Origin of the sequence: Actinoplanes utahensis (assembly GCF_016862455.1) — a bacterium.
Classification (GTDB): Bacteria; Actinomycetota; Actinomycetes; order Mycobacteriales; family Micromonosporaceae; genus Actinoplanes; species Actinoplanes utahensis.
This window is the reverse complement of record NZ_BOMZ01000094.1, coordinates 1-57671: the sequence shown is the minus strand read 5'-3', so window position 1 is coordinate 57671 and position 57671 is coordinate 1. Positions and strand designations below refer to the sequence as shown.

Sequence of the window (57671 nt, the reverse complement as noted above, 5' to 3'; positions counted from 1 at the left end):
CGGACCGTCCTGGTCCTGCGGGACGCCGCCCCGATGCTGACGATCACCGCGGGCCGGCACGACGCGGACCACGGTGTGACCCGGCTCGTCCTGGACGACCCCTCGGTCCGCGAGCAGCTGCTGTCCGGCTCCGGTGCCCCGCTCTCCGAGGCCGACTGCGCCCCGCCCCGCCCCGCCGGCGCCGCCTACGTCATCTACACCTCGGGCTCCAGCGGCCGGCCCAAGGGCGTGGTCGTCGAGCACCGCCAGTTGGTCAACCTCCTGGCGCATCAGCGGACCGGTCCACTCGCGGACTTCGCGGCCCGGCACGGCGACCGGCCGGTTCGCGCGGCCCTGACGGCGACCTTCACCTTCGACTCGTCGTGGGAGGAGGTGCTGCTGCTGGCCGGTGGCCACGAGGTACACGTCCTCGACGACGCGGTACGGACGGACGCCGGCGCCCTCGTGCGGTATGTGGCCGAGCACCGCATCGACCTCGTCGACGTCACCCCGTCGTACGCCCGGCAGCTGCTCGCCGCGGGCCTGCTGACGGATCCGCGGCACCGGCCGGGCCTGATGCTCGTCGGCGGCGAGGCGCTGGACGAGGCGCTGTGGCGGGATCTGACGTCAGCCGGGGTGATCGCCTACAACATGTACGGGCCCACCGAGTGCACGGTGGACGCGGTCGCGGCCCGGCTCGGCGGATCCGGGCGCCCGGTGCTGGGCCGGCCGCTGCCGAACCTGCGGGCGTACGTGCTGGACGACCGGCTGGCTCCGGTGCCCGTCGGGGTGCCCGGCGAGCTGTACCTGGCGGGCGCCCAGGTGGCCCGCGGCTACCTGGGCCGGGCCGGGCTGACGGCGCAGCGTTTCGTCGCCGACGTGTTCGGCGGACCGGGGGAGCGGATGTACCGCTCCGGCGACCGGGCCCGCTGGACAGTGGACGGGACGCTGGAGTTCCTCGGCCGGGCCGACGAACAGGTGAAGATCCGTGGCTTCCGGGTGGAACCGGGGGAGGTCGAGGCCGCCCTGATCACCCACCCGGACGTCACCGCGGCGGTGGTGGTGGCCCACACGGGCGACGGCGGCCATCAGCGGCTGGTGGCATACCTGGTCACCGCCGGTGGCCGCGATCCCGGCACCGCGGCCCTGCGGTCCTGGCTGCGGCGATCGCTCCCGGATTACCTGGTTCCCGCCGTGTTCATGGTGCTGGACCGGCTGCCGGTGACCGCCAGCGGCAAGGTCGACCGGCGTGCGCTGCCCGAGCCACGGCTCTCCTCCGAGTTCGCAGCCGCGTACGTGGAGCCGCGCACCGACGTGGAGCGGTGCCTCGCGGAGATCTGGGCGGACGTGCTCGGCGCCGCCCGGGTGGGTGTGACCGACAACTTCTTCGCCCTCGGCGGCGACTCGATCCTGAGCATCCAGGTCGTCTCCCGGGCCCGGCAGGCCGGGCTGGGCATCACCTCCAAGGACGTCTTCCTGCACCAGAGCGTCGCCGAGCTCGCCCTGGTCGCCACCAGGGCGGCCACCCCGGGCACGACCGCCGAGCCGATCACCGGCCCGGCTCCGCTCACGCCGATTCAGCGCTGGTTCGTCGGTCACCAGCCGGAACATCTCGGTCACTTCGCCATGTCCATGCTCGTCGAGTTGCCCGCCGAGGTCGACCCGAAGGCGCTCGGCGCGGCGCTGGACGCGGTCGTCGCGCACCACGACGCGTTGCGCCTCCGGCTGCGGCACGACGCGGACGGCTGGACCCAGGAGGCCGTGCCGGCCACCGGGGCGCGGCTGTGCCGGGAGGACCTGTCCGGTGTGACCGACGACGACGTCCGGGCGGCCGCCCTGCACCGGCACGCGGTCGAGGCGCAGCGCGGGCTCGACCCGAGGACGGGCCCGACGCTGCGGGCCGTCCTGTTCGAGCACGGCCGGCAGCGGCCGCCGCAACTGTTCATCGCCGTGCACCACCTGGTCATCGACGGCGTGTCCTGGCGGATCCTGCTGAACGACCTGCAGGAGGCGTACCAGCAGCTGGCGGCCGGGCGACCGGTCGGCCTGGAGCCCGTCGGCACCGCGTACACCGGCTGGGCGCACCGGCTGGCGGGCATGGTGGCCGCGGGTGGCCTCGACGACGCGCTGCCGTACTGGACGGCGGCCGCAGCGGCGACAGCGGACCTGCCGGTGGACCGGGCGGGCGCCAACACCACCGGGTCGGCGCGGACCCTCACCGTACGGCTGCCGCGCGCGCAGACCGATGCCCTGCTGCACCGGGTTCCCCCGGTGTACCGGACCCATGCCAACGACGTGCTGCTCAGCGCGCTCGGCCGGGTGCTGGCCGACTGGACCGGCCGGGACCGGGTGGCGATCGCCCTGGAGGGGCACGGCCGTGAGGAACTACTGGACTCCGTCGACCTGAGCCGTACCGTCGGCTGGTTCACCGCCGAGTTCCCGGTGTCGCTCACCGTGCCGTCCGGTTCCTGGGGTGCGGTGCTCAGCGCGGTCAAGGAACAGCTGAGGACGGTGCCGCACCGCGGCCTCAGCTACGGCGCCCTGCGGTACCTGAGCACACCCGGCTCCCCGGCCGAGGTGCTGCGTGACCAGGCCATGCCGCAGATCTGCTTCAACTATCACGGTCAATGGGAGGTCGGCGGGGACGATCCGGACGGCCTGTACCGCGCCTGGTGTCCCGGCATCGGCGAGGACGTCGCCCCGGACACCGACCGCGGCTATCTGATCGAGATCACCGGTGCGGTCACCGACGGCTGCCTGCACCTCGACTGGACGTACCCGGGCGCGGTGTACGACGAGGCGACCGTGCGCCGGCTGGCCGAGGCGATGCTGCGCGCCCTCACCGAGATCGTGGCGCACTGTGCCCGCCCGGAGGCCGGCGGGCGCACCCCGTCCGACTTCCCGCTCGCGCGCCTGGACCAGGCCGCCGTGGATCGGCTGGCCGGGGACGGCCGTGCCGTCGAGGACGTCTACCCGCTGACGCCGCTGCAGGCCGGCATGCTCTTCCACAGTCTCGTCGACGAGGACTCCGGCGCCTATCTGGATCAGACCCGGGTCCGCCTGGCCGGCGTGCCCGATCCGCACGTGCTGGCCGAGGCCTGGCAACGCGTGGTCGACCGCACCCCGGTGCTGCGTACGGCGGTGGCGTGGGAGGGCCTGGACCGGCCGGTCCAGGTGGTGCACACCGGGGTACGCGTCCCGGTCGTCCATCACGACTGGCGCGCCCGGCCGGCCGGCGAGCACGAGTCCGGGCTCGACCGGCTGTGCGCGGCCGGCCGAGCGGCGGGTCTCGACCTCACCGTCGCACCGCTGATGCGCCTGACGATCGTCCGGGTCACCGATGACGAGGTGGTGCTGGTGTGGAGCGCCCACCACATCGTCCTGGACGGCTGGAGCACGGCCGCGGTGTTCGGCGAGGTCGCCGAGGAGTACGCCGCCGCGCTGGCCGGCCGGGCGCCCCGGCTCACCCCGCGTCGGCCGTTCCGTGACTACCTGTCCTGGCTCGCCGGCCAGGACGGCGACGAGGCGCGGCGCTACTGGTCCGGTGTGCTGGCCGGACTGCGGTCGCCGACGCCGTTGCCGTACGACCGGGCACCGGCCGGCACCCACCGCACCGAGTCGACGCAGTCGGTGCGGATGCGGCTGGACGCCGCGGAGTCGGCCCGGCTGCACGACACCGCACGGCGCAACGGCCTCACTCTGAACACCGTCGTCCAGGGCGCGTGGGCGCTGTTGCTGTCCCACTACAGCGGTGAGCGGGACGTCGTCTTCGGCAGCACCGTCGCCGGCCGTCCGGCCGAACTCCCCGGGGTGGAGTCGATGATCGGCATGTTCATCAACACCCTGCCCACCCGCGTCACGATCGATGACAGCGTGGACGCCGTGTCCTGGCTGCGCCGCCTCCAGGTGCGGCAGAGCGAGGCCCGGCGGTACGACCACGCGTCGCTGGCGGACCTGCGGGGCGGCACCGAGCTGCCGGCGGGCACGGAGCTGTTCACCAGCATGGTCGCCTTCGAGAACTATCCGATCGACGCCGACCGGACCGGTGCGGAGGAGCCGGGGCTGCGGGTCGTGCGGGCCGACGGCGCCGACACGACCACGTTCGCTCTCAGCCTCACCGCCTACCTCGACGACACACTGCGCTTCGAGCTGGCCTACGACCCGCGCCTGTTCGACCGGGACACCGTGACGGCGCTGACCGGGCGGCTGAGCATCCTGCTCGGACAGATCGGCGCCGATCCGCATCGGACTCCGGGACGGCTGCCCTGGCTGACCGAGGCCGACCTGGCGCCGGTCCTCCGCGGCTTCGACGACACCGGTCGCGGGCTGCCGGGCGGCACCCTGACCCGGCTGCTCGCCGAGCAGGCCGCGCGTACCCCGCGGGCGCGGGCGGTCGTCTTCGAGGACCGTGAGCTGACCTACGCCGAGCTGGACGAGTGGGTGGAGCGACTGGCCGCGCGACTGGCCGCCGCCGGCGCCGGGCCGGACCGGTTCGTCGCGGTGTCCCTGCCGCGCTCGGTGGAGCTCGTGGTCGCGCTGCTGGCGGTGCTGCGCTGCGGTGCGGCCTATCTGCCGATCGAGCCGGACCTGCCCGCCGAGCGGAGGGCCTTCATGTGTGACGACGTCCGTCCCGTCCTGGTACTGGACCGGCTGGAAGCCGTCCGCGACGGGGACGGTCTGCCGGCGCCGGCCGCATCGGCGTTCTCACCGCCCGGCCCGGCCGATGCCGCCTACGTCATCTACACGTCCGGGTCCACCGGCCGCCCCAAGGGGGTGGTGGTGCCGCACGAGGGCATCGTGAACCGGCTGCTGTGGATGCAGCACGAGTATCGCCTCGGCCCGGACGACGTGGTGCTGCAGAAGACCCCCGCCGGGTTCGACGTGTCGGTGTGGGAGTTCTTCTGGCCGCTCATGACCGGCGCGACGCTGGTGGTGGCACGCCCGGACGGGCACCGGGACCCGGCTTACCTGGCTCGCCTGATCCAGGACCGGGCGGTCACCACGGTGCACTTCGTGCCCTCGATGCTGCGGGCGTTCCTGGCCGAGCCCACCGCCGGCGCCTGCACCGGTCTGCGCCGGGTGATCTGCAGCGGGGAAGCCCTGCCCGGTGAGCTGGTGGCCGCCTGGCAGCGGATCCTCGATGTGCCGCTGCACAACCTGTACGGACCCACCGAGGCCTCGGTCGACGTCACCTCGTTCGCCTGCCCGTCGGGCTGGGCCGGCGGTCCGGTGCCGATCGGCCGGCCGGTGTGGAACACCCGCGCCTATGTCCTGGACCGTTTCCTGCGCCCGGTGCCCGCCGGTGTGCCCGGTGAGCTGTACCTCGCCGGCATCCAGCTGGCGCGGGGTTACCTGCGCCGGCCCGGCCTGACCGCCGAGCGGTTCGTCGCCGACCCGTTCGGTCCGGCCGGGACCCGGATGTACCGCACCGGGGACGTGGCCCGATGGACGCCGGACGGGCTGCTGGAATACCTCGGCCGGGTCGACTCCCAGGTCAAGATCCGGGGTTTGCGCGTCGAGCTCGGCGAGATCGAGGCGGCACTCGCCGCTCATCCGGCGGTCCGGGACGTCGCGGTGCTGGCCCGGACCGACCAGCCCGGCAGCCCCCGCCTCGTCGGTTACGTCGTGGCGGGCAGCGGCGCCGTGCCCGACGACCGAGGGTTGCAGGACCACCTGCGCCGGTCGCTGCCCGAATACATGATCCCCACCGTCTTCGTCGCCCTCGACCGGTTGCCGCTGACCGTCAGCGGCAAGCTCGACCGCCGGGCGCTGCCCGCACCCGACCTCGGCAGCGCGGCCGGTCCGACGTACGCCGAACCGCGCAGCGACGCCGAACGACTGGTGGCCGCAGCCTTCGCCGAGGTCCTCGGCCGGCCGAGGGTCGGTGCCCGGGACGACTTCTTCGCGCTCGGCGGCGACTCCATCCTGAGCATCGGGGTCACCTCACGGCTGCGGGCGGCATTCGGGGTGCAACTGTCGCCGCGTGTCCTGTTCGACCACCCCACGGTGGCCGGGCTCGCCGCTGCCGTCGAGGGACCCGGCGCCGCCCCGGCCGACATCCCCGTCGCCGTGCCGCCGCGCGACGGCCTGCTGCCGCTCTCCTTCGCCCAGCAGCGGCTCTGGTTCCTGCACGAACTGGAACCGGGCAGCAGCGAGTACCACACCGGGACGGCGCTGCGCCTGCACGGTGAGCTGCGCACCGACGCACTGGACGCGGCCCTGTCCGCGCTGGTGGCCCGGCAGGACTCGCTGCGCACCACGTTCCGCACCACCGAGGACGGCCACGGCCGGCAGGTGATCCAGCCCCCGTACCCGGTCACGCCGGAGCTCGCCGACCTGACTCGCGTACCGCCGCCGGACCGCGACGAGCGCATGGCGCAGGTACTGGCGGCGGCCTGGGAGCGCCCGTTCGATCTCGCCGGCGGGCCACTGCTGCGCCCGGTGCTGATCCGCGTCGCCGCCGACGATCACGTACTTCTTCTGGTGCTGCACCACATCGTCACCGACGGGTGGTCCACCGGCGTCCTGCTGGACGAGCTGGCCGAGTGCTACGCCGCGGCGCTCGTCGGCCGCACGCCGCGGCTGCCGGCTCTGCCGGTGCGGTACGCCGACTTCGCCGCCTGGCAGCGCGACCGGCTCACCGGAGCGGTGCTCGCCGACCGGCTGGACTACTGGCGGGACACGCTGGCCGGGCTGGCCACCCTGGAACTACCCACCGACCGGCCCCGTCCGCCGGTGCGGACCCAGAACGGCGCGGTCCACGAGGCGCGTCTCGCCCCGCAGGCCGCCGAGCGGCTGCGGCTGCTCGGCCGGGAGCACGGTGGCACCCTGTTCACCACGCTGGTGGCCGGGTGCCAGGCGCTGCTCAGCCGCTGGACCGGCCAGCGGGACGTGGCGGTCGGCACGGTCACCGCGGGCCGGGACCGGGCCGAGCTCGAGAACCTCGTCGGGTTCTTCGTCAACACGGTGGTGCTGCGCACCGACGTGGACGGTGACCTGCCCTTCTCCGACCTGCTGGACCGGGTGCGCGTCACGGTACGGGACGCCTTCGCCCACCAGGACGTGCCGTTCGAGCGGCTCGTCGAGGAGCTGCAACCGGTTCGCGACCCCAGCCGGACCCCGCTGTTCCAGGTGATGGTGGTGCTGCAGAACCTGCCGGGCACGGGGGCGGACCTCCCCGGCCTGCGGGCCGAGCCGGTGGAGCTCCCGACGACCACGGCGGCCGTCGACCTCACGCTGGAGTTCCAGGAGACGGCCGCCGGCTTGGACATGGCGCTGACCTACAACACCGACCTGTTCGCCGCCGCCACCATCGAGCGGATGGCCGCCTGCCTGGTGGAGCTGCTCACCGGTATCGCCGCCGACCCGGGCCGGCCGGTGGCTCACCTGCCGATGCTGCCGGCAGCGGAACGGCATCACCTGCTGACCGAACTGAACGACACCGGCGCCGAAATGCCCCCGGCCACCCTGGACCAGCTGTTCGCCGCGCAGGCAGCCCGTACCCCGGATGCCCCGGCGATCCTGCACGAGCGCGGAGCGATCGGGTATGCCGAGCTCGACGACCGGGTGAACCGCCTGGCCCGCCTGCTGATCGGGCGGGGCGCCGGCCCGGAGTCGATCGTCGCGCTGCTGCTGCCCCGATCGGTGGAGATCATCGAGGCGCAGCTGGCGGTCGGTCGGGCGGGCGCCGCCTACCTGCCCGTCGACCCGGACTACCCGGCGGAGCGCATCGCGTTCATGCTCGACGACGCCCGGCCGATCCTCACCGTGACCCGCTCGGACCTCGCCGGCCGGATTCCCGCGACGGGCGAGCGGCTGGTGCTGGACGACCCGGCGGTCATCGAGGTGCTGGCCGCCCGACCAGGGGAGCGGGTCACCGCCGCCGACCGGACCGCCGCGCTGCTGCCGGAGCATCCCGCGTACCTCATCTACACCTCCGGATCGACCGGGCGGCCGAAGGGGGTGACCGTCACCCACGCCGGCATCGCCGGGTTCTCGGCCGCCGAGATCGAGCACTTCGCCGTCGGAGAGGGCGACCGGGTGCTGCAGTTCGCCTCACCCAGCTTCGACGCCTCGGTGCTGGAACTGTGCATGGCCCTGCCCGCCGGGGCCGCCCTGGTGGTGCCGCCGTCCGGGCCGCTCGTCGGCGACCCGCTGCGGCAGGTCCTGGCCGGCCGGCGGGTGACCCACGCGCTGATCCCGCCGGCCGCGCTGGCCACCGTCGGAGACGGTGAGCTGCCGGACCTGGCGACCCTGATCGTCGGTGGCGACGCCTCCGGCGCCGAGCTGGTGGCGCGCTGGGCGCCGGACCGGCGCATGATCAACGCGTACGGTCCGACCGAGACGACAGTGGTAGCCACCTGGACCGACGCTCTCCTGCCCACCGGCAAGGTGCCGCCCATCGGGCGGCCGATCACCAACACCCGGGTGTACGTGTTGGACGCCCACCTGCAACCGGTGCCCACCGGGGTGGCCGGGGAGCTCTACGTCGCCGGTCCGGGCCTGGCCCGCGGATATCTGCGCCGGCCCGGCCTGACCGCGCAACGGTTCGTCGCCGACCCCTTCGGCGGCGCGGGGAACCGGATGTACCGGACCGGTGACGTGGTGCGGTGGACCACCTCCGGGCAGCTCGAGTTCCTCGGCCGCGCCGACGAGCAGGTCAAGATCCGCGGGTTCCGGATCGAGCTCGGCGAGGTGCGGGCCGCGCTGGCCGCCCACCCGGACGTGGCCCAGGCCGTGGTGACGGCCCGTGCGGACCAGCCCGGCGTCAAACGCCTGGTGGGCTATGTCGTGCCGGTGCCGGGCGCCACACCGCCGGACACCCCGGCGCTGCGCGCCTTCCTCGCCCGGACCTTGCCCGAGCACCTGATCCCGGCCCTGTTCGTGACCCTTCCCCAGCTGCCGGTCACCGCCAACGGCAAGGTGGACCGCCGCGCGCTGCCCGCCCCCGGACCGGCGATCCCGGAGACCGGCGCGGGGTATGTCGCCCCGGGTACCGACATCGAACGCCGGCTGGCCGGGATCTGGGGCGACGTGCTCGGCCTCGAACGGGTCGGCGTCCACGACAACTTCTTCGACTCCGGTGGCGACTCCATCCTCAGCATCCAGGTGGTGTCCCGCGCCCGTCAGGCGGGGCTGCACATGACCGCCAAGGACCTCTTCACCCGGCAGAGCATCGCGGCCCTCGCCGAGGTGGTGGCCGCGGTGACAGACGACCAGGCGGGCCGGTCCCCGGTCGTCGGCGAGGTTCCGCTCACCCCGATCCAACGCTGGTTCTTCGACACGCACACCGTCAACCCGCACCACTTCAACCAGGCCGTGCTACTGGAGCTCACCGACGGGGTGGACGAGTCCGCGCTCGGTGCGGCCCTGGAGGCGCTGGTGGTCCAGCACGACGCCCTGCGGTCGGTGTTCCGGCGCGACGGCACGGACTGGCGGCAGGAACTGGCACCCGCCGAACCGGGGCCGGTGCTGCGGCGGCACCAGCCGTCCACCGGCGACGACGAGCAACTGAGCGCCGAGATGGAGAAGATCGCCGACGGTCTGCACGCGTCCTTCGACCTGCACCGTGGCGGACTGCTCCGGGCGATGTTGTTCGACCGGGGTGCCGGCCGCCGGCCGTACCTGTTCCTCGTCGTGCACCACCTGGTGGTGGACGGTGTCTCCTGGCGGATTCTGCTGGACGACCTGGACACCGCCTACCAGCAGCTGTCCCGGGGCGAGCCGGTCGACCTCGGCGCTCGCACCACCTCGGTCCAGGAGTGGTCCCGGCGCCTGCACGAGCACGTCGCCGGCGGTGCCCTCGACGCCGAGGTGGAGTACTGGGCCGCCGGCGCCGACCTCGGACCGCTTCCCACGGACGAACCGGCGAAGGAACCGGCGGAGTCACCGCCGGCGCCGACCCGCAGTGTCTCGGTGACGCTGACCGCCGACGACACCGACGTGCTGCTGCGCACCGCACCGGGCGTCTACCGGACCCGCGTCAACGACGTGCTGCTGGCTGCGCTCGCCTCGGCGTTGTCGGACTGGACCGGTCAGAACCGGGTGCGGATCCGATTGGAGGGGCACGGCCGGGAGGACGTCCTGCCCGACACCGATCTGTCCCGGACCGTCGGCTGGTTCACCACGATGTATCCGATCACCCTGGAGGTCCCGGTGGACACCGGGCGGCAGTGGCGCACCCTCGTCAAGTCGGTACGCCGGCAGCTACGGGCCGTCCCCGGCAACGGATTCGGGTACGGCGCGCTGCGCTATCTCGGCGCTCAGGAGGTACGCGACCGGCTCGCCGCCCATGACCGCGGACCGGCGACGGTCTTCAACTACCTGGGGCAGTGGGACGCCAGGGCGCAGGAGGCTCAGGCGACGCTGTACCACGACGCGCACCCGGCACCCGGCCAGGACCACGATCCCCGCAACCGGCGGGCGGACGGCCTCGAAGTGGTGGGGTCGGTGCACGGGGGAGAATTGGAGTTCACCTGGTACTACCCGGCCACGACCTTCGACGGCGCGACGGTCGCCACGGTGGCCGGCTCCTTCGGCGACGCGCTGCGGGGGATCGCCGAGGACTGCCGCCGGGGGAAGGGGTGACGGTTCCACTCTCCCGTAACAGGGACTACCGGCTGCTCTGGCTCAGCCAGGCCGGTGCCGAGTTCGGGCACAACGCCACCGCGATCGCCTTCCCTCTGCTGGTCCTCGCGGTCAGCGGATCCACTGCGGCCTCCGGCCTGGTGCTCGGTGTCATCGCCGCCGCCCAGCTGGTGGTGGGCTTGCCGGCCGGTGCGGTCGCGGATCGCTGCAACCGCAAACGCCTGATGCTCGTCTGCGAGGCGGCGCAGGTGATCGCCCTCGCCAGTCTGGTCGCCGCGGTGCTGGCGGGGGCGGCGACGGTACCCCACATGGTGGCCGTCGCAGCGGTGCTCGGCGTCTGCACGGCGCTGTTCGAGCCGGCTGAGGACGCCACGCTCGCGGTCCTGGTTCCGGAGGGGCAGTTGGGCACGGCCGTAGCCGCCAACGCCGCGCGGACCTCATTGGGTCAGGTGGCGGGCACGGCGGCCGGTGGCCTGCTGTTCGCCGTCGCCCGGTTCCTGCCGTTCGCCGTGGACGTGCTGGCCCACGTGGTCGCGTTCGTCACGCTGGCCTTTCTGCGGGTGCCGCCGCGGGTACGGCCACGCGAGCCGGTGGGCCGGCTGGGCCCGGAGATGGTGGCCGGACTGCGCTGGATGTGGCGGCATCCCGTCATCCGGTCCACCACCGTGTACGCCGTGATCCTGAACCTGTTCTTCAGCGCCTTCTACCTGGTGGTGATCGTCCTGGCGCAGCGCCGTGGCGCAGCCCCGGGTGAGATCGGGCTGATGGCGGCGATGCTGGGCGCCGGCGGGGTGGCCGGCGCCCTCCTCGCCCCGTACCTGCACCGGCGGCTCGGGCCGTACCTGTCCGTCGCCGCCGCCTTCTGGGCGGTGTCCGTGCTCGTCCCGCTGACCGCGCTGGTCACGAGCGGATACCTGATCGGTGCTCTGTTCGCCCTCATGGCACTGCTCGCGCCGACCGCCAACACCACGATCGTGACGCAGCAGATGCTGCTCACCCCGGACGAGCTGCGGGGCCGGCTGAGCGGCGCGCTCGGGCTGCTCACCGGTGGTGCCGGGGCGATCGGGCCGGTACTCGGCGGCGCGCTCGCCGCCCTGGCCCCCGGCGCGGCCGCCGTCTTGGCCTGCGCCGCAGGCATGGCAGTGGTGACGGTTTTCGTCACCGCCAGCCCCGTCCTGCGGCGTCTGGCGGCCGGGCAACCGGCGCCGATTCCCGACTGACCGGCAACACCCACCATCAGGCAAGCCCATACGACAAGGAGATGACGATGGACGAGGACGCCCGCTACGAGGTACTCCGCAACGACGAGGATCAGTATTCGTTGTGGCTGCTGGGACAGGAGGTCCCGGCGGGTTGGCACCGAACCGGTAAAGAGGGCAGCCGGGACGAGTGCTCCGCCTACGTCGACGAGGTGTGGACCGACATGCGACCGCGGAGCCTGCGTGAGCAGATGGACGGGGCGGCCCCGGCCTGACCTGTGGCCGGGCCCGCCCCGTGTGGCGGGCCCGGCCCCGCGGTCGCGGCATGGTTCGTTGCCCCTGACGACGGACGTCACCAAGCTCACCTCTCCGGCCGTCGCCACGTCGGATAACCGGTAATTCGTGCACTGTTCAACCGTCCTCACGCATTCAAGAGCGTGTATCGGCGAACACTCGATGTGACAACGTCGAGAGGACGGCCTTCGGCATGATCATGCTCGTGATAGTCGCTATGACACTGCTCGGCGGGACGGCATGGACCGTTATGAACCAGTCCATCGCGCGTAACCGTGTGCTCAACCACCGGCTGTCTCTGGCGGGCTTGCTGGCGTGCCTGGCGATCGGGACCGGCATGCTGGGAACAGTGGCCGTGACCCTGCTGTGACCAGGTGGACTTCCCCAGGTTGCCTCGACCTCGCCCAACGAAAGCCTTGATCTTGACGACCTGGAGAACGCTGGATAACGGAAGGTAACAAGATGACGGCCGCCTTGGTCGACGTCGACACCAGTCCCGTTGCACGTTCGTCGTTCACCCGTACGGCGTCCTCGATGCGGCTGATGCGGTCGGAGTTCGCCGCATTCTGGTTCAAGCGATCCGCCACACCCGCCCCCTACGGCTGGTGCTGGATCTCGCTGATGTGGAAGCACTCGACCCGATCAACCTCGGCACCATCGCCGCCGCCTGCCACCTCGGCGACGACCACCACGTCGCGGTCTTCCTCGACCACCCCTCGGCCGCGCTCGCCGACCGGCTCATCGCCGCAGGCGTCCCCCGCCACCGCCTACGGCACATCGCCTGAATCCTCCCTCCGGCAACGGAAGGCTCTCGGTCAGGTGGTGCCTGGTCCATCTGCGGACCGTGCCGCAACAACGAGTCGTCGTGGCGCTGAACTTCACGAGACAACCGCCATCTGGGACGTCGCCGGAGGACTCGCCCTGGTACGTGAGGCGGGCGGCACCGTCCTGCAACCTCACGGCGACGGGGCGTGGCAGCCGTCCACCACCTTCGGCGATCTCACCCAGGCCCATCGGTGGGCCGTACCGCTGATCTGCGGCGGTCGCAGCGCCGAGCAGGTGGGCGGACACATCGGCACCCCGGTGGCGGCCTGACAGTGCGCCGACTCGCCACGACGTACGTCTTCTTCGCCAACGGCGCACTCTTCGCCAGCGTGCTGCCGCATCTGCCCACCATCAAGAGGCAGGCCGCACTCGACGACCCGGAGATCGGCGTGGTCGTCGCCGCCGCATCGGTGGGCGCCTTGCTGGCCGGGCCACTGGCCGGCCGGGTCACCAGAAGGCTGGGCGCCGGCCCCCTTGCCGCGACCTGCACCCTCCTCTACTGCGCGGTCCTCTGGTCGCCGGCACGGCTGGCGTCGTACCTTGCTCTGATCACCGTCTTCGCGCTCTTCGGCATGCTCGACGGCCTCATCGACGTCGCCCTGAACACCATGGCCCTCGCCGTCCAGCAGACCCACGAGCGACCGATGATCAACGGCTTCCACGCCTGGTGGAGCATCGGCGCCGTTTCCGCGAGCGCCGCCGCCGCGATGTTCACCGGCCTCGGCGTACCCATCACCATGATGCTCACCGCCTCGGCCGCGGTGCTCGCCGCCGGGACCCTCGCACTGCTACCGGCCATCTGGCGTCATCGTGGCATCGGCGGCCGCTCCGGGGCCGGACACGTGCGACCGCGACGGCGGCGGCCGGGCCGGCTCGTCCTGCTCGGAACGGTGGCGTTGCTGGTCGCTTTCGCCGAGGACGTGCCGTCGACCTGGTCGGCCGTGTACGTCGAGGACGAACTGGGCGGCAGCGCCGGAATCGCCGCCGGTGCATACGTGGCCTTCGTGAGCGCGATGACCCTGGGCCGCCTGGTCAACGACCGGCTCATCGAGCACTTCGGCGCGCGCCGAGTCGTTCGAGCCCAAGCCGCTCTGCTTGCTGCGGCCTTTGCCGGTGTGGCAGCCAGTGACCACCCGGCCGCCGCGATCGCGGCGTTCGCGATGGCCGGTGTCGGTGTGTCGGTTCTCTTCCCGACGGTTCTCGCCGCGGCCGGGTCGGACGGCGACGAGTTCACCGCCGGCAACCTCGCCTACCTCACGTGGGTGGGCCGGGTCGGTTTCCTGATCGCACCGGCACTCGTCGGCGCCGTCGCGGGACTGACGAACCTGAGCACCGGAATCCTGCTCGGTGCGGTGGCAGGCCTCCTGCTGATGGCTCTCGCCGGACCGCTCACTCGCGGCACGACACCGTGACATGCCGGTGGAACCGGAAAGGACGCCGATGTGACCGGCCGGATTCGCCTCAGTGGATGCGGTGCGATCTCGAGGCAGGTGAGGAGTGAGTCGGTTGTCGGGTTCAGGCTTGTCGTCGTGGTGCCGACCGTTGCCGGCATGCGGGCACATGAGGACATCACGGCGTCGATGGCGGCGGGGCCTGCGCTGGCCGAGTTGCTGCGTACCGCGGTGGGGAGTGTTGGGCAGCGTATCGATCGGGCGTTGACGGTGCTGGTGGAGCAGCTCGGTATGGAGGTCGCCTATGTCAGCGAGTTCCGTGCCGGGGAGCGGGTGGTGACGCACAGTGTGTCCAGGTCGGGTGGGCCGGTGCTGCCGGTCGGTACGACGCACCCGGTCGAGGAGACCTTGTGTCACCTGGTAGCCACCGGTGACCTGCCCGTCCTGGTCGGTGACGCTGCCGCTGACCCGGTGATGGGCGGGCATCCGCACACTCTCGCGTTCGGTGTCGCGGCGCATGCCGGGGTGCCGTTGGCTGTCGAGGGACGGGTGCGTGGCGCGTTGTGCTGCGCGGCCACGACGCCCGCTCGCACGCTGAACCCGAGGGACGAGGCGACCTTGAACGCCGTCGCCGGTTACCTCACCGGTGTGCTCACCGAGCACGTGGGGCAGCCGGCCGAACCGGGACTGCGGCGGTTGGCCGCCGCGGTCGCCGCTGGACGCGACCTGCAGTCGCTGACCCGGCCGCTGTTGCAACTGCTCCAAGACATCACCGGCCTGGAATCGACCTTTCTCACCATGGTCGACACCAGTGCCGACGAACTGGTCGTCGCCTACGCCCACAACAGCGGCGACCTGGTCGTCGCGGAGGGCAGCACGTCGAGTTGGCAGGAATCGCTGTGCCGTCGTGCGCTGGAGGAAGGACGCGCCGAGGTCACCGACGTGCCCGCGACGTGGCCCGGCGCCGCCACCGCCCAGCAGACGGGCATCACCTCGTTCGTCAGCGTGCCGGTACGCGACGCTCACGACGAGTTGCTGGGCACCCTGTGTGGCGCCAGCAGCAGCACGACTCCGGTGGGTGAGCAGAACCTGGCCATCATGAAGACGTTCGCGCAGCTGTTGAGCGCGCAACTGGCACGTGAGACCGCCCACCATCTGCAGGCCGCGCGGGCCACGGTCATCGAGCAGCGGATGAACAGTCTGCGGGAGGCCGCCGAACGTGACTCGCTGACGGGGCTGTGCAATCGTGCGGGCATCAACCGTTGGCTGCACAAAGCCCTCGACGGGATCGCCGTCGGCGGGCAGCGGCTCGCCGTGGCGTTCATCGACCTGGACCGGTTCAAGAGCGTCAACGACACCTATGGTCACGCCACCGGGGACGAGGTCCTGCGCCGGCTGGCGGCGTCCCTCGCGCGTACCGGCCGTGCCGGTGACCTGCACGGACGTCTCGGCGGTGACGAGTTCATCGTGGCCGCGCTGCTCCCGGCGGAGGCCAGCGTCGACGGTTGGACCGCCCGGGTCCGCGCTGCCGCTGTCGCCGTCGTCGACGATGTCCAGGTCGGCGGCAGTGTCGGCGTCGTCAGCTACGAGTCTGCTGGTCCCGCAACCTCCGTCGAGTACGTCCTCGACCAGGCAGACCGGGCGATGTACCGGGAGAAGCACGCCATGGCGCGGACGACCTGACCCGCCTGCTCCTCGCGGCCCCTGCTCGAGATCGGGTGACCTCCGCAAACACCCGGCGGAAGGCGGGCACCCTCGGGTGCTTCGCCGTTCCGTCGCCACCGTGATCACCCCGAACCGGCGGGAAGCCGACTGCTGACCGGCGGCGACCGGACCACCGAACTGGCCCGACCCCGGCTGGGCACCGACGCGCTCATACCCCTACTCCTCGACGCCCTACTGCTGTACCTGCTGCTCGTCCACGGACGAGGCCACACCGCCACCGCGGCTCAGGACGGGTCTCTGCTGAGTGTCAGTTACGTGGTCCGCGGCGAATCATGGTTCGGAGCGTGTCGATCCAGTCGCCGTCGGGGCCGATGCCCTCTACCAACCAGGTGGCGCCGGCGGACGCGTACTCGTCGGCGGAGAAGCCGTCCGCGTGGAGGGCGACCACGTCCCACGCCGCTGGGCGTTCGATGCCGTCGAGGTAGGCAGCGAGCTTGTCGGGGGTCAGCGTCTCGGTGCCGGAGAGGGGAACGAACCCGTCCCACCGAGCGGCACGCTCCAGCGGACGGCGGTGCGGGCTCTCGCCCGCTACCCAAATCGGCGGGCGAGGCTGCTGAACCGGGCGCGGGAGCATCTCGGTGCGCACGGTGAAGTGCTTCCCGTCGTGATCGACCGGTCCGCGCAGGAGGCCGTCGAGAACCGTCAGGCCTTCGTCGAGCACGGCCGCGCGGTGGCGCGCCTCTCCCCGCTCCCCGAAGGCCTCGAACTCGGCGTCCGCCGGCGCACCCAGTCCCACACCGAGAACGGCGCGGCCGCCACTGAGGTGGTCGAGGGTGGTGAGCTCCTTCGCGACTTTCCACGGCCGCCGCCGGGCCAGCGGAGTGACCATGGTGCCCAGGAGTACGCGTTCGGTGCTGGTGGCGGCGGCGCCGAGCAGCACCCAGGGGTCGTGCACGTCGAGTCGCAGCTCGGGCTCCCAGGTCAGGTGATCCCAGAAGAAGACCCCGTCCCAGCCTGCCTGCTCCGCGTCGACGGCGAGCGCGACCAGCGTCGCCGGTGGCGCGAACGGGGGGAGATTGATGGCGAACCGCATGTTGCCCTTCCCTTCCGCCGGACCTGCACTCCGTGGCTACATGATCAGGCTATCCGAGTCTGCTGTGGAGGGCCGCTTGCGTGTTCTGCAAGCGGCTCGACAGCGCTCTCGTCAGACTTCGATGTGCGTCATCGTCTGTCTTCCGCGCGGAGGCCGGAATGGCCGAGGCGCGCATCAAGCGGTTCACCGCCGTCGTCACCATCGACGCGATGTCTCATGAGGCATCCCGAGTCTGGCGAACGATGGGATTCGCGCGATCAGCTACGTCAACGGCGGCAGGGTATGGGTGCTATCGCGTGACTGCAACGACGTCACGGCTTCCTACCCCGACCTGACGGCGCTTCGCGGCCTGCTCGCCGACCGGGCGACTTTCGCTGCGAGATCGTCGCCGTGGGCGCCGGTGGCACAGCGCGGATCGTAGCCGGCGGCACCTGGCGCCCGGCGCCCGCTATCCCGCTCGGCAAGCCCGCGTTATGGCCGCCGGCGGCGAAGCCGACGCCCAGACACTCGACCGATTCGTGAACGAGTGGTTCGTCGCTCCTCGGCTCTCCGGTATTCGCGGCGACGGCCCGCGTGTCTGCCCGCAGCCCTGTCAAGTCCCGGCGCTCTTCGTCCGTTTCTTCCTCGGCTCCGGACATCGACTGGTGAACCCAGTGCCCGTACACCCGTTCATGGCGCTCTAGCAGAGCCTTCAGCCGGTCGGCCAGTTCGGGAGAAAGATCAAGTTCGGCAGGATTCAGTTCGTCGACACCGATGACACCGGGCGAGCGGTTCAGCAGAAGCGAGTCGTACCCGAAGTCCCATTCGACCGAGACGACGGTCGGCTGCACGCATCCCACACCCGCAACCATGAGGCGCGGAGGTGAACCGAATCGGCAGTCCTCCGCTGACCCGGGGCGCGTACCAGCCGAGCGCCTCACCGTCATGCATCCCCCGTGCGTCGACTGAGGTCAGGTCGGCGCCGACCGGGACAACGGCCGGGCTCGGCGCCGCGTCCCGCGGATGGTCCACCGGCCGGGACCCGGCCGGCTCGGGGACCACGTTCCGGCGCACCCGGCCGGGTGACAGGTGGCGGTTGTGGATCGTGGGCGGCGGGGTGTCCGTACGGTCGCAGCATGGTCTTCGTTCGCCGTCTGTCCACCGCCGTCCTGGCGGCAGCGCTGTGTGCCACCGGATCCGGGCCCGCGGCCGCCGCGGTCACTCCCGTTCCCTATGGGACGGGGGCGCAGATCAGCACGGACACCGGCCGCGTCGAGTACACGGTCTCCGCCCCCCGGGTCGTCGTCTTCCACGAGGACGAGTACGACGGCAAGTCGTCGTCGTGGAAACCCGGCGCCGTCATCGCGTCCATGGTCCGCGTCCAGGTCTCGGTACGCGGCGTCTCGGGCGAGGTCGATGCGACGTCCTCGGTCCAGCTGGTCTACGAGGCGCCCGACGGTCTGCTCGCCGGTACGGACGTCCCGCCCAGCGCCCACGAGAAGACGGACCTGCTCCTCAGCAAACCGTCGACGCTCAGCGAGGGCCAGCGCATCATCGGCGAGGTGTACTTCGCGTCGAAAACCGGAGGCGGCAAGGTCATCGCGAGCAGCGGAGGCCGGCGGCAGGCCACATGGCGCCCGTGAGGAACGACCGTCGGGGTGCTGCCGGTCACCGTCTTCGACGCCCCTGACGGACACGAAGGCCGCCCTCGGGTCCGGTGCGTCACGGTGGAGACGGCCGTCCTCGTACGCCTCCCGGCAGCGCGGCCGCGATGTCCGGCTGATATGCGACCTTGCTCGTCCATTCCGATGCGCCCACGAATCCGCGATCTTGGACGGTTCATATATCGACGCTGGGGCGCTGGGGCAGCCGAATGGCGCCTTCACATGCCGGCGCGTGCCCGATACCCGAAGGCCGGCCGCGACGGAGCGTACGACCGGTAGTCCGTTGCGGTGCATGACATCGACGATCGGCGTCATCGTCGGCGTTGGTATCGTGGCCGACCGGCCGGGAGGTGGGCGTGGTCAACGTCGGTGTGCGGCGTCCCGCACGTGGAACCGCAGCGATCGTCGTGGCGGGGGCGGTGCTCGGCCTGCTGGCGTTCACCGTCGATGCTGTCGACGGTACGGCCCGGCAGGTCATGACCGCTCTGGTCAGCAGCGGCCTCGCCTGGGGCTCTGCGGCGGTGCTGGCCGGGCACACCGCCCCGGATCGCCGCAGTGCGGTGACGCGGGCGACCCTGCTGCTGATCTCGGCCACTCTCGTCTATTACCTCCTGATCCTCGTGATCAGCCGCCGCTGGAGCGGCGGCGTGCTGGTGGACGGGTCGTCGGCGGACTGGTACGGACTGCGTTCGCTGGCGGTCATGACCACGGCCTGGTCGTCGGTGTCGATGGTCGCGGGACCGGCACTGGGCCTGTTGGGCCTGACGGCACGCACCGGGCGGCTACGGAGCGCCGCGCTGGCCGCGGGCGCCTCCTGCGGGCTGCTGTCCGGCGAGGGGTGGTCGCAGATCGCCGCGGCACCGCCCTGGCGCCTGCTCGCGGTCGACGGTCCGGACGCCGCCTTCGCCCGGGGGGTCCTCGCCGCGGAACTGGTCGGGGTCATCGTCCCGCTCGCCGTCCTCGCGTGTCTGGTGTCGGCCCGGCGGCTCTGGGGTGCGTGGCATCTCATGGCCATCGCGACAGGGGTCACCGCGACGCTGAGCGCAGTGCTGTGGCACCTGGTCCGTGTCGCCGCGAACCATCTCGGCTGAACACCGGCCCGCCCGGCAGCGCGACGTCACGGCGACGCAGTGCCGACAACGTCCCCGCATGCCGAGGGCGGGCGGATGGCCCGGTCTCCGGCGCGTCATGATCGTCAACCGTCACGAATGCCACCAAGGAGCACCGCGGCGACGGACCGCCGAGCGAGCATCACATCGGGCATCCCGGAGGGACCGATGCCACGTACCGCGCTGCGCATTCCAGGAGCAGATAAGCCGGCAGCAGGGTCGCGCTCCATCCGGCCAGTGCCGCGGACCGCACTCCCCGATACCGTCGCCGCAGCACGCTGAGTGCCACAGCGGCCAAGCCGACGACCGCAACCATGACGGCCATGATCAACGCGTTCACGGCGGTCTCCTCAGGGTTGCAGAAGCCGTCGCCCTGCATGTAGACGCCGAGAAGGAACACACCCGTCGCCGCCGTGAGAACAGCCGCCGCCCGGCCACATGAGGCAAGGATCGCCCGCCTGGGCGTAAGAGGTGTCGTCACGACGGCATCCTGGCACCCGTCCGCAACGAACGCGCGGGGAGGCGATCGAGACGAACAGCCGGCCAACGGAAGCGCAAGCACGCCCTCGCTTCCGGACGGGGCCTGGCTGGTCGGCATCATGAACGCATGATCATGCGAATGTGGCGCACGCAGGTGGACGAGGGCCGGGCTGCCGAGTACGAACGTTTCGCCGCCGAGGAGTCGCTTCCGATGTTCAGTTCCCAGCCCGGCTTTCTCGGCCTGCTGTTCGGGCGGGAAGGTGCCGAATGCGTGGTGGTGACCCTCTGGGAGGACCACGCGGCGGCTGATGCGCTCGAGGCATCACCGGGCTATCGCGAAACGGTTGCGCGAATCAGCGCGGCGGGATTTCTGCGCGGCGCTTCCACCGTCGAGCGCATGAGCGTGCATGGCAGCCGGTTGCCCAGCAGCTTGTCGTTTCCATGACTTCGGCGGGGCTCGGCGCCCTCCTTGTGGTGCGTCGGCCGTTGGTGTGCCTGGCGGGTGGCGAGCCGGCGTCACGGCACTCGGTACCGAACAGAACTAAGGGAACAACAGAGAGGTCAGGCGTGTGCTGCTCTGGCGGTAGACGCTGGAGCCGTTCGCCGGCTCGACCAGCACGCGCCGGCAACCGTCGGCCTCGACATGGATGGTGCCGCCGGATGCCAGGTGCAGGTCCATGGTGCAAGTCTCCGCGGTGGCGGGCTCGTCCGGCAGGCGCAGAGTGGGCAGTAACGCGGTCAGGTCATCGGCGCGAGCTTCCTCGGCGGTCATCTCGGTGCCGCCGCCCGGCCGCTCACCCGGTCGCGTCCGGAGGCCCGTCCGGTCCCGGCGTCTGTCGCCCGCGCTCAGCAGCCGAAAGCGCGACACCAGCGTCGGGAGCGATACCGCGCCGGCACGGTGCGACCCGCACCGGTGGCCGTCGTCGTCCCAGATGCCGGCTGCGGTATCAGCCGATCTTTAAATAATCCTTGATGAATGGTTTCTGCGGGTTTGCGCACCTAGCATCTCCGCTCATGTCACTCCGCTTCAAAGCCGTGGCCGTCGGCGCGGCCGTCGCGCTGGCCGCCGCCTCGTGGACCTGGTTCACTCCCGCCGACGCCCCGGCCGCGACCGTCGCCTTCAAACATCCCGGGGTGCTGCTGAGCAGAGCGCAACTCGACTTCGTGAAGGCGAAGGTGAAGGCCGGCGCCGAACCGTGGAAGTCCGCGAACGCCGCGATGATGTCCAGCTCGTCGGCGTCGCTGTCCTACACCCCGAAGCCGCGGGCCACCGTCGAGTGCGGTTCCAGCTCGAACCCGGACAACGGCTGCACCGACGAGCGCCGTGACGCCTTTGCGGCGTACACCCATGCTCTGGCCTGGTATTACACCGGCGATTCCCGCTACGCGGCCAAGTCCATCCAGATCATGGACGCCTGGTCCGGCACGATCAAGCAGCACACCGACAGCAACGCGCCGCTGCAGGCGTCCTGGGCCGCGTCGGTGTGGCCGCGCGCCGCCGAGATCATCCGGCACACCTACGCGAGCTGGCCCCACGCGGGCCGGTTCGGCACCATGCTGCGCACCGTCCATCTGCCGCAAGCCCTGGCGAACCGGGCCGCCTACAACGGCAACTGGCAGCTCACCCAGCTCGAGGCGGCGGTCGGCATCGGCGTCCACCTCGACGACCGGGCCGTCTACGACCAGGCGGTCGCCACGTTCCGCAAGCGGGTGCCCGCCTACATCCATCTGACCTCCGACGGCGCGCTGCCGAAGCCGCCGCCGGGAACCTCGATCGACACTCGGGCCGAGATCGTCAAGTACTGGAACAACCAGACCACCTTCGTCGACGGGCTCTCCCAGGAGACCTGCCGGGACTTCACCCACACCGGCTACGGGATCGCCGCCGTCTCGCACATCGCCGAGACCAGCCGCATCCAGGGCGCCGACCTGTACCCCGAGGTGCAGGAGAGGCTCCGGCACGCGATGGGCCTGCACGCCAAGCACTCCACCGGCGCCCTGCCGGCGTGGCTCTGCGGCGGCGCCCTCGCCAACCGCAAGCTCGGCCCGGTCACCGAGGTGGGCTTCAACGCCCTCAGCAACCGCCTCGGCATCGCCATGACCAACACCGCGTCGCTCACCGCGGCGCAGCGTCCCGCCGGCAACAACAACCTGATGTCCGCCTGGGAGACCCTCACCCACGCCGGCAACCCGGCCTGACCGCAGCGCGTCCACCGGTTGCATGCGGGCTGCCCGCATGGCCGGGTAGGTCACGTGACTTCTGCGGGCGGCAGTCAGGCGCGGGGGTGTCGCAGGTATCGGTACAGCAGCCACAGTCCGAGGGCGACCGGTGCCAGGACCACCGAGACCGCGACTCCGAAGATCACTCCGTAGCCGTGCGGATCGGCGGACAGCCCGGTGACGCTGAGCACCGCCACACCGAGATTCAGCGTGATCACGAGGGCGACGCAGGCGAACGCGGCCAGCACGACGAACCGGAGCACGGTCCGCAGGGAGCCGGTGCGGCGGGCGCTGCCGGGCGTGTCCATGTCACCGCCTTCGTTTCGCTTCCCCGGCACGATACGGAAGGTCCGCAAGCCCCGATCGGGGCGCGGGGAGCAGGGCGCGGGGCGACCGGCCGTCGCTCCTGCCGCCGATCGGCACGGTCGACGGCTTCTGTTCACCGGGCGCCGGTGAGACAGTCGGGTCTCCACAGCAATCCGGAAGCGCCGGGCCACTCGGGGATGGGCAGAGCTGATGGACGGATCGGAAGGGCGCCCGGCGCCGGTGGCCGGGTTCGCCGGGCGTAGCGCGGTGACCGCGGCGGTGGTCCGGGGATGCGCCGCGGCTCTGGCGCTGCTGGGCGCCGTCGCCTGTGACAGTTCGCCGCCGGAGCCGCGAGCGACGTCGCCCGCTCCGTCCGGGGACGCGTTCACCGTGCCGCCGCTGTGGTTGCCCGCGGTGGCGGCCGGCGCTCCCTGCCCGGTGACGTCGGCGCGCCCGTGGACCGGCCCGGGGCAGGCGGGCCGGGTGCTGGGGGACGGGCCGGTTCATCCGGTCGCCGACTACCTCGGTGGCGAGGCGGTGCTGGAGCTGCGGCCCGGCGACCGCCGCCCGGACGGCGCCTATGAGAAGAAGGTGCGGTGGATCGCCGCCGGGTACACCGGTCCGGTGCTGGTGCGGGCCGCCCGGATCGACGCGCCGGGCGCTGCCGGTGTCACGTTCTCCTATGTCGGGGAGCCGCGTGACGGCGGGCATCACGCCGTGCTCACCCGGGAGAACAGCGACCTGCCCGCCACCACCACGGTCGCCGGTCCCGGCTGCTACGCCTATCAGGTGGACGGCGTCGCGTTCAGCGGGACGATCGTGTTCCGTGCCGTGCTCCAGCCTTCTCCCCGCCCGGCCCTGACGACCAGTCGGGAGTGAGCTCAGATCGACGACGTGATCGGGGCCCGGTCCCAGGCCGCCGGTGCGGGCAGCATGTCGGCGACCCGGAGCGGGCTCGCCGGGGCGGGAGCGACGAACTTGTAGCCGACCTGGCGGACGGTGCCGATCATCGATTCGGAGTGCGGCCCGAGTTTCGCCCGCAGCCGGCGGACGTGGACGTCGACCGTACGCGTGCCGCCGAAGTAGTCGTAACCCCAGACCTCACGCAGCAACTGGTCGCGGCTGAACACCCGCCCGGGCTGCTGGGCGAGGAACTTGAGCAGCTCGAACTCCTTGTACGTCAGCGCCAGGGAATCGCCGCGCAGCCGAGTCGTGTAGCTGTGCGGGTCGATGGTCAGGTCGCCGATCCGGATGAGCTCCTGCCCGGCGGTGGTGGCCGCCCCGCGCCGGCTCACCGCCATGCTCAGCCGGGTCGCCACCTCGGTCGGGCCGGCGGTCGTCAGGAGGAAGTCGTCGGCGCGCCAGTCGACGGCGACGGAGACCAGCCCGGCCTCGCGGACGACCGCGAGCAGGGGGGTGTCCGGCCGGTTCGCCCGGATCAGCCGGCAGGTCGTGCGGCCCTGGTTGAGCTGTTCGCTGGCGTCGACCAGGATCGCGGCCACGTCGGGCGTCTTGGCGGCTTCGGCCCACCGGGCCAGCGGCGCGGTCTGGACGGCGTACGGCAGCAGGTCCAGCACCGGCAGCACATCGCGGTCGCCGTCGGTCAGCAGGAGCAGATTCATGACACCCTTCCATGGCACCTGAAGTGCGCGAACGCCCGTACGAAAGGACCGGGGTCACCGTGTTGGCACGCACGCTAGCCGTGGACTGTTACCGGCGGATATCGCGGCGATGCGGTCCGTGATTCGTCACTGGCGGGCGTCCTCTACTGTCGCCGTCGCCGACCTTCGACGATCTCGAGAAATGGACCATGATGCCGAGACGCCGGCCGATGGTGACCCTGATGGCGACGGCGATCGTCGCTCTGAGCGGATGCACGGTCAACGTGAACGTTCCGGGGGAGACCGCCACGACGCCGCCCACCGGGCCCGCCGCCACGACACCCGCGGGCACGACACCCGCGGGCACGACACCCGCGGGCACGCCGCCGGAGGCGGGGACGTACGCCTTCGTGGGCGTGGTGCGAGAGAAGCTGCCGGAGCTGGGTGGCGGCCGCGGCGACGAGGAGTTGCAGGCGATGGCCGACGTGATCTGCAACGCGCTGGCCAAGGACGCGAAGAGCGGGGACGTCGTCGACGCGACCCGGTCGATGGGTTCGCGCGACGGGACGCCGATCGACCACGCCACCGCGAACGAGGTGATCAAACTGGCCATCGACACCTCGTGCCCCGGTCAGGCGTCGCGGGTCGACGAGTTCTGATCCGAGACGGCACTCACGCCGGGCCGTTCCGTCGAGGGGCGCTCGCCCGGCCGCCGGTAGTATCCAGCGACAATTCGAATACTGGAGCGTCGATGACCTACCCCCCGCCGCCCGGACAGCCGCCCTACCCGCCACCCGTCGACCCGTTCAACCAACCGCACACCGAAGTGGATCACGGCCAGCCGGTCTACGGCCAGCCTGGTTACGGTCAGCCCGGTTACGGTCAGCAGGTTTATGGGCAGCAGGGCTACGGCCAGCCGGGTTACCCGATGGCGCCGCCACCGCAGGCCCCCAAGTCACGGACCGTGGCGATCACGCTGCTCTCGGCGGCGATCGCGTTGGTCGTCGTGGTCGGCGGCGGCACCGTCATCTACCTGGCCGGTGACCGGTCCGGCGGCGACAAGGGGGACACCGTCGCCCAGCGGCAGAGCGTCAGCCCGAGCGCCGGCCCGTCCGAGACGTCCGCCCGGGACCGGATCACGATCAAGGAGCCGGCCTGGCTGAACGGCCAGCCCAAGATCGTGGCCGAGGAGCTGAACTCGCTGACCACGGAGTTGGAGAAGGAGATCCAGGACTACCCGGGCGCGGCGAACGCGTTCGGGGCGGTCTACGGCTCGATCGCGGACAAGCAGATGACCGTCGCGCTGGCCGCCGAGGTCGACATCGACGATCCGCGGATCATGCTGGACACCGTGTTCCAGTCGTTCAGTGACAAGAACCAGCTCACCAATGTCTCCGAGGCCAGTGTGGGGCAGCTCGGCGGGGTGGCGCAGTGCGGCAACGCCCGGGTCGGCAAGGACGACATGGCGCTGTGCGGCTGGGCGGACGAGGGCAGCGTCGGCATGTTCCTCTTCTTCTACAAGACCGCGGTGGACGTGAAGGGCGATTTCCCGGGCATGCGCGCCGAGATCGAGACCAAGGACTGAAACCGCCGCGGTTGCTGTTGGGGTGGCCATCACCCGGAAGGGTCAGGTCGTTCGGCACGGGGCCGAAAGACAGCTCGTGACGGGTATGGGTACGGCGCGCCAGCGGTGGAGCCGATTGTTGGAGGCGCCTGCGACGGCCCGGTCGGCGATCGCCGGCACCGCCGTGGGCATCGTGATCCTGGCGATCTCGGCGACGATGGCGTCCAGCGGCACGGTCGACACCACCGACGAGGTCCGCCGGGTGCAGACGGTGACGCAGAAGTTGAACGGGATCTCCGTGCAGATCAACGCGGAGGACGCGGCGCTGCGCCAGTACCTGACGACCAAGGGCACCGAGTACCGCCGTGCCCATCTGGCGGAGACGCTCGGCGGGGCCCGGGCGAACCTGGACTGGCTCGAGGAGAACAACGGGATCGACCGGGCGGAGCTGGACGCCATCCGCGGCAGCTACGAGAACTACAACCGGATCGTGCTCGACATCATGTCGCACGCCGAGAGCGGCGTCGTCGTCCAGGGTTACGACGACCTCGCCTCGATGACGTTCGCGCCGCTGCGCGACAACGTGCTCCGGATCGGTGACATCCACCAGCGGGAGCTGACCGAGTACCTGCAGGAGGTGAACCGGCGGGCCGACGTCCTGCAGGGGATCGCCGTGGCGACGGTCGGGATCGTGGTGGCCCTGTTCGCGGTGTGCGCGAGCGTGCTCGTCGGTTACCAGCGCCGGGCCGAGCGGCAGGCCGCGAGCCGGCTGCACGAGGCCACCCACGACCCGCTGACCGGGCTCGGCAACCGGGCCAAGCTGCACCACGAGCTGGACGCCGCGGTCCGGCTCGGGCAGGCGGCCGACGAGCCGTTCAGCCTGCTGCTCATCGACCTGGACCGGTTCAAGGAGGTCAACGACACGCTCGGCCACCACGCCGGCGACGAGCTGCTGGTCGAGGTGGCGCAGCGGCTGAACCAGGCCTGCCGGGCCGACGACGTGGTGGTCCGCCTCGGCGGCGACGAGTTCGCGCTGATCCTGCCGACGGCCCCGGACCATCCGGAGGCGGTGGCCGCCGGTGAGCGGATCCTGGCGGATCTGCGCCGGCCGATCCGGCTGGGCGGCCTGCTGGTCGACATCGACGCGAGCATCGGCGTCGCGTCGTACCCCCGGGACGGCCACGACGGGGCCGAACTGCTGCAGCACGCGGACGTCGCGATGTACGCGGCCAAGCGCCGGCACGGTGGGGTGACCGGTTACGACCCGTCGCTGGACGGCGGCGACACGAGCCGGCTGACCCTGCAGAGCGAACTGCGGCAGGGGATCGGACGTGGCGAGTTGGTCGTCTTCTACCAGCCCAAGGTCGACGTGAGCACCCGTCTGCCGTGCGGCGCGGAGGCGCTGGTGCGCTGGCAGCACCCGGTGCGGGGGCTGCTCGGCCCGGACACGTTCATCCCGCTCGCCGAGGACAGCGGCCTGATCGACCTGGTCACCGCCGCGGTGCTGGACCAAGCGCTGGCCCAGATCAGCGAGTGGACCGGGCTCGGTCACGAGCTGCCGGTGTCGGTCAACATCCCGGCCCGGTCGCTGACCGACGACGCCTTCCCGGCCGTCATCGCCGAGGCGCTCGCGCGTCACGGCGTACCCCCGAGGCTCCTGACCCTGGAGATCACCGAGAGTGCCGTGATCGCCGACCTGTCGCGGGCCGGCAAGGTGCTGGCGCGCTTGCGGGAGCAGGGCGTCAACATCTCGATCGACGACTTCGGCACCGGGTACTCCTCGATCGCGCACCTGCGCGACATGCCGCCGCACGAGCTCAAGATCGACCGGAGTTTCGTGATGAGGATGTGCGAGAACACGCGGGACGAGACGATCGTGCGCGCGGTGGTGGACCTGGCTCGCAACCTGCGGCTGCGGGTCGTCGCCGAGGGCGTCGAGACCGAGAGCGCGCTGCGCACCCTCGGGGAGCTCGGCTGCCACGAGGCGCAGGGGTACCACATCAGCCGTCCGCTGCCGGCCGCCGAGCTGACCGCCTGGCTGGCGGGGTCGGCTATGGCGATCACCAGGGCCTGAGGCCGCCCGCTCCACTACCGTGCGAAGAGTGGATCGCCGCAGCCTGCTGACATCGGTGCTGGCGGTCGCCGGAGCCGGCGGAGCCGGGCTGGCGGCCGGTTGCGGCCGGTCGTCGCCGGGCACGCCGGAGAGCCTGGACGTGCTGCTCGGCGAGTCGGTGCGGGCGTCCAGCCCGATGGTGGCCGCTGAGCGGTTCTTCGCGGCGAAGGTCGCCGAGCTGACCGGGAACCGGTGCCGGGTGACCGTGCGACCCGGCGGTGAGCTCGGCGACGAGCAGCGGATGGCGGAGATGCTGCGCACCGGGAAGCTGGCCTTCTGCAAGACGCTGCTGGCGAACCTCACCGCCTACGACAAGCGGCTCGCGGTGGCCAGCCTGCCGTACGCGTTCACCGGCCGGGACCAGTGCCTGGAGAGCATGCGCGGCGAGTTCGGCCGCCGGTGCGCGGCGATCCTGGCCGAGCACGGTCTGGTCATGCTCGGCTTCTTCTACGCCGGGGACCGCAACTTCTACAACCGGGTACGGCCCATCCACACCCCGGCCGACCTCAAGGGCCTGCGGATCCGGGTCCCGCAGAGCATCGCCTCGATCGACATGATCAACGCGCTGGGCGCGACGGCGGTGCCGCTGGCCACCAACGACGTCGGGTCCGCCCTGAAGCAGGGCCTGGTCGACGGCGCCGAGAACAGCGTCGTCTTCTATCTGACCGAGCAGCATCTGGCGCACGCGCCGTACTTCTCCTGGAGCCGCCACCAGCACGGCGTGGACGTGCTGCTGGCCGGCGCGACGTGGCTCGCGGACCGGCCGGCCGACATCCGGGACGCGATCATGCAGGCGGGTGGCCTCGCCCAGGAGGAGGAGATCCGGCTCTGGGCGGCGGCCACCGAGGAGAACACCGCCCTGGCCACGGGGCAGGGCAGCCGGTTCAACGACGTCGACGTGCCGGCCTTCCGGGCGGCGCTCACCAAGGTGATCAGCGCCCATCGCGGCGCGTTCGGTGATCTCGCCGCGCTCCTGCCTTCGTAAGTTTCGGAATCTCGCGCCGATTGTTTCGACACCTCCTCGCCGCAGATCGCGCTTATTTCCATCGTCAGTGACATCTTGACACCCGGGTTCTCCCCTTCATAGTTTGAGCGCCATCTTTCTGAAACGTTCCGAAACTTTCGGTACCGAGAGGTGGGCTTAGATGGCACCGAAGAGGCACCTTGTCCTGGCCACGGTGGCGGCGCTGACCGCCGTGGGCCTGAGCGCCTGCAGTGGCGGCGACGACGGCGGCGCCGAGCCGGGCGGCAACGTCACGATGGACTTCTGGCACAACGCCACGACCGGCCCCGGCAAGGCGTTCTGGGACAAGACGGTGGCCGACTTCCAGACCGCCCACCCGAACGTCAAGATCAAGATTCAGCAGGTGCAGAACGAGGACCTGGACGGCAAGCTGCAGACCGCGCTGAACTCCGGCTCCGCGCCGGACGTCTTCCTGCAGCGCGGCGGCGGCAAGATGGCCGCGATGGTCGAGGCCGGCCAGCTCAAGGACATCACCGCCGACATCAGCGCCGAGACGAAGCAGGTGGTCGGCGAGGCGGCGCTCAAGACCGGGCAGGTCGACGGCAAGGCGTACGCGGTGCCCATCTCGATCCTGCCGGGCGGCCTCTGGTACAGCAAGGACCTGTTCGCCAAGGCCGGCGTCACCACCCCGCCGGCCACCATGGACGACCTGAACCAGGCCGTCACCAAGCTCAAGGCCGCCGGCGCGCCGGTCGCCCTGGGCGCCAAGGACGCCTGGCCCGCCGCCCACTGGTACTACTTCTTCGCCCTGCGCGCGTGCAGCCAGGCCACCCTGGACGCCGCCGCCGAGGACAAGAGCTTCAGCGACCCCTGCTGGACCACGGCGGGGGAGAACCTGAAGGCGTTCGCCGACACGAAGCCGTTCCAGGAGGGCTTCCTGACCACCTCCGCCCAGCAGGGCGCGGGCAGCTCGGCCGGTCTGATCGCCAACCACAAGGCGAGCATGGAGCTGATGGGCGCCTGGGACCCGGGCGTGATCGCCTCCCTGACCAAGGACACCAAACCGCTGCCCGACCTGGGCTTCTTCCCGTTCCCGGCGGTGCCCGGCGGGCAGGGTGACCCGGCCGCGGTGATGGGTGGCGCGGACGGTTACTCGTGTGCGGCCGACGCCCCGAAGGAATGCACCGACTTCCTCAACTACATCCTCACCAAGAACGTGCAGGAGGGCTACTACAAGGCCTTCAACGCGCTGCCGGTCAACAAGGACGCCCAGGGCGCGGTCACCGAGGACTACCTGAAGGTGGTGCTCGACGCGTACAACAAGGCGCCGTACGTCTCGCAGTGGCTGGACACCCTGTACGGCCAGAACGTCGGCAACGCGCTGAACGTCGGCGTGGTGAATCTGCTGGCCGGCAAGGGTGACGTCGCCGGGATCATCCAGGCCGTCAACGACGCCGCGAAGAAGGGCTGAGGGGCTTGGTGGCCTTGACACCCGGCACGCGCGTCCGGGCCGGGGGTGGCGTCACCGCGTCCCCGCCGGCCCGGCGCCGCCGGCGCGGCATCGGCTGGGCCCAGCGGCTGGAGATCGCGGCGCTGTCCGGCCCGGCGGTGCTGATGTTCGTCGGCTTCGTGATCACCCCGGTCGTGATGGCCGCCTACTACGGCTTCTACCGGTGGAAGGGATTCGGGGTCCCGACGAACTTCGTCGGGTTCGACAACTACGTCACCATCCTGCAGGACAAGCTGTTCCACGAGGCGCTGTGGCACAACGCCCAGATCGTCGTGCTGTCGTTGGCGTTGCAGGGCCCGATCGCGCTCGGCCTCGCCCTGCTGCTGAACCGGCGGATGCGCGGCCAGTCGATCATCCGGGTGCTGATCTTCGTCCCGTACGTGATCGCCGAGGTCATCGTCGGGACGGCCTTCGCCCTGCTGCTGCAGGCCGGCGGCGCGGTCAACGGCGTCCTGCGGTCGATCGGGCTGGGCGGGCTGGCCGCCGACTGGCTGGCCGACCCGGACCTGTCCCTGTGGACCCTGATGATGATCCTGACCTGGAAGTACGTCGGGTTCGCGGTGATCCTCTTCCTGGCCGGGATGCAGAACATCCCGGAGGAGCTGTCCGAGGCCGCCGCGATCGACGGCGCCTCGTACTGGCAGACCCAGTGGCGGATCACCCTGCCGCTGCTCGCCCCCACCATCCGGATCTGGGGGTTCCTGTCGGTCATCGGCGCGCTGCAGCTGTTCGACCTGGTCTACATCATCTGGGGCCAGTACGTCGCGTCGACCGCCGGCACCTCGACCATGGCGACGTACATGGTCTCCGAGGGGCGCAACGCCGGCAACTACGGGTACGGCAACGCGGTCGCTGTCGTGCTCTTCAGCGTCTCCATGTTCATCGCGCTGATCTACCAGCGCTTCGTGCTGCGCAGGGACAACCAGCATGGCCAGTGACTCCCGACGGGGTAATCCCGCCGTCTACGCCGCCGTCCTGGCGCTGATCGGTCTCATGCTGGGGCCGGTCCTGTACATCATCGTCGGCGGCTTCCGGACCAACTCGCAGATCACCACCGACCCGGCCGGCCTGCCCGACCCGTGGCAGTTCGGCAACTACACCGACGTGCTGGCCAGCAGTGTGTTCTGGCGGCAGGTCGGCAACTCGACGATCGCGGCCGGGGTGACCACCGCCGGCGTCGTCACGCTCGGCGTGATGGCCAGCTACGTGCTGGCCCGCTATCGATTCCGGGGCCGCGGCGCGCTGTACGCCCTGTTCGCCGCCGGCCTGATGTTCCCGATCACGGTCGCCATCACCCCGCTCTACATCCTGATCAAGAACCTGGGCCTGGTGAACACGCTGCCCGGCGTCATCCTCCCGCAGATCGCCTTCGGGCTGCCCACGACGATCATCATCCTGGTGCCGTTTCTGCGGGCGATTCCGCGGGAGATCGAGGAGGCGGCGGCGATCGACCGGTGCAGCCGGCTCGGTTTCTTCTGGCGGATGGTGCTGCCGCTCTCGGTGCCAGGCCTGATCACCACCGGCATCCTGGCGTTCATCAACAGCTGGAACAGCTACCTGCTGCCGCTGTTCATCCTCAACGACCAGGACTCCTTCACCCTGCCACTGGGCGTGCAGGCGTTCACGTCGCAATACTCGGTCGACACCGCGAAGGTGCTGGCGTTCACCTCGCTGTCGATGATCCCCGCGCTGGTGTTCTTCAGCCTGTTCGAACGCCGCATCGTCGGCGGCCTGACCGGCGCGGTCAAAGGATGAGCCGGCTCCCGCACGCGACCACCGAAAGGCAATGCGACATGACATCCCAGCTGCACGTGGCGACCACCGGATCCGACGACGCGGACGGCTCGGCACGACGGCCGTTGCGGACCATCAACCGGGCGGCTGCCCTGGCCCGGCCCGGCGACACCGTGGTCGTGCACGCCGGGGAGTACCGGGAGTGGGTGACGCCCCGCCGCGGCGGACTCAGCGACAGCCGCCGCATCACCTACCAGGCCGCCGAGGGCGAGCACGTCGTCATCAAGGGCTCCGAGCGGATCACCGGCTGGGAGCCCGACGGCGGGACGGTGTGGAAGGCGGTGGTGCCGAACACGCTGTTCGGCGATTTCAACCCGTTCGCCGAGGAGATCGCCGGCGACTGGATCGTGTACGCCGAGGGCGCGCCCCACAAGCACCTGGGCGACGTCTACCTCAACGGCGTCGGCTTCTACGAGGCCGGCTCGCGCGACGAGGTGTCGGAACCGGAGAAGCGCACCGAGATCCTCGACGCGTGGACCGGCGTCACCGACCGGGTCCGCCACCCGGAGCAGACACTGCTGGTCTGGTACGCCGAGGTGGCCGCCACCACGACGACGATCTGGGCGAACTTCCAGGGCGCCGACCCCAACGTGGAGCTGGCCGAGATCAACGTACGCCGCTCGGTCTTCTATCCGCTCGTCCCGCACCTGGACTACATCACCGTGCGCGGTTTCGAGCTGGCCCAGGCGGCGACCCCGTGGACGCCGCCGACCGCTGACCAGCCCGGCCTGATCGGCCCGAACTGGGCCAAGGGCTGGATCATCGAGGACAACCACATCCACGACGCGAAGTGTTCGGCGATCTCGATTGGCAAGGAGGCGTCGACCGGCCACCACCTCGCCACCGAACGCGGCGACAAGCCGGGCTACCAGTACCAGCTGGAGTCGGTCTTCGCGGCCCGGCAGATCGGCTGGGACCGCGAGCACATCGGCTCGCACGTCATCCGCCGCAACCACATCCACGACTGCGGGCAGAACGGCATCGTCGGGCACCTCGGCTGCGTGTTCTCCACCATCGAGGACAACCACATCCACCACATCGCCCTCAAACGCGAGTTCTACGGGTACGAGATCGGCGGCATCAAGCTGCACGCGGCGATCGACGTGGAGATCCGGCACAACCGCATCCACGACTGCTCGCTGGGCACCTGGCTCGACTGGCAGACCCAGGGCACCCGGGTGTCCCGCAACGTCTACCACGACAACAACCGGGACCTGTTCATCGAGGTCAGCCACGGTCCGTACCTGGTCGATCACAACGTCCTCGCCTCGCCGGCCGCGATCGAGCTGTGGAGCCAGGGCGGGGCGTTCGTCAACAACCTGGTCCTCGGCACGGTGTGGCTGGAGCCGGTGATGGACCGGGCCACCCCGTACCACCTGCCGCACAGCACCCAGGTCGCCGGTTACGCGTTCATCGTCGGCGGCGACGACCGCTGGATCGGCAACCTGTTCATCGGCGGCGACCCGCCGACGGCGTACGGGACGCGACCCGAAGGGCACTCCCCGGCGTACGCGGGCACCGCCGGCTACGACGGCCACCCGGCCTCGTTCGCCGAGTACCTGCAGCGCATCGACGAGCAGCCGCCGGGCGACCACCAGCGGTTCCTCGACGTCAAGCAGGCCGTGTACGCCCGGCGCAACGTCTACGCCGCCGGGGCACGCCCGTTCGCCGGCGAGTCCGGCCCGGTGGTCCTGGACGGCGGGTCCGCCACGGTCGTCACCGACGGTGACGAGGTCTACCTGGTGACCGACCTGCCGGACGGCCTGTACGCCGCCGACGCGACCCCGGCCGGCGGCCGCGATCTGGAACGCGTCCGGTTCGCCGACGCCGAGTTCGAGGAGCGCGACGGCAGCCCCGCCGTCATCACCACCGACCTGACCGGCGCCGCCAAGGGCACCGAGCGGACGTACCCGGCGGGCCCGCTCGCCGGTCTCACCGCGGGGAGTCGCCGCACCCGCCTCTGGTGACCCGTTCCCCGTGTGGGGTTCGGCCGCTGGTCGCGGCCGGACCCCACACGCGCGCCGGAACCTCGTGCCCGCCGCCGGCGGACGGTTCGCTGAGCCGTCCGGGGCGGGAAATCGGCTGATCAGGTGGCGGGGGACTGGCCGAACACCCATGGTGAGGTCGGGTGTGCGGCTGGTCGGGGGTGTGTCGGTGGACACGTAGCGGACATTCAGCGGTCATCGTTCATCTTCCGCCCGTAGGTTCGATAGCCGTCCCGGACGGCTCAGCGGCGTGCGCCCGGCTGACATCGGACCGGAGAGATGGAGCGCGCTAGGTGACTGTGACGACGGACCTGCGACTGATCGAGCTACCCGACATCGATCCCCCGCCCGGGGCGGTGGAGACGGCGGAGACGCCGGCGGTGTTCCGGACCCGGTCGGTGCCGGTGCGGCGGACCCTCGTCGACATCCTCGACGCGACCGTGGCGGCGCATCCGGGAGCGCGGGCGATCGACACCGACGCCCGGACGCTCACCTACCGGGAGCTGGCGGCCGAGGTCGAGGCGCTGCGGGCGGTGCTGCGCGGGCACGGGATCGGCGCCGGCGACCGGGTCGGCATCCGGATCTCCTCCGGCACGGCCGACCTCTATCTGGCGATCCTCGGCGTGCTCGCCACCGGCGCGGCGTACGTGCCGGTGGACGCGGACGACCCGGACGAGCGGGCCGAACTGGTGTTCACCGAGGCGGGCGTGTGCGCCGTGCTCGGCGACGGGCTGACCGTCTCGGTACGGCGTACCCCCGGGGGCGGGGCGGGACGGCCGCAGCCGGCCGACGACGCCTGGATCATCTTCACCTCCGGCTCCACCGGCACCCCGAAGGGGGTGGCGGTCCCGCACGGCGCCGCCGCCGCGTTCGTCGACGCCGAGGCACAGCTGTTCCTCGCCGACGAGGACACCGAGCCGCTCGGCCCCGCCGACCGGGTGCTGGCCGGGCTGTCGGTGGCGTTCGACGCGTCCTGCGAGGAGATGTGGCTGGCCTGGCGGCACGGCGCCTGCCTGGTGCCGGCCGCCCGGTCGCTGGTGCGCAGCGGCGTCGACCTGGGACCGTGGCTGGCCGGGCAGCGCATCACCGTGGTGTCGACGGTGCCGACGCTCGCCGCGCTGTGGCCGGCCGGGGCGCTCGAGGACGTCCGGCTGCTGATCTTCGGGGGTGAGGCGTGCCCGCCGGAGCTGGCGGAGCGGCTGGCCGTCGAGGGACGCGAGCTGTGGAACACGTACGGGCCGACCGAGGCGACCGTGGTGGCCTGCGCGGCCCGGATGACCGGCGAGGGACCGGTCCGGATCGGGCTGCCGCTGGCCGGCTGGGAACTCGCCGTGGTGGACGCGTCCGGCACGCCGGTGGCGATGGGGGAGACCGGCGAGCTGGTGATCGGCGGGGTCGGCCTGGCCCGCTACCTCGACGCCGCCAAGGACGCCGAGAAGTTCGCGCCGCTGCCCGCCCTGGACTGGGCCCGGGCGTACCGCAGCGGCGACATCGTCCGCGCCGAGCCGGAGGGACTGCTGTTCCTCGGGCGCGGCGACGAGCAGGTGAAACTCGGCGGCCGCCGGATCGAGCTGGGTGAGGTGGACGCGGCGCTGCAGGCGCTGCCGCACGTGGCCGGCGCGGCCGCCGCCGTGAAACGGACCGCCGGCGGCAACCAGCTGCTGGTCGGCTACCTGGTCACCCGGGACGGCTTCGACCTGGCGGCGGCCACCGACCGGATCCGCGAGCAGCTGCCGGCCGCGCTGGTGCCGCTGCTGGCGGTGATCGACGACCTGCCGACCCGTACCTCGGGGAAGGTGGACCGGGCCGCCCTGCCGTGGCCGCTCGCCGTCGCGGGCGCCGCCGACCCGGCGTCGCTGACCGCGACCGAGGAGTGGCTGGCCGGCGGCTGGGAGGAGATCCTCGGGGTCCGCCCGGCCGCGGCCGGCGCCGACTTCTTCAGCAGCGGCGGCAGCAGCCTGAACGCGGCCCAGCTGGTGGCCTGGATCCGGCAGACCCAGCCGCGGGTCTCGGTGGCCGACGTCTATCAGAACCCCCGGCTGTCGCAGATGGCGGCGGTCCTCGACTCCCTCGGCACCGAGACCGCGGTCCGCCGCGAGGTCCGGCCCACACCCCGGCGCACCGGGTTCGTCCAGGCCCTGCTGATGCTGCCGATGCTGGCGCTGGTCGGGCTGCGCTGGCTCACCATCCTCGCCACGCTCGGCAAGGTCACCGGGGTGGTGGCGCCGGACGTGTCCTGGTGGTGGATCGGGGCGGCCTGGCTGCTGCTGTTCAGCCCGCCCGGCCGGATCGGCCTGGCGGCGGCCGTGGCCCGGCTGCTGCTGCGCGGCGTCGGCCCGGGCGAGTACCCGCGCGGCGGCAGCGTCCACGTTCGGCTGTGGGCGGCCGAACGGTTCGCCGAGCTGACCGGCGCGACCGGGGTCGCCGGCGCCGGCTGGATGATCACCTACGCGAAGGCGCTCGGCGCCCGGCTCGGCGAGGACGTCGACCTGCACGCCGCGCCGCCGGTCACCGGCCTGCTGAAACTCGGCCGCGGCGCGGCGATCGAGCCGGAGGCCGACCTGTCCGGCTACTGGGTCGACGGCGACGTGGTCCGCATCGGCATGGTCCGGGTCGGCGCGGGCGCCCGGGTCGGCGCCCGCAGCACCCTGATGCCGGGCGCGCGGGTCGGCAAGAATGCCAGGATCGCCGCCGGGTCGACGGTGACCGGGGCGGTCCCGGCGAACCAGCGCTGGGCCGGCTCCCCGGCCGTCCCGATGCCGGACAAGGGCGCGACGGTCTGGCCGCAGCAGCGCCCGGCCCGCGGCCGCTCCTGGGTGGCCGTCTACAGCCTCACCGCGCAACTGCTGGGCCTGCTCCCGGCGGTGGCGGCGCTGCCGGCGCTCGCCCTGATCGGCTGGGCGTGGGGCAGCGGGAGCCGGATGCTCGCCGCGGTCCCGGCCGCGTCGGCCGGCTACCTCCTCGGGTACGCCCTGATCGTGCTGGTCGCGGTTCGGCTGCTCAGCATCGGGATGCGGGAGGGCTTCCACCCGGTGCGGGGCCGGGTGGCGTGGCAGGTGTGGACCACCGAGCACCTGATGGGGATGGCCCGGGTCGCGCTGTTCCCGATCTATTCGAGCCTGTTCACGCCGGTGTGGCTGCGGCTGCTCGGCGCCAAGGTGGGCCGCCGGGTGGAGATCTCCACAGTGCTCGCGGTCCCGGCGATGACGACCGTCGACGACGGCGCGTTCCTGGCCGACGACACCATGGTCGCCACCTACGAGCTCAGCCACGGCTGGCTGCGGGTCGCCCCGGCCCGGATCGGCAAGCAGGCGTTCCTCGGCAACTCCGGGATGGCCGCGCCCGGCCGCTCGGTGCCCAAACGGGGCCTGGTCGGCGTGCTGTCGTCGGCGCCGCGCAAGGCGAAGAAGGGCTCGTCGTGGCTGGGCGCCCCGCCGATGCCGCTGCGCCGCACCGTCGAGGCCGGCGACGCGAGCCGCACCTTCGACCCGCCGCTGCGGCTCGCGGTGGCCCGGGCCGTGATCGAACTGTGCCGGATCGTCCCGGTGGTCGCCGCCGGCGCCCTCGCCGTCGCGGTCCTCGCCGCGCTGGCGGCCCTCTGGCGGACCTACGGGCCGGCCGTCGCGGCACTGGCCGCCGGGCCGGTGCTGCTGGCCGCCGCGATCGTCGCCGGGCTCACCGCGACGGCCGCGAAGTGGCTGCTGGTCGGCCGGTTCCGGGTCACCGAGCGGGCGCTGTGGACGTCGTTCGTCTGGCGCAACGAGCTCGCCGACACGTTCGTCGAGGTGCTCGCCGCGCCGTGGCTGCTCCGGTTCGCCACCGGCACCCCGCTGCTCACCCTCTGGATGCGGACCCTCGGCGCGAAGATCGGCCGGGGAGTGTGGCTGGAGACGCTGTGGCTGCCCGAGTACGATCTGGTCCGGCTCGGCGAGGGCGCGACCGTCAACAGGGGGTGCGTGGTGCAGACCCACCTGTTCCATGATCGGATCATGAGCATGGACGAGGTCACTCTGGGCGCGGGCGCCACACTCGGCCCGCACGGCATCGTGCTGCCCGGCGCCAGCATCGGCGCCCGCACCACCGTCGGTCCCGGCTCGCTCGTCACCCGCGGTGACGCGGTGCCCGAGGACTCCCGCTGGCTCGGCAACCCGATCGCGACCTGGCCGGCGACGGCCTCCCGCAAGGCATGACCCCACCGGCCGGGCCGGTCGGCGCCTCGCCGGGTGCCGACCGTTCGACCGATCCGTACCTCCCGGAGCACGGCAACGGCGGCTACCGGGTGCTGCACTACGACCTCAACCTGGACTACCGGGTGGTGTCGAACCGGCTGACCGGCCGGGCGGTCGTCACCGCCCGCGCCGGTCAGCCGCTGTCCCGGTTCACCCTGGACCTGGCGTCCCGGCTGCGGGTGCAGGACGTGCGCGTCGACGGCCGGCCGGTCAAGTTCGACCACCGGCCGGGGAAACTGCGCGTCAAACCGGACCGGCCGATCGGTTACGGCGCCACCTTCAAGGTCGAGATCCGGTACGGGGGCAAGCCCGGCCCGGTGTCCGGCCGGTGGGGTGACATCGGCTGGGATCGGCTGTCCGACGGGGTCCTGGTGGCGAGCCAGCCGAACGGGGCGCCGTCCTGGTTCCCGTGCAACGACCGGCCCGGCGACAAGGCCACCTTCCTGGTGACGCTGACCGTGGCGTCGGCGTACACCGTGCTGGTGACCGGCGACCTGGTGTCGCGGCGACGGGCCGAGGGCAGCACCACCTGGGTGTACGAGCGGGACGAGCCGACCGCCCCGTACCTGATGAGCGTCCAGATCGGCCGGTACGACCTGGTCGAGCTGGCCGCCGGCCGGGTCGTCCAGCGGGCCGCGATCACCCCCCGGGCCCGCAGCGCGTTCGCGTTCGACTTCGGGCGGCACGGCGAGATCATGACGGTGCTGGAGCGGCTGTTCGGGCCGTACCCGTTCCGCGAGTACGTGGTCGTGGTCACCGCCGACGAGCTGGACGACCCGGTCGAGGCGCAGGGGATGGCCGTCTTCGGCCGCAACCACGTCGACGGGCGGCGCACCCACGAACGCCTCGTCGTGCACGAACTGGCCCACCAGTGGTTCGGCAACAGTCTCACGGTCGCCGACTGGCGGCACATCTGGCTCAACGAGGGCTTCGCCACGTACGCCGAATGGTTGTGGTCCGGAGCCTCCGGCGGCCCGTCCACCAACGCCCACGCCGCCCACTGGCATGCCTGGGTCGCGGCGCAGCCGGCGACCATCGCCGTCGCCGATCCCGGCGTGGACCGCATGTTCGACCCGCTCGTCTACAAACGCGGCGCGCTGGCCGTGCACGCGTTGCGGGCCCGGGTCGGTGAGCGGGCGTTCTTCCCGCTGCTGCGTTCGTGGGTGGCCGAGCACCGGCACCGGACCGTGACGACGGCCGGATTCCGAGAGCACGCCGCCCGGTTCTCGGCGGTGCCCCTGGACGACCTGTTCACCGCCTGGCTGGACCGCCCGGCCCTGCCGCCGCTGCCCGAGGTGCGGTGACCGGCGCGTCCCGGCCCCGTACTGTGCACCGGATGAGCATCGGTAAAGGTGAGATCGCGCCGGACTTCGAACACCCCGACCAGGACGGTACGCCGCGGCGGCTCAGTGAACTCGTCGCCGACGGGCCCGTCGTCCTCTTCTTCTACCCCGGGGCGATGACCAAGGGCTGCACCGCGGAGGCCTGCCACTTCCGGGACCTGGCCGCGGAGTACCGCGGGGCGGGCGTGCAGCGGGTCGGCATCAGCCGGGACCCGGTCGCGAAGCAGAAGGAGTTCGCGGAGACGTACGGCTTCGACTATCCGCTGCTGTCCGACCCGGAGTCGACGACCATCGCCGCGTACGGCGTCAAGCGCAAGCTGGCTCTGGGCCCGCTGACCACCAAGCGGATGACGTTCGTGATCGGCGCCGACCGTACGGTCCTCGAGGTCATCCACAGCGAGATGGACATGCATCAGCACGCCGCGCAGGCGTTGCACGTGGCGAAGACCGCGGGGGATCGGCAATGATCGACGGATGTCTCGGGTCCGTCGGCGCGTTCGGCTCGGCCCTGGCGATCGGCTCCCCGGTCGTCGCGGGAGCCGTCGCCGTGGCGGTGGCCGTCGCCGTGCTGGTGCTCGGGCGGCTCACCCGGTCACTGCCGGCCTCGTGAGACTTCTCGTGTGGTGGGTCCGGGCGCGATACGAGCCCGGACTCACCACACGAGGGTTGTCAGCCGAGCCGCCAGAGCTGGGCGGCGAGGCCGTTGCACGGGTACAGCGAGAGGCGGGCGCCGTTCGCGGTGTTCCACTCGAAGTTGTCCAGGCACGAATTGCCGGCCACGTTGCGCAGGGACATCCAGCCGCTGCCCCGGTCCTGCACGATCCACTGCTGGCCGGTGGAGCCGTTGCAGGTGTAGAGGCCGACGTCGGCGTTCGACGCGGTGGTCGAGGTCAGGTTGGCCAGGCAGGTGCCGGTGTTACGGTTGCGGATCTCGTAGTGGGCGCCGTTGCGGTAGTTCAGCTCGAACTGCTGCGCGGTGCCGTTGTTGCAGTCGTACAGCCTGACCAGGGCGCCGAGCGTGGTGTCCCGGTTGTAGTTGTCGACGCACCGGTTGCTGTGCTGGCCGCGGATGCCGGGGCTGGTGACGGTGCTGGGGATCGGCTGGCCGAAGAACGGGTCGCCGTTCTCCCGCCAGAGCAGCTGCTGCACGCGGGTGTGCCGGTTCGGGTCGGTCAGCGCGTCCGGCGTCGGGGTGGCGTAATCGCGGGCGTGGTAGACCAGCATGTCGGTGACGCCGTCCTCGGCGACGGTGAAGCTGCCGTGCCCCGGGCCGTAGACGCCGTTGGCGGTCTGGAAGACCGGGTTCGGGTGCTTGTACCAGGACGCCGGGTTCAGCAGGTCGGCGGTGTCCCAGGAGGACAGCAGGCCCAGCTTGTACCGCGAGTCGGTCGCCGAGGCCGAGTACGCGATGTACACCCGCCCGTTCTTGACCAGCGGTGACGGGCCCTCCACCACGCCGGCGACGCCTTCCTTCTCCCAGGCGACGGTCGGCCGGGCGATCTCCACGGCGGTGCCGGTGATGGCGGTCGGGCCGTTCATCCGGGCCAGGTACATGTGGCTGTTGAAGCTGGTGGACGGGCTGTCCTGGGCCCAGGCGAAGTAGCGGACGCCCTTGTTGACGAAGACCGCCGCGTCCAGCTGGAACGACTCCCAGCCGGTGTTGAACCGCTGCGGCGCGCTCCACGTGCCGGTCATCGGGTTGGCGCTGGTGTTGCGGATCCAGTAGAGCCGCTGGTCGAAGACGGCGGTGCCGGGCGACGCCGAGAAGTACATGTACCAGGCGCCGTCGATGTACTGGATGTCCGGCGCCCAGATCCAGCCGCTGAGCGCTCCACTGGACGGCGCGACGAACGCGTTCGACGTCGCCGCGGTGCCGAGGCCCTGGAGGGTGGTGGCGCGGCGCAGTTCGACGCGCTTGTAGTCGGGCACCGAGGCGGTCATGTAGTAGTAGCCGTCGGTGTGCTTGTAGATCGCGGTGTCGGCGCGCTGCTGGACGATCGGATTCTTCACGGTGACGAACTGGGCGGACGCCGGGGAGGCGTACCCGGCCAGCAGCACCACCGCGAGGGCCAGCGCGACCGTGAGCTTGCGACGGATGCGAGCGGGGAGACCCATCGTGACTTCCTTGCGGACGGGGGAAGGGAACGTGTGATCGTTAACATGCACGTCGATTCGACCCACGTCAAGAAACATCCCCGAAATGTTGTCACTGCGGCTCCCTCTGTGAGCGCTAACGGGAGGCGGCGCCGGCACGGCCGGATCGACGGGCGAGGGCGGCGTGCCCGCGCGAGGTACGCTCGTGCGGTCGGAGGGGGAACCGGACGTGTGGGCCGAGCAGCGGGTGCGGCAGGCATGGCATGCCGCCGTGCTCGCCCTGGTGCTCGGCGCCGCCTGGATCTCGCTGCTCGGCGTCGGCCGCGGCGAGTGGTCCACCGCCGGCGAGCTGCCCAGGCCCGCGGTCGTCGCCGCGGCGCCGCAGGCCGCCGTCCCGGTGGTGCCGGAGGCCCGGCTGGCCGGCAAACCCACACCCTGCTCCCTGCTCCTGTTCGTCGCCGCGATCGCCGCCGTCCTGTTCGGCACGCGCCGGCACCTCCGGTGGCCGGTCGCCGCCGCGCGGACCTGCGCCGCGACACCGTCGCTGCTCCTGCACGCGATGAGAGGACGGGCGCCGCCACGCCGCCTGGCGTAGCCGAGCCCCCTTTCCTCTTCACCCACGCCGTGCCTGCCGCGTGCCGCGTCTGAGAATCAGGCCGCGCGCACCGCGTACCGCCGCGTGGGGTCCTCTCTCAAGGAGCATCCGCAATGTCGCGCGTCAACGCCGTGCGCGCGGTCCTCGCCCTGGTCGTGTTGGCGGTGTCGGGGTGGCTGCTGGCCACCCACCCGCCCCGGCTCGGGCTGGACCTGCGCGGCGGAACCCAGATAGTCCTGGAGACCCGGGACGGTGAGTTCGCCCAGGCGACCCCGTCCACCACCGACGAGGCCCTGGAGGTGCTGCGCCGCCGCGTCGACGAGCTCGGCGTGGCCGAGCCGACCCTGGCCCGCTCCGGGGACCGGCGGATCATCGTCGAACTGCCCGGTGTCACCGAACCGGCCGAGGCGGTCCGGGTCATCGGCCGTACCGCCCAGCTCACCTTCCATCCCGTCCGCGGCGCCGCCACCGAGCTCACCCTGCCGTCCGAGACGGGCGAACCGCTGCATCTCGGCCCGGCGGCGCTCACCGGGCAGCAGGTCAGCGGCGCCACCGCAGGCCTGGACCAGTTCAACGGCTGGCAGGTCGACCTGGAGTTCCGCGGCGGCGGCGAGGCCTGGCGCAGACTGACCGGCGAGGCCGCCTGCGCCCCGCCCGGCGACCCGGCCCGGCGGGTGGCGATCGTCCTGGACCGGGAGGTGATCTCGTCGCCGCAGGTGAACGAGGACGTCGCCTGCAGCGCGGGCATGAGCGGTGGCCGGACCCGGATCACCGGCACGTTCACCGAGGACGAGGCCAAGAACCTGGCCCTGCTGGTCCGGGCCGGCGGCCTGCCCGTCCCGGTCGACATCGTCGAGCAGCGCACCGTCGGCCCCAGCCTGGGCAAGGCCGCCGTCGACGCGTCGGCGCAGGCGGCGCTGATCGGCGTGCTGGCCACGATCCTGTTCATCGTCGCCGTCTACCGGATCGTCGGCGGCGTCGCGGCGTTCGCGCTGATCTGTTACGGCCTCATCTCGTACGCCGCCCTGCTCGCGATCGGCGCCACCCTCACCCTGCCCGGCCTGGCCGGGTTCGTGCTGGCGATCGGCATGGCCCTGGACGCCAACGTGCTGATCTTCGAGAGAGCGCGGGAGGAGTACGCCGCCGGTGGCCCCCGCCGCAGCCTGCGTACCGCCCTCCGCTCCGGTTTCAGCAACGCCTGGTCCGCGATCGCCGACTCCAACATCACCACCCTGCTCGCCGCCGGCCTGCTGTTCTTCCTCGCCTCCGGCCCGGTCCGCGGTTTCGGCGTCACCCTGTCGATCGGCGTGCTGGCGTCCATGTTCACCGCGCTCGTACTGACCCGGGTGGTGGCGTCCCCGCTGGTGAACACCCGCTGGCTGAGCCGCCGCCCGGCCTGGAGCGGCCTGGCCGGCGTCGGCTGGGTGCGCCGGACCCTGGAACGCCGCGACCCGGACATCATGGGCCGCCGCGGGCTGTGGCTGGGCGTGGCGCTGGCGTCCGTGGTGCTGGCACTGGCCGGCGTCGGGATCCGCGGCCTGAACCTGGGCGTCGAGTTCACCGGCGGCCGCCTCGTCGAGTACGCCGCCACCACGCCGCTCGCGGTCGACGACGCCCGTGCCGCGGTGACCTCCGCCGGCCTGGACCGGGCCGTGGTCACCACCTCGGGCGACGGCAACATCAGCGTCCGGGCCGGCGGGTTCGGCGAGGACACCGAAGCGGAGGTACGGTCGGCGCTGGCCACGGCCGGCGGCGGCGACATTCAGCGGCTCCGGGACGAGAAGATCGGCCCGACGCTCGGCGCCGAACTGCGCCGCAACGCCCTGATCGCCCTCGCGGTGGCCCTCGCCGTCCAGCTCGCCTACCTGGCTGTCCGGTTCCGCTGGCGGTGGGGCGCCGCCGCGGTCCTGGCGATGTTCCACGACGTGCTCATCCTGGTCGGGGTGTTCGCGTGGCTGGGCCGGCCGGTCGACGGGGTGTTCCTGGCGGCCCTGCTCACCGTCATCGGGTACTCGGTCAACGACTCGGTCGTCACCTTCGACCGGATCCGTGAGCTGGTCCGGGCCGATCGCGGGAAACGCACCCCGTTCGCCCGGCTCGCCAACACCGGCGCCCTGCAGACCGTGCCGCGGACCGTCAACACCGGGCTCGGCGCGATCTTCATCCTCGCCGCCCTGGCCGTGCTCGGCGGCGACTCGCTGGTCGACTTCGCGGTGGCCCTGCTGGTCGGCATCATCGTCGGCACGTACTCGTCGGTGTTCGTCGCGAACCCCCTCGCCGTCGTGTTCGAGTCCCGCCGCGCGGGCCCGGCCGCCCCGCCGCCCCCGGTGGAGTCCCGGCGGGGTGTGCCGGCCGCACGGTGAACGCATCGTGTCCCGCCGGACCAGGGTCCGGCGGGACACGATCGGTGCGCCGATCAGGCGTACGTGTAGCTCGCCCGGTGGTCGAGCACCGCCGCCGGGGTGACGCCGCCCCACGGCTGCATCTCCTCGTTCAGGTCGACGACCCCCGCGGTGCCGGCGGGCGGCAGATAGTGACCGGCGTCGAAGCCCCAGCGGGTCTGCCACTGCGACCACAGCCGGTCGATGTTGCAGTGGTGCAGCCAGAAGACCGGATCGTTCGGCGAGTCCTGCTGGGCCATGTGCCCGCCGACCCAGACGTGCACCGCGTTGTGCAGGTTCGCGCCCTGCCGGTTCCAGCCCTCCATCATGTTGCGCATGCCGGTGGCCGAGGCGCTGCTCCACGGGGCGGCGTCGTACGCCGCGACGTTCAGCACCCGGTTCACCTGGGTGCCGGTGGGCAGGGTCGCGCCGCCGGCGGCCAGCGCCCGGCGCAGCGACGTCGCGCTGGAGGCGCTCACGGTGATCCGCCAGTTGGTCGCGCCGGCGAACGGGCCGGTGGTGACCGGGCCGTTGCCGCCCGCGCCGGTGCCACCCATGAAGTCGGCGGTGAACGGCGCGCCGGTGGCCGTCCGGTCGCCGGTCCAGTCCCAGTACGGCAGGGACACCGACGGGTCGAGGACCTGGAGCGCCTTCTCGAACTCGGTCAGGTACTGCCGGTGCCAGGGCAGGAACGACGGTGACTGGTGTGCGTAGCGGACGCCACCGACGGCGGCGAAGTAGTTGATGTGGGTGGTGACGAACCAGTCGTAGTTGCGGCCGGTCGTCTGTGCCTTGAGTCGTTTGACGGCGGCGACGAACGCCGCCTTCTCCGCGCTGGTGAGGTCACGCGCGTTCTTGCGTACGCCCATGGTGTGTCAGGCCTTTCCGGGATCGGTGGGTCAGCGTCCGTGGTCGTGTGTCGCGCCGGCGAGGGCGGTCAGTTCGCGGTCGCCGAGGACGTCGACCGCCCGCCGGGCGAGCCGCAGCAGCCCGTCCTGGTTGCCGCCGGTGTCGATGAGCACGGGCTCGTAGTGGTTGAGGGCGCTGATGTAGCCGGTCCCACCGGGCAGCGCGATCGCCATGACGGCCAGCCGCCTGCCGTCGATGTGAACCTCGTGTGCGGCGCCGGTGGCGCCGGCCCGCAGCGCGCTGCGGTCACCGGATCCGGCGTGTACGCCGGTGATCTCCCGGCCGCGGTACGTCACGGTGAAGTCGCGTGGGTCCCGGTGCGCCGGTGTCGCGCGGGCCGGGGACCCGGAGCCGGAAAGGGCCTGGGCGCCACCCACTGCGGTGGCGACGGCGACGGTGGCGGCCCCGTATCGGAGCGCGTCACGACGACTGATCTCAGGCATGTCATTCCCCATTTCTGATTCGATTTCCGGGCAGCGTGAAATGGCCGGATCATTCGTATGATCCGGCGGATTCTTGGTCGGTCAGCCGGTCCTGATCAGGGTGAATGGCAAGCGCATGGTTGGTTCTCCTCTGCTCGTCGGATTCCGGGGATCTCCCGAGAATGGCCGGCACGGCAGAACCTACCGGAGCTCCGCAAGCGGATCCGGCCGTCGTTCTCAATGCTTTAACGATCGTTTACCAGTTAGCTTTTTTCGGCGCCCGATCGGTGGTGCGAAGCCACCAAAAGCGGACGTGATGTGCAACGGGTCACAGGATGCCGCGGGGCTCGTTCGCAACGGGCGACAGGACCTGGGTGCCGATCACGTTCAACAGCTTGAGGCGCTCGGCGGAGTCGCTGCCGGGCGCCGCCGTGTAGGCGACGATCCGCACGTCGCCACCGGGCGCGGTCAGCACGTCGCAGTCGACGGTGAACGTGCCGACCTCGGGATGGCGCACGGTCTTGCTGCCGGACCCGTGGACGGCCACCGTGCCGCCGTCCCACAACCGGGCGAAGTCCTCGCTCGCCGCCCGCAGATCCGTCACCAGATCGCGCAGCCCGGCGTCGGCCGGATAGCGGGCGGCCGCCCCGCGCAGGTCGGTGACCAGCGCGGCCCGTCAGAGCGACAGGTAGTAGGCGGCGAAGGCGTCCGGCTCGAATCCCTCGGCCCGGTAGAGGGCCTGCGCGGCGAGGTTGTCCGGTGCGGTCTGCAGCTGGACCCCCACGGCGCCGGCGGCCCGCGCCTCGGCCGCACAGGCCCGCACCAGGGCCCGCCCGGCGCCGGTGCGCCGGGCCGTGGGCGCGACGAACAGGTCGTTGAGCGTCCACACCGGCGCCATGGACAGCGACGAGAAGGTCGGGTAGACGTTGACGAACCCGGCCGGCGTGCCGTCCTGGGCGCGGGCCAGCAGCAGCACCGCCTCACCGCGCTCCTGCCGCTCCCGCAGGAAGGCGAGGACCCGCTCGGGCGGGGCCGGGCGCTGATAGAAGTCGAGGTACCCGGCGAACAGCGCGGCGGCCTCGGGCAGATCGGCGGTTCCGGCGCGGCGCACCGTGATCAGGTCGGTCATGCCCGGCATCCTGCCCGGTCCGCGGGCGGTCCGGGCGGTGCGGCCGGGCCCGTACCGATTGCCGGGAATCCCTGCCGGGTGGCAGGCGGGAGGGTGATCCGCGCCGTCGCCGGCGGTCCCGGGTGGGGTACGCGCGGGGGATACCGGGCCGGATCCTCATCTGTCACTATGACGCCTTTGCAGGTGTGATCGACGCGGCCATGGATGAGGGTCATGATGAGGCGACGTAGGGTGATCATCGGCGCGCTCGGTGTGGCCGCCGCGACGACGGCGGGATGCACCACCGCGGAGAAGAAGGAGGCCTCCGCCTGGGTCGAGCCGGTGACCGAGGCCGCGCAGGTGACCGTGCCGGTCAAGCTGAGCGTCACGCCCGCGCCCAACGCCACCGGGTGGTCTCCGGTGAAGCCGATCGTCGTCGCCGCCGAGTCCGGCACGTTGCAGACGGTCACCGTCACCAACGGCGCCACGAAGATCGCCGGCGAGATGCAGCCGGACGGGACGTGGCGGTCCACCGCGGACCTGGACTACAACAAGAAGTACCAGGTGAGCGTCACGGCCGTGGACAGCTCCGGCGCGGCGGCCACCAAGACCAGCAGCTTCACCACGCTGAAGCCGGGCACCACGGCGAAGGTGGCGTTCCAGGCCAACGGGCTGGCGTCGCTCAAGGCCGGGAAGACGTACGGCGCGGGCCAGCCGGTGATCGTCGCGTTCAGCCGGGCGGTCGACAAGGCCGCCGCGGAGAAGGCCATCGAGATCACCACGCTGCCGAAGGTGCAGGGCAAGTTCTACTGGAAGGACGACCGGACCGTGCACTGGCGGCCGGCGAAGTACTGGGCGGCCGGCACGTCGATCAAGGTGAGCGTCAACGTGTTCGGTGTCAAGCTGGGCAAGAACGTGTACGGGTCGAAGAACGCGTCCACCAACTTCGAGATCGGCCGCCAGCTGATCGCGATCGCCGACAACCGCACCCACATGACCAAGGTCTACATCAACGGCAAGCTGGTCCGGACGATGAAGAGCAGCCTCGGCAAGGGTGGCGGCACCACGACGCCGAGCGGCGAGTACATCAACTACTGGACCGCGGGCGGCCCGCACATCGTGCTGGAGAAGAAGCGCAAGCACACGATGAGCTCGGCCAGTTACGGCATCTCCGACCCGAACGACCCGAACCACTACGTGACGGAGAACGTCGAGTACTGCACCCGTATCTCGTACTCCGGCGAGTTCCTGCACGCCGCCCCGTGGAACCCGGCGCTGGGCCGGCAGAACCGGTCGCACGGCTGCATCAACCTGAGCACCGCCGACGCCGAGTGGGTGTACGAGAACTTCATCCTCGGCGACGTCGTGGACGTGGTGAACAGCCCGCGCAAGCTGCCGATCTGGAACGGTCTCGGCGACTGGACCGTGCCGTTCGACAAGTACGGACGCGACTGATTGGGTAGAGAGGGGGTCCCGGCAGCCCGCAGTCAAGGAGACCCCCGCACATGATCGTCCTGTTGCCCGTGTTCCGTCCCGGTCCCGCCCTCGGCGAACTCGTCACGGAACTGATCGCCGGCGGCACGCCCGCCGGCCACATCGTCGTCGTCGACGACGGCAGCGGACCCGGAGCCGTGCCGGAGCTCGGCTGCACCGTCCTCACGCATTCGGTCAACCGGGGCAAGGGGGCGGCCCTGAAGACCGGTCTGGCGTACGTCCGGCGGCAGCACCCGGGCTCCGATGTGGTGTGCGCGGACGCCGACGGTCAGCACCGGGCCGCCGACATCCGCCGGGTCGCCGGGCACGTCCGTCCCGGCCGGATCGTGCTGGGCGTCCGGGATCTCGACCGGATGCCGCCGCGCAGCCGGTTCGGCAACACCCTCACCGGCTGGCTGTTCCGTGCGATGACCGGCCACCACGTGCCGGACACCCAGACCGGGCTGCGCGGCCTGCCGGCGGACCTGCTGGGCCGGCTCGGCACGATCCCCGGCGACGGTTTCGACTACGAGATGAAGATGCTCGTCGACGCGGCCGCCCGGAACGTGCCGATCGACCAGGTCACCGTCCCGACCCGGTACCTGGACGGCAACGAGGGCTCACACTTCAGCGCCCTCGCCGACTCGGCCGCGGTCTGGGGGACGCTGCTGTGGCACGGCGCGAAGGTCAGGACTCGGACTGCAGAAAGCTGACCAGCCCCGCCAGCTCGGGGGGTGCGCGCCGCCTCGCCGAGCGACCGGGCGAGGACCTCGTCGTGGACCGGGCGGGCCTGCTCCAGCAGTCTCTGCCCGGCCGGGATGAGCTCGGTGTAGATGCCGCGCCGGTCGTCGGCGCCCAGGATCCGGGTGAGCAGGCCCCGGTCCTCCAGCCTGGTGACGAGCCGGGTGGTGGCGCTGCTGGAGAGGGCGGCGGCGCGGGCCGGCTGTCGCATCCGCATGTGCCAGCGGCCCTGTGCCACGGCGCGTTCTTCGGCATCGGGTCGGTCGTCGCCACCGGCCTCGTCCCCGAAAACCGCAAGGCCGCCGCAATCTCCATCATGTTCACCGGCCTGACCGTCGCGAACGTGCTCGGCGTACCCCTCGGCACCTTCCTCGGCCAGGCAGCCGGATGGCGCGCCACCTTCTGGGCCATCGCCGGCCTCGGCGTGATCGCGTTCGGCGGGGCGGGGTCGCTCGGCGCAGCACCCGGTCGGAACGCATCCGGCCGAGGATCTCCACCGGCAGGTCGCGCCGCAGCCAGGCGATGCGCGGGGCCTCGTAGCCGGCGTCGAGCACGATCAGGATGTCGCGGTCACCGGTCTGCCACTGGCCCGCGTCGGTCAGCCGACCGACGAGCTGCCGGATCTGCGCGTAGGTGATCCTCGTGACGTCCGCGGCCGGCGGCAGCCGGACGGCGTCGAGCAGCGCCGTCCAGGAGGTCCGGCCGGTTTCCAGGGCGGCGACGATCGAGTAAGGCCAGCCCGCGATGATGCGGTGTTCGTCCTTGCCGCGGCCGTAGGTGTGGCAGAACGAGCGCTGCGGGCTGCAGTCGCCGTCCGGGCGCAGCCATGGTGAGACATCCTCTGTCCGCTACGTCGGCGTGTCTTTTCGGCAGAGCACGTCGCGATGATCCCGGGTCCAGTTGTGAGCCGCGTGTACGGTATCGGCCACTCCCGAATCGCGAAGCCGGACCATTGCGGGCTCGCCGGCCTCTGCTGCGGCTTCGATGCCGCGCCAGCACCGGTCCTGCCACCACATGATCGTGTCGATCAGGGCGGACCGATCCTCCAGCCCGTAGGCATCAGCGATGACGCGGACGAGACCCGCTGCCTTCGCAGCGTCCTCGACGCTGGGGCCGAGTCCGACGTATTGCCAGCAAACGTGCGCGACATCGTGGATCCGCGCGCCGGGTGCAGCGATATCCCAGTCGATGAAAGCCGTCGGCAGCAGCTGCCCGCCGGTATCTCGATAGACCGTGTTCTTCGGCGACAAGTCGTTGTGGCAAACGACCTCCTGACCCCCGGCAAGCTCCGTCCCGGCGGTCAGGTCGTGGAACCGGCGAACCTGACGAGCGACCGCGGCGAGGCTTTGTTCCGACCGTATCGAGAGCGGCTCATGGCCTTGCCGCCATGGCACCTCGCCGTCGATGAAGCTGAGCATCTCCCGGCCCTGCTCGTCGACGCCGAGGAACCGCGGTGCACCACTCCAGTGGTGCTGCTCGAAGTGGCGTAACAGGCGGCGGACGAACACCGGGTCGCGCGGTGGTGACTTCCGGACGGTATCGCCGACCAGCACGACGTCAGCGACGAAACCTCCCGCCAACGGATGCTCAGTCAGGCCCAGGGGCGATGGAGCTGGTTGTGCCTTGTTCGGACCCCACACCCTCGCCCCATCTCATCGAACGGTCGAAGCCGGAGACACCGTATCGCGGTCAGCTATCGGCATGAGGCTGGCAGCAGGTGCTCACAACCGGCGGTCAACGTCCTCATCTGCCGCTGAAAAGTGACCGGTAGGGGCGACTGTCAGCGACGGTCGGTCGGCCGGAGTATCACGGCATACAGGTCACGAGGGCCGGGCTCGTGGACATTGCCGTCGGAGTCCCGCCCCAGCGGAGCGGAGTCGCCGGTGGCTGGGAAATACCAGGCCTCCTCCACGTCTGCCAGCGGAGAGCAGTCGTCTCCGTCGGCTCCGTCCCCGGCAAGGACAACGACAGCCTCGGCGGGCATGCCGGCCAGGGCTTCGCGCAGGTCGGCGACGGTGATCGTTCCGAGAACGAGCATCGGGTCCACTCGGGCGTTCTGATCCCGTACGTAAGAGTTGTCTTCGGGGCTCATCGCATTCTCCGCTCGTCGTGAGGATGCAATGATGGGCGACTTGCGACCGAAGATGCAGCACTTCGGCGACGCGGTCAGCTATTTCCCCAGCCTGATCGCGGAACATTGCGCTGCCCACGGTGTCGGCGATGCCGGCTTTCAGGTCCCGCTGCGGCCGGTAGCCGAGATCGGTGCCGGCCTCGACGATCTCGGCCTTGAACTCGGGGGTGAACGCCCGCCGCGGCCTCGATCGCTTCTTTCCCACGCTCTCCATGATGCTGGACATCCTCCCGGAGACCACAGATCCCTGATCTTGGATGTCCGTCAGAACGGGGCAAGCCCACAACGGCGTGGACCAGGCATCGAGCGGTGCCACAGCCGATCTGATGGTGGCCACTCTCCTTGCGAGCAGCCGCGGTCACCGGGGCACGCCGGTGACCGCGACTACGGTGTCGCGGTCTGCATTCGGAAAGACATGAAGCACCCGGATCGCGGCACGAGAGTGCGTTCAGTCTCGTGCCCGCACGCGGCGCAGTAGGGCAATCCCATCCGGGTCGTTGGACCACAATGACGAGCCCAGGTCTGACAACGGATGTACGAACTCAGCCACCGCGTGCAGCGCCGTGAGATCCGTCGCGGAAACCCACCAGTCGCATTGCCCGCGGCTGTCCCACAGCATGATCTTTGCGCCGAGTCGCTCCCACCGATGGACGGTATGGCCCGGCCAGCCTGTCGTGGTCGGCCTCTGCTCACATTGTTGCCGTAGCACGCTGAGCGTTCCGGCATCGAGTTCGGCCGCCTGCGCCTGCAGCAAGGGACCCTGTGACAGACAAGACGCGTCCCACTTGCGGGCTGCCACGAACGCGGCAGTGTCGTAGCAGTACCGCTCCGTGCCGCGGACCCAGCCGGCGCGGTGCTGGATTTCACCACCGATGAGAATCTCGGGGTTGTCGTTCCCGAGAGGTACACCCCAGGCACAGACACCCTGGTTCTCGACGGAGATGACCAAGACGGAGCCTGCCCAGCCTGGGAAGCGTCGATTGGCTAACTCCGGTCGATCGATCAAGACTCTCTCAGGAAAGATGATCTGGTCGGTGTAGGGTGCGGCCATCTCCCGTGCGACCTCAGCGGTTATCAAGGCCCGAACGCGCTCGGGGACAGCCGATAGCTTCATGGGCGATGTCTAACACAGGCCGGACTGCCGTGACAGGCACCGGAGCACTGTCAGCGCGCACTCGGCGGCAAATGAGTTCGACGGCATTTGAGTAGATTTGACCGTTCTAATTGAGTATCCGGAACCCGGGTTCAGCGCCAAGGTTGCGGGGTGAGCGAATCCTGGACGTCCCGTCGTTTCAGTCTGACGAACCCGCGTGACGACGGCAGCACCGATCTTCCCAGGCTGCTGAGGCGAATGGCAGACGAGATCGAGCGTCTGGACCTCGACCCCATAGACATCCTCGACCTGACGATCGCCCAGGAGATAACCGAGGACGGCCCTTGGTGGTCCGCATCGCTCTACTGGTCACCGGATGCCGACGAGCCAGACGCTTCACAGCCCTGAGCAGCACGTTGTTGGCGGCAGAAGAGTATGCGGGCCAGAAGAGTATGCGGGCCTCAAGCTTCAGCCGCCCGAAGGCGGACATGTCGAAAGCGGCTTCACAATCAACGCTCATGAAAGCCGAGTCGCCTTACGTAAGGCACCGTACGACTACGGAGACCCGATAGTCGAATCGGTCTGACTCGCTCACGGAGATAACGCCAAGCTCAACGCGGCGCCGGTCAGTTCGTACGAATTCCGTTCCTTGGGCGGCAAGACAAATCGGAAGTCCGCTTGAGAAATAGGCTCCATTTTTCTTGTTCATCCGACCGACCGCTGCAACCTCATACTCACCGCTGTCATCGCTGTCATCGCTGTCGTTGTGGGCTTCAAATAGCACCCGGTGGATGTCAGCATTGGACCAGGTCACCGTGCCACTGATCCACCTTGGCGTGGCCGTGTGATCCGGCGAAAGCCGAGCCGTGGCGAAGCCTGCAACGACCACGAGAACCGGAAAAGCCGCCAGCCGAAGCTTTCTGGCGTGACGGCTGAGCATGGCGTGACGACGGTCAGGATTCCTCACAATGTCAAGCTACAGTCGTCCGCCGATAGCCGGCCTAGCAGTTTCGATTTCCGCCATACCGAATCCAGGCACTGAACCATGACGCCGCAACCGGTGCCTGAAGGGGTTGAGGCAGGATGAAGGCTGGTGGGTCACCACTCCATCAGACCGTAAAGGACGATCGGCACGGCGACCGTGACGAGCACGAGGGTACGCAGCACGGACGGCGCGTTGCGCAGCAGTCCAGCGAGCAGCAGATTCAGCACGGTCATCGTGGGGAAGACGGCGAGCCAGATCATCACGGTCATCTGGTGACGAGACGGCGGCCCGAGCCACTTCGGCTCAGCGGCGACGGCGTTAGCGGCAAAAGATTCCTGGGACATGGTGCATCGCTCCTTAAAGGCTTGGAGGGTTTGGATAGGTGATGGCGCCGGCCATATCCGGCCTCATGCCAGTTGCCTTCCAAGCGATCTGAGCGAAGGCACCCGGCCCGGCGCCGGGCTTGCCGTGATCGGGGCGACCGTAAATTCAAGTCCGCGCGTAGGGCGGTGGCGGTGGCGCCCCCGAGCCGTCGTGCGCAGCGACCCACGCGTCGTGCAGCCACATGTCCGTGCCGCGGCGGCCCTCGTCTCTGTCCCAGGTGACGCCACGCTCGTACGTCACGATGCGGGCGTCGGGACCGACGAGGACCCAGGTGTACCGGCCGTCTGCGTGCCGAGTCTTGACCTTGATACCGGCGATGGTTTGAGTGGTGCCCGCGGCGTCGGTGATCGTCTCGTCGTGCCGGTCGACCCACTGCACGGTGAGTGCCTCCGCGTGTGCGCCGTCGACGCGTCGCAGGAACGAGAAGGCGACGCGTTCGGCGTCGTTCTTGTTCGGCAGGTCTCCGGGCGCACTACCCGTCAGGTTGGTGAATCCCAGGAGCGTGCCGTCGTCGGTGACGACGGCCGTGGTGTGCGGGCCACCGAGCCGGTAGCCGGCTCGCTGGAAGCGCACCACGGAAACGGCGGAGGTGTCGTGCCGCTCGCGTCTGGTCCGGGCGACGGGGAGGTCGGAAGGGACGGCAAGTCCCGCGGCGGCCAGGGCGCGTTGCGCCCGGTCCGTGGTCGGTTGTTCGGGGGTGGACGACATGGCGCCTCCGGACGGCTGAGGGGTAAGGGGGGTAGCGGGAGCAGAGGTGCTCCGCGCCGGCGGTGGTGGGGCTACCTGGGCATCGGCGCAACCGGCTAGTGTGCCGACAAGGACGAGACCGGTCGCCGTCACCAGGGCGCCGCCCTTCATGCCGCACTGCCTGCCGGGGCGTATCCGGCCGGGGCAACGGCGATCGCGTCGATCTCCACCCGGACGCGCGGGTCGAACAAGGCGGCGACTCCGATGAGAGCGCTGGCGGGCCGGGAGCCAGGCGCTATCCAGCGGTCGCGCACCGCCCGGATAGTTTCCAGCGATCGGTTCGGGAGATCTCGTACGTAGATCGTCACGCGCGCCAGGTCTGCCGGTAACGCCCCGGCCCCGGCGAGCGCCGTCACCAGGGCGGCGAAGGCCCGGTCGAGTTCAGCGTCGAAATCCTCCGGAACATCCGCATCGTCGCTCAGGGCCGTCTGCCCCGACACGAGGAGGAGGCCTCCGGCGACATGCACGACATCCGAGATTCCGGGTACCGCGCTCGGCAAGCGGGTGACCACCCGACCGCCGGTCGAACCGCCGTCGACATTGTTCGCAGCTGTGCCTTCTGCTGCATCCGCTCCCGCGTACATGACTCTCCTCTCAACCAACTAACTAGTTGGTTTCTACGCCGAGCCCGCAAGGAAGTCAACTGAACAGTTGGTACTGTCCTCGCCATGGCACGTGACAGCGCTGCGACGAAGAAGGCACTGCTGGAAGCCGCTGTGTGCGAGTTCGCCGAGTTCGGCTTGGCCGGCGCCCGTGTGGACCGGGTGGCCCGGCGGGCCGGCGTGAACAAGGAACGGATCTACAGTCACTTCGGCGACAAGGGCGGCCTCTTCGCCGAGGTCCTGCGCGTCGAGCTGGCTCGACTGGCGGCCGCCGTGCCGCTCTCGGTGCCCGATGGCACCCGATCGCTCGGGGACTACGCGGCGGACGTCTTCGACTACCACCGCACCCATCCGCACCTGCTGCGCCTGCTGCACTGGGAGGCGCTGGAGGCTTCCGGGGGGACAGCCGCGAACGACGAAGAGCGCCAGCGCGGGTACTCCGAGAAGGTGGCGGCGCTGCGCGAGGCTCAGCGGACCGGTCGCCTCGCCGAATCCCCGGACGGCGCTCTGCTGCTCTACGCGGTGGTCGCGCTCGCAGCATGGTGGCACGCGGTCCCGCAGGTCGCGCGCATGATGCTCGGCCCGCTCGCCGACGATCCGCGCGCGCAGCGTGACGGCTTGGTCCACCTGGTCGATCGACTGACCAAGCCGACTAACCGTTGACGGCTCAGGGTATGGGCCCACCGCCGAACTCAGGGCCCCGCGTCGAAATGGTCGCACGGATTCACGGCACCGGGACACAGCGCCACCACTGCTCGCCAAGCTGAACGCAGCCCACCGGATCGACTGGTCACGGGCAGCGATGGACGCCAGTCACATCGACGCGGAAAAGGGGGTTCCCGGACAGGGCCGTCGCCGGTCAACCGCGGTAAACCCGGTTCGAAACACCACCTGATCTGCGACGGCAACGGCACCCCGATCTACGTGCTGACCAGCGGCGCGAACGTCCCCGACGTCAAACGAGCTCTCGACCTGCTCGACTGCTATCCCGCCGATCGCCGCACGACCGGGCCGACCCCGCCGGCGCTTCGCGACCCTGCTGGCCGAACGCGCTGCCCCAGCGAGGAGGAGCTTGTTAAGCAACGAGATCTGGCCGAATGAAATCGGCGTTCGGGCTGTTCCAGAGTCGCTCATAATAGTGGCGAATGTACTCGTCAGCAAGTTTTCTACTCCGTACAGAGATGCCGAGGGTCTGGTCTCCGTCTCGATGCGTGAAGAAGACGACGTCGTCGTATATCCCGACGTTGAATGCTTCGGTCAAATGGACAGGGACACTGAGCACCTTGACGAGATATCTAGGCCGCCGACGTTGGCCTCAGCGGCGAATTTTAGCTCTTGCCTGAAGAATGCGCCTCGCCTCGCATTGGCCCTTCATTGCGTAGGTGAGTAACCCAGACGCGATCGCTTGCTGCGAGAATCGCAGAAACGGTTGCGTTATAGACCTTACTTCTTCCTTCATAGAACGAAACTCTTGCGCTCTGGGCGTCGGCGAGCGAGAAGATCGTGTCTTTGATGGACATCAGCTCGCCTTCAATACGCTCAAGGTCCATCTGGCTTTTTGACAGGCCTGCGGCGTGAACAAGGGCCGCAAGAGGGAGTATGAATAGCGTTGAGCCGAGAAATGGTCTTTCGAATCTCTCCGTACCCAGCTCGCGAACGAAGTAGGCGAGTATGAAATAGACTGCTAGCAGTCCGATGGCAATATAGTAGAAAGATCGCTTCGCCAAAGCGGCACCCTTGACCATGATTCCACTTCTCTGCAACAAGTTCCGCTACTCCAGACACTGTAGATCGTTGTTAAGTAACTCAGCCGGCTCCCATGACTGGAGTTGCTCCGCGCTTCCCGCCTGCGAATAGGGCAAGGAGGCTGGATGAATTCCTAGCCGATGCACAAGTAGACGAGGAACTCCCGGATTCTCAATAATGCCCAAGAACGGTAGTCACTGCACTGTCAGCCATCCGACCCGGCATCGCTGGACCGAAGGCATCGCTCATTCAGTCGATGATGTAGCAGTTGGCATAGTGCACTCAATTCGGCAAATCCGTGTACTCATCGGGGTTGCCTCCGGGTCGACTGCTGTGACGGAGCGTCATGCAGAGGCGGGGGGGAGT

At 70.7% G+C, this 57671-nt stretch carries 49 protein-coding genes and 4 pseudogenes (1 of these 53 running past the window's edge); 33 read left to right on the top strand and 20 right to left on the bottom strand.

Annotated features, from left to right (window positions below; genetic code table 11):
* From Aut01nite_RS34720 to Aut01nite_RS34685, 8 genes and pseudogenes are all read left to right on the top strand, one after another.
* Positions 1-10566, top strand: partial view of a non-ribosomal peptide synthase/polyketide synthase gene (locus Aut01nite_RS34720; RefSeq protein WP_043531419.1) — the 3' portion only. The gene continues 9447 nt to the left of window position 1, outside the view; 10566 of the gene's 20013 nt are visible here — the last part of the coding sequence; its start codon lies off the left edge, out of view; its stop codon occupies positions 10564-10566.
* Positions 10563-11786 carry an MFS transporter gene (locus Aut01nite_RS34715; RefSeq protein WP_043531417.1) on the top strand — a complete coding sequence of 408 codons (1224 nt, stop codon included), beginning with the start codon at positions 10563-10565 and terminating at the stop codon, positions 11784-11786. The genes Aut01nite_RS34720 and Aut01nite_RS34715 overlap by 4 nt, the downstream gene beginning before the upstream one ends.
* Positions 11787-11827: 41 nt before the next feature.
* The gene (locus Aut01nite_RS34710) at positions 11828-12040 is read left to right on the top strand and encodes an MbtH family protein (protein ID WP_201775615.1); all 213 of its coding nucleotides are present in this window, start codon (positions 11828-11830) and stop codon (positions 12038-12040) included.
* Between the two features lie 212 nt (positions 12041-12252).
* On the top strand, positions 12253-12429 hold the full coding sequence (locus Aut01nite_RS34705) for a hypothetical protein (protein ID WP_161790737.1): 177 nt from the start codon (positions 12253-12255) through the stop codon (positions 12427-12429).
* 181 nt (positions 12430-12610) lie between these two features.
* Positions 12611-12844, top strand: a pseudogene (locus Aut01nite_RS43935) (hypothetical protein); the annotation flags it as partial.
* 37 nt (positions 12845-12881) lie between these two features.
* Positions 12882-13154, top strand: coding sequence for an inositol monophosphatase family protein (locus Aut01nite_RS34695; RefSeq protein ID WP_161790736.1), 273 nt, complete (start codon positions 12882-12884; stop codon positions 13152-13154).
* A 2-nt stretch (positions 13155-13156) separates the two neighbouring features.
* Positions 13157-14296, top strand: a complete 1140-nt coding sequence (locus Aut01nite_RS34690) for an MFS transporter (protein ID WP_043531415.1) — start codon at positions 13157-13159, stop codon at positions 14294-14296.
* A gap of 138 nt (positions 14297-14434) precedes the next feature.
* Positions 14435-15958 carry a sensor domain-containing diguanylate cyclase gene (locus Aut01nite_RS34685; protein WP_152629040.1) on the top strand — a complete coding sequence of 508 codons (1524 nt, stop codon included), beginning with the start codon at positions 14435-14437 and terminating at the stop codon, positions 15956-15958.
* Positions 15959-16247: 289 nt separating this feature from the next.
* Here Aut01nite_RS34685 and Aut01nite_RS34680 read toward each other — a convergent pair whose 3' ends face one another.
* Entirely contained in the window at positions 16248-17033 is a 786-nt protein-coding gene (locus Aut01nite_RS34680; RefSeq protein WP_043531410.1) for an LLM class flavin-dependent oxidoreductase, read from the bottom strand.
* Positions 17034-17344: 311 nt separating this feature from the next.
* Positions 17345-17863, bottom strand: a complete 519-nt coding sequence (locus Aut01nite_RS34675) for a hypothetical protein (RefSeq protein ID WP_152629039.1) — start codon at positions 17861-17863, stop codon at positions 17345-17347.
* A gap of 285 nt (positions 17864-18148) precedes the next feature.
* Here Aut01nite_RS34675 and Aut01nite_RS34670 point away from each other — a divergent pair, with 285 nt between their 5' ends.
* A complete protein-coding gene (locus Aut01nite_RS34670; protein ID WP_043531408.1) occupies positions 18149-18655 on the top strand; it encodes a hypothetical protein in 507 nt (168 codons plus the stop codon).
* Between the two features lie 377 nt (positions 18656-19032).
* Positions 19033-19767: a hypothetical protein gene (locus Aut01nite_RS34665; protein WP_152629038.1), complete on the top strand. Its 735-nt coding sequence runs from the start codon at positions 19033-19035 to the stop codon at positions 19765-19767.
* A 160-nt stretch (positions 19768-19927) separates the two neighbouring features.
* Here Aut01nite_RS34665 and Aut01nite_RS34660 read toward each other — a convergent pair whose 3' ends face one another.
* Positions 19928-20266 (bottom strand): hypothetical protein, encoded by a 339-nt coding sequence (locus tag Aut01nite_RS34660; protein ID WP_204037785.1) that lies wholly within the window; start codon positions 20264-20266, stop codon positions 19928-19930.
* 126 nt (positions 20267-20392) lie between these two features.
* On the opposite strand from Aut01nite_RS34660, the gene Aut01nite_RS34655 reads away from it, so the two are divergent.
* On the top strand, positions 20393-20710 hold the full coding sequence (locus Aut01nite_RS34655; protein WP_043531402.1) for an antibiotic biosynthesis monooxygenase family protein: 318 nt from the start codon (positions 20393-20395) through the stop codon (positions 20708-20710).
* A gap of 96 nt (positions 20711-20806) precedes the next feature.
* On the opposite strand, the gene Aut01nite_RS34650 is transcribed toward Aut01nite_RS34655, so the two are convergent.
* The gene (locus Aut01nite_RS34650) at positions 20807-21037 is read right to left on the bottom strand and encodes a hypothetical protein (protein ID WP_152629037.1); all 231 of its coding nucleotides are present in this window, start codon (positions 21035-21037) and stop codon (positions 20807-20809) included.
* A gap of 242 nt (positions 21038-21279) precedes the next feature.
* Here Aut01nite_RS34650 and Aut01nite_RS34645 point away from each other — a divergent pair, with 242 nt between their 5' ends.
* Positions 21280-22464, top strand: a complete 1185-nt coding sequence (locus Aut01nite_RS34645; RefSeq protein ID WP_043531398.1) for an alginate lyase family protein — start codon at positions 21280-21282, stop codon at positions 22462-22464.
* A gap of 74 nt (positions 22465-22538) precedes the next feature.
* Here Aut01nite_RS34645 and Aut01nite_RS34640 read toward each other — a convergent pair whose 3' ends face one another.
* A complete protein-coding gene (locus Aut01nite_RS34640) occupies positions 22539-22793 on the bottom strand; it encodes a hypothetical protein (RefSeq protein ID WP_052164412.1) in 255 nt (84 codons plus the stop codon).
* Between the two features lie 208 nt (positions 22794-23001).
* Here Aut01nite_RS34640 and Aut01nite_RS34635 point away from each other — a divergent pair, with 208 nt between their 5' ends.
* Positions 23002-23670, top strand: coding sequence for a hypothetical protein (locus Aut01nite_RS34635; RefSeq protein WP_152629036.1), 669 nt, complete (start codon positions 23002-23004; stop codon positions 23668-23670).
* Between the two features lie 2 nt (positions 23671-23672).
* On the opposite strand, the gene Aut01nite_RS34630 is transcribed toward Aut01nite_RS34635, so the two are convergent.
* Entirely contained in the window at positions 23673-24413 is a 741-nt protein-coding gene (locus tag Aut01nite_RS34630) for a winged helix-turn-helix transcriptional regulator (protein ID WP_052164411.1), read from the bottom strand.
* A gap of 188 nt (positions 24414-24601) precedes the next feature.
* Between Aut01nite_RS34630 and Aut01nite_RS34625 the strand changes: the two genes are divergently transcribed.
* From Aut01nite_RS34625 to Aut01nite_RS34570, 12 genes are all read left to right on the top strand, one after another.
* Positions 24602-25051, top strand: a complete 450-nt coding sequence (locus Aut01nite_RS34625) for a hypothetical protein (protein ID WP_204037783.1) — start codon at positions 24602-24604, stop codon at positions 25049-25051.
* 92 nt (positions 25052-25143) lie between these two features.
* Positions 25144-25977 carry a hypothetical protein gene (locus Aut01nite_RS34620; RefSeq protein ID WP_043531392.1) on the top strand — a complete coding sequence of 278 codons (834 nt, stop codon included), beginning with the start codon at positions 25144-25146 and terminating at the stop codon, positions 25975-25977.
* A gap of 118 nt (positions 25978-26095) precedes the next feature.
* Positions 26096-28030 (top strand): putative bifunctional diguanylate cyclase/phosphodiesterase, encoded by a 1935-nt coding sequence (locus Aut01nite_RS34615; RefSeq protein WP_052164410.1) that lies wholly within the window; start codon positions 26096-26098, stop codon positions 28028-28030.
* 28 nt (positions 28031-28058) lie between these two features.
* Positions 28059-29054, top strand: a complete 996-nt coding sequence (gene dctP / locus Aut01nite_RS34610; protein ID WP_152629033.1) for a TRAP transporter substrate-binding protein DctP — start codon at positions 28059-28061, stop codon at positions 29052-29054.
* A 160-nt stretch (positions 29055-29214) separates the two neighbouring features.
* Positions 29215-30504, top strand: a complete 1290-nt coding sequence (locus Aut01nite_RS34605) for an ABC transporter substrate-binding protein (protein ID WP_043531387.1) — start codon at positions 29215-29217, stop codon at positions 30502-30504.
* Positions 30505-30512: 8 nt separating this feature from the next.
* Positions 30513-31481: a carbohydrate ABC transporter permease gene (locus Aut01nite_RS34600; protein WP_236643088.1), complete on the top strand. Its 969-nt coding sequence runs from the start codon at positions 30513-30515 to the stop codon at positions 31479-31481.
* Positions 31471-32298: a carbohydrate ABC transporter permease gene (locus Aut01nite_RS34595; protein ID WP_043531386.1), complete on the top strand. Its 828-nt coding sequence runs from the start codon at positions 31471-31473 to the stop codon at positions 32296-32298. Before Aut01nite_RS34600 ends, Aut01nite_RS34595 begins: the two co-directional genes overlap by 11 nt.
* 38 nt (positions 32299-32336) lie before the next feature.
* Entirely contained in the window at positions 32337-34304 is a 1968-nt protein-coding gene (locus Aut01nite_RS34590; protein ID WP_043531385.1) for a right-handed parallel beta-helix repeat-containing protein, read from the top strand.
* Between the two features lie 317 nt (positions 34305-34621).
* Positions 34622-38512, top strand: coding sequence for a Pls/PosA family non-ribosomal peptide synthetase (locus Aut01nite_RS34585; RefSeq protein WP_444978825.1), 3891 nt, complete (start codon positions 34622-34624; stop codon positions 38510-38512).
* Positions 38509-39855, top strand: coding sequence for a M1 family metallopeptidase (locus tag Aut01nite_RS34580; protein ID WP_043531383.1), 1347 nt, complete (start codon positions 38509-38511; stop codon positions 39853-39855). Before Aut01nite_RS34585 ends, Aut01nite_RS34580 begins: the two co-directional genes overlap by 4 nt.
* Positions 39856-39887: 32 nt before the next feature.
* Complete coding sequence (locus tag Aut01nite_RS34575) at positions 39888-40361, top strand: peroxiredoxin (protein WP_043531498.1); 474 nt, start codon at positions 39888-39890, stop codon at positions 40359-40361.
* A complete protein-coding gene (locus Aut01nite_RS34570; RefSeq protein ID WP_161790735.1) occupies positions 40358-40504 on the top strand; it encodes a hypothetical protein in 147 nt (48 codons plus the stop codon). The genes Aut01nite_RS34575 and Aut01nite_RS34570 overlap by 4 nt, the downstream gene beginning before the upstream one ends.
* Positions 40505-40563: 59 nt before the next feature.
* On the opposite strand, the gene Aut01nite_RS34565 is transcribed toward Aut01nite_RS34570, so the two are convergent.
* On the bottom strand, positions 40564-42009 hold the full coding sequence (locus Aut01nite_RS34565) for a family 43 glycosylhydrolase (protein ID WP_043531380.1): 1446 nt from the start codon (positions 42007-42009) through the stop codon (positions 40564-40566).
* A gap of 184 nt (positions 42010-42193) precedes the next feature.
* Here Aut01nite_RS34565 and Aut01nite_RS34560 point away from each other — a divergent pair, with 184 nt between their 5' ends.
* Both Aut01nite_RS34560 and secD read left to right on the top strand, forming a co-directional pair.
* On the top strand, positions 42194-42583 hold the full coding sequence (locus Aut01nite_RS34560) for a hypothetical protein (RefSeq protein WP_043531378.1): 390 nt from the start codon (positions 42194-42196) through the stop codon (positions 42581-42583).
* Between the two features lie 113 nt (positions 42584-42696).
* Positions 42697-44946, top strand: a complete 2250-nt coding sequence (gene secD, locus Aut01nite_RS34555) for a protein translocase subunit SecD (RefSeq protein WP_052164408.1) — start codon at positions 42697-42699, stop codon at positions 44944-44946.
* 53 nt (positions 44947-44999) lie between these two features.
* Here secD and Aut01nite_RS34550 read toward each other — a convergent pair whose 3' ends face one another.
* From Aut01nite_RS34550 to Aut01nite_RS34535, 4 genes are all read right to left on the bottom strand, one after another.
* On the bottom strand, positions 45000-45833 hold the full coding sequence (locus Aut01nite_RS34550) for a tyrosinase family protein (RefSeq protein WP_043531375.1): 834 nt from the start codon (positions 45831-45833) through the stop codon (positions 45000-45002).
* Between the two features lie 30 nt (positions 45834-45863).
* Positions 45864-46316: a tyrosinase family oxidase copper chaperone gene (locus Aut01nite_RS34545; RefSeq protein ID WP_052164407.1), complete on the bottom strand. Its 453-nt coding sequence runs from the start codon at positions 46314-46316 to the stop codon at positions 45864-45866.
* Between the two features lie 307 nt (positions 46317-46623).
* Positions 46624-46962, bottom strand: a complete 339-nt coding sequence (locus Aut01nite_RS34540; protein ID WP_161790740.1) for an MmyB family transcriptional regulator — start codon at positions 46960-46962, stop codon at positions 46624-46626.
* Positions 46963-46971: 9 nt separating this feature from the next.
* Positions 46972-47424 (bottom strand): GNAT family N-acetyltransferase, encoded by a 453-nt coding sequence (locus tag Aut01nite_RS34535; protein WP_152629032.1) that lies wholly within the window; start codon positions 47422-47424, stop codon positions 46972-46974.
* Between the two features lie 216 nt (positions 47425-47640).
* Between Aut01nite_RS34535 and Aut01nite_RS34530 the strand changes: the two genes are divergently transcribed.
* Both Aut01nite_RS34530 and Aut01nite_RS34525 read left to right on the top strand, forming a co-directional pair.
* Positions 47641-48858 carry a L,D-transpeptidase gene (locus Aut01nite_RS34530; RefSeq protein ID WP_236643086.1) on the top strand — a complete coding sequence of 406 codons (1218 nt, stop codon included), beginning with the start codon at positions 47641-47643 and terminating at the stop codon, positions 48856-48858.
* A gap of 50 nt (positions 48859-48908) precedes the next feature.
* Complete coding sequence (locus Aut01nite_RS34525) at positions 48909-49589, top strand: glycosyltransferase family 2 protein (RefSeq protein WP_052164405.1); 681 nt, start codon at positions 48909-48911, stop codon at positions 49587-49589.
* A gap of 170 nt (positions 49590-49759) precedes the next feature.
* On the opposite strand, the pseudogene Aut01nite_RS44655 reads toward Aut01nite_RS34525, so the two are convergent.
* Positions 49760-49828 (bottom strand): annotated as a pseudogene (locus Aut01nite_RS44655) (MarR family transcriptional regulator); the annotation flags it as partial.
* A gap of 6 nt (positions 49829-49834) precedes the next feature.
* Between Aut01nite_RS44655 and Aut01nite_RS34515 the strand changes: the two are divergent.
* Positions 49835-49993, top strand: a pseudogene (locus tag Aut01nite_RS34515) (MFS transporter); the annotation flags it as partial.
* A 37-nt stretch (positions 49994-50030) separates the two neighbouring features.
* On the opposite strand, the pseudogene Aut01nite_RS34510 reads toward Aut01nite_RS34515, so the two are convergent.
* The 4 genes and pseudogenes from Aut01nite_RS34510 to Aut01nite_RS34495 form a co-directional block, all read right to left on the bottom strand.
* Positions 50031-50456 (bottom strand): annotated as a pseudogene (locus Aut01nite_RS34510) (transposase); the annotation flags it as partial.
* 9 nt (positions 50457-50465) lie between these two features.
* On the bottom strand, positions 50466-51170 hold the full coding sequence (locus Aut01nite_RS34505; RefSeq protein WP_201775614.1) for a phosphotransferase family protein: 705 nt from the start codon (positions 51168-51170) through the stop codon (positions 50466-50468).
* A 227-nt stretch (positions 51171-51397) separates the two neighbouring features.
* A complete protein-coding gene (locus Aut01nite_RS34500) occupies positions 51398-51709 on the bottom strand; it encodes a hypothetical protein (protein ID WP_152629030.1) in 312 nt (103 codons plus the stop codon).
* Between the two features lie 487 nt (positions 51710-52196).
* Positions 52197-52799 (bottom strand): hypothetical protein, encoded by a 603-nt coding sequence (locus Aut01nite_RS34495; protein WP_043531367.1) that lies wholly within the window; start codon positions 52797-52799, stop codon positions 52197-52199.
* Positions 52800-53012: 213 nt separating this feature from the next.
* On the opposite strand from Aut01nite_RS34495, the gene Aut01nite_RS34490 reads away from it, so the two are divergent.
* Entirely contained in the window at positions 53013-53249 is a 237-nt protein-coding gene (locus tag Aut01nite_RS34490) for a hypothetical protein (RefSeq protein ID WP_083999834.1), read from the top strand.
* A gap of 690 nt (positions 53250-53939) precedes the next feature.
* On the opposite strand, the gene Aut01nite_RS34485 is transcribed toward Aut01nite_RS34490, so the two are convergent.
* The 3 genes from Aut01nite_RS34485 to Aut01nite_RS34475 all read right to left on the bottom strand — a co-directional run bounded on the left by Aut01nite_RS34485 (position 53940) and on the right by Aut01nite_RS34475 (position 55541).
* Positions 53940-54170 (bottom strand): putative antibiotic biosynthesis monooxygenase, encoded by a 231-nt coding sequence (locus Aut01nite_RS34485; RefSeq protein ID WP_052164404.1) that lies wholly within the window; start codon positions 54168-54170, stop codon positions 53940-53942.
* A gap of 145 nt (positions 54171-54315) precedes the next feature.
* The gene (locus Aut01nite_RS34480; RefSeq protein WP_043531365.1) at positions 54316-54918 is read right to left on the bottom strand and encodes a hypothetical protein; all 603 of its coding nucleotides are present in this window, start codon (positions 54916-54918) and stop codon (positions 54316-54318) included.
* A 146-nt stretch (positions 54919-55064) separates the two neighbouring features.
* Entirely contained in the window at positions 55065-55541 is a 477-nt protein-coding gene (locus tag Aut01nite_RS34475) for a RidA family protein (RefSeq protein WP_083999832.1), read from the bottom strand.
* Between the two features lie 84 nt (positions 55542-55625).
* Here Aut01nite_RS34475 and Aut01nite_RS34470 point away from each other — a divergent pair, with 84 nt between their 5' ends.
* Together Aut01nite_RS34470 and Aut01nite_RS44980 are read left to right on the top strand one after the other, a co-directional pair.
* Positions 55626-56222, top strand: a complete 597-nt coding sequence (locus Aut01nite_RS34470) for a TetR/AcrR family transcriptional regulator (RefSeq protein ID WP_043531361.1) — start codon at positions 55626-55628, stop codon at positions 56220-56222.
* Positions 56223-56345: 123 nt separating this feature from the next.
* Positions 56346-56660, top strand: a complete 315-nt coding sequence (locus Aut01nite_RS44980) for a transposase (protein WP_152629046.1) — start codon at positions 56346-56348, stop codon at positions 56658-56660.
* 227 nt (positions 56661-56887) lie between these two features.
* Here the strand turns inward: Aut01nite_RS44980 and Aut01nite_RS34460 are convergent, their stop codons facing one another.
* Positions 56888-57304 (bottom strand): hypothetical protein, encoded by a 417-nt coding sequence (locus Aut01nite_RS34460; RefSeq protein ID WP_152629029.1) that lies wholly within the window; start codon positions 57302-57304, stop codon positions 56888-56890.
* Between the last annotated feature and the right edge of the window lie 367 nt (positions 57305-57671).

What these genes read in the sequence shown, in the direction of transcription:
- Aut01nite_RS34670 (WP_043531408.1), top strand. Translation starts at nt 18,149, where the DNA reads ATGGTCTTCGTTCGCCGTCTGTCCACCGCCGTCCTGGCGGCAGCGCTG.
- Aut01nite_RS34650 (WP_152629037.1), bottom strand. Translation starts at nt 21,037, where the DNA reads ATGACCGCCGAGGAAGCTCGCGCCGATGACCTGACCGCGTTACTGCCC.
- Aut01nite_RS34475 (WP_083999832.1), bottom strand. Translation starts at nt 55,541, where the DNA reads ATGTACGCGGGAGCGGATGCAGCAGAAGGCACAGCTGCGAACAATGTC.
- Aut01nite_RS34495 (WP_043531367.1), bottom strand. Translation starts at nt 52,799, where the DNA reads ATGGCCGCACCCTACACCGACCAGATCATCTTTCCTGAGAGAGTCTTG.
- Aut01nite_RS34710 (WP_201775615.1), top strand. Translation starts at nt 11,828, where the DNA reads ATGACGATGGACGAGGACGCCCGCTACGAGGTACTCCGCAACGACGAG.
- Aut01nite_RS34620 (WP_043531392.1), top strand. Translation starts at nt 25,144, where the DNA reads ATGACCTACCCCCCGCCGCCCGGACAGCCGCCCTACCCGCCACCCGTC.
- Aut01nite_RS34530 (WP_236643086.1), top strand. Translation starts at nt 47,641, where the DNA reads ATGAGGCGACGTAGGGTGATCATCGGCGCGCTCGGTGTGGCCGCCGCG.
- Aut01nite_RS34545 (WP_052164407.1), bottom strand. Translation starts at nt 46,316, where the DNA reads ATGCCTGAGATCAGTCGTCGTGACGCGCTCCGATACGGGGCCGCCACC.
- Aut01nite_RS34575 (WP_043531498.1), top strand. Translation starts at nt 39,888, where the DNA reads ATGAGCATCGGTAAAGGTGAGATCGCGCCGGACTTCGAACACCCCGAC.
- Aut01nite_RS34590 (WP_043531385.1), top strand. Translation starts at nt 32,337, where the DNA reads ATGACATCCCAGCTGCACGTGGCGACCACCGGATCCGACGACGCGGAC.
- Aut01nite_RS34680 (WP_043531410.1), bottom strand. Translation starts at nt 17,033, where the DNA reads ATGCGGTTCGCCATCAATCTCCCCCCGTTCGCGCCACCGGCGACGCTG.
- Aut01nite_RS34655 (WP_043531402.1), top strand. Translation starts at nt 20,393, where the DNA reads ATGATCATGCGAATGTGGCGCACGCAGGTGGACGAGGGCCGGGCTGCC.
- Aut01nite_RS34470 (WP_043531361.1), top strand. Translation starts at nt 55,626, where the DNA reads ATGGCACGTGACAGCGCTGCGACGAAGAAGGCACTGCTGGAAGCCGCT.
- Aut01nite_RS34550 (WP_043531375.1), bottom strand. Translation starts at nt 45,833, where the DNA reads ATGGGCGTACGCAAGAACGCGCGTGACCTCACCAGCGCGGAGAAGGCG.
- Aut01nite_RS34605 (WP_043531387.1), top strand. Translation starts at nt 29,215, where the DNA reads ATGGCACCGAAGAGGCACCTTGTCCTGGCCACGGTGGCGGCGCTGACC.
- Aut01nite_RS34485 (WP_052164404.1), bottom strand. Translation starts at nt 54,170, where the DNA reads ATGTCCCAGGAATCTTTTGCCGCTAACGCCGTCGCCGCTGAGCCGAAG.
- Aut01nite_RS34525 (WP_052164405.1), top strand. Translation starts at nt 48,909, where the DNA reads ATGATCGTCCTGTTGCCCGTGTTCCGTCCCGGTCCCGCCCTCGGCGAA.
- Aut01nite_RS34645 (WP_043531398.1), top strand. Translation starts at nt 21,280, where the DNA reads ATGTCACTCCGCTTCAAAGCCGTGGCCGTCGGCGCGGCCGTCGCGCTG.
- Aut01nite_RS34625 (WP_204037783.1), top strand. Translation starts at nt 24,602, where the DNA reads ATGATGCCGAGACGCCGGCCGATGGTGACCCTGATGGCGACGGCGATC.
- Aut01nite_RS34640 (WP_052164412.1), bottom strand. Translation starts at nt 22,793, where the DNA reads ATGGACACGCCCGGCAGCGCCCGCCGCACCGGCTCCCTGCGGACCGTG.
- secD (WP_052164408.1), top strand. Translation starts at nt 42,697, where the DNA reads ATGTCGCGCGTCAACGCCGTGCGCGCGGTCCTCGCCCTGGTCGTGTTG.
- Aut01nite_RS34460 (WP_152629029.1), bottom strand. Translation starts at nt 57,304, where the DNA reads ATGGTCAAGGGTGCCGCTTTGGCGAAGCGATCTTTCTACTATATTGCC.
- Aut01nite_RS34480 (WP_043531365.1), bottom strand. Translation starts at nt 54,918, where the DNA reads ATGTCGTCCACCCCCGAACAACCGACCACGGACCGGGCGCAACGCGCC.
- Aut01nite_RS34580 (WP_043531383.1), top strand. Translation starts at nt 38,509, where the DNA reads ATGACCCCACCGGCCGGGCCGGTCGGCGCCTCGCCGGGTGCCGACCGT.
- Aut01nite_RS34705 (WP_161790737.1), top strand. Translation starts at nt 12,253, where the DNA reads ATGATCATGCTCGTGATAGTCGCTATGACACTGCTCGGCGGGACGGCA.
- Aut01nite_RS34565 (WP_043531380.1), bottom strand. Translation starts at nt 42,009, where the DNA reads ATGGGTCTCCCCGCTCGCATCCGTCGCAAGCTCACGGTCGCGCTGGCC.
- Aut01nite_RS34570 (WP_161790735.1), top strand. Translation starts at nt 40,358, where the DNA reads ATGATCGACGGATGTCTCGGGTCCGTCGGCGCGTTCGGCTCGGCCCTG.
- Aut01nite_RS34685 (WP_152629040.1), top strand. Translation starts at nt 14,435, where the DNA reads ATGCGGGCACATGAGGACATCACGGCGTCGATGGCGGCGGGGCCTGCG.
- Aut01nite_RS34595 (WP_043531386.1), top strand. Translation starts at nt 31,471, where the DNA reads ATGGCCAGTGACTCCCGACGGGGTAATCCCGCCGTCTACGCCGCCGTC.
- Aut01nite_RS34535 (WP_152629032.1), bottom strand. Translation starts at nt 47,424, where the DNA reads ATGACCGACCTGATCACGGTGCGCCGCGCCGGAACCGCCGATCTGCCC.
- Aut01nite_RS34630 (WP_052164411.1), bottom strand. Translation starts at nt 24,413, where the DNA reads ATGAATCTGCTCCTGCTGACCGACGGCGACCGCGATGTGCTGCCGGTG.
- Aut01nite_RS34635 (WP_152629036.1), top strand. Translation starts at nt 23,002, where the DNA reads ATGGACGGATCGGAAGGGCGCCCGGCGCCGGTGGCCGGGTTCGCCGGG.
- Aut01nite_RS34500 (WP_152629030.1), bottom strand. Translation starts at nt 51,709, where the DNA reads ATGAGCCCCGAAGACAACTCTTACGTACGGGATCAGAACGCCCGAGTG.